Raw genomic sequence first — 54,446 nt, forward strand, 5'->3', positions numbered from 1 at the left:
GAATGGATGGACGCCTTGTCCGCCGTGATCGAGAGCGAGGGGCCCGATCGCGCGCACTTCCTCCTCGAGCAATTGCTCGAGCACGCACGCCAGAACAGCATCGACAAACCGTTCTCGGCCAATACCGCCTACGTCAACACGATCGAGACCGACCAGGAAGAGCGCTCGCCCGGCAATGCCGAGATCGAGGAGCGCTTGCGTTCCTACATGCGCTGGAACGCCATGGCGATGGTGGTCAAGGCCAACCGCCACCATCCGCCCGAAGGCGGCGACCTCGGCGGCCACATCGGCTCCTTCGCCTCGCTGGCCAGCATGTTCGGCGCCGGCTTCAACCACTTCTGGCACGCCGAGAGCGAGAACCACGGCGGCGACTGCCTCTACATCCAGGGCCACGTGTCGCCCGGCATCTATGCCCGCGCCTACCTCGAAGGCCGGCTGACCGAAGAACAACTGCTCAACTTCCGCCAGGAAGTCGACGGCAAGGGTCTGTCGAGCTATCCGCATCCCAAGCTGATGCCCGAGTTCTGGCAGTTCCCGACCGTCTCGATGGGCCTGGGCCCGCTGATGGCGATCTACCAGGCGCGCTTCCTCAAGTACCTGCATGCGCGCGGCATCGCCAACACCGAGAACCGCAAGGTCTGGGTGTTCTGCGGCGACGGTGAAATGGACGAGGTCGAATCGCTGGGCGCCATCGGCCTGGCAGCGCGCGAGAAGCTCGACAACCTGGTCTTCGTCATCAACTGCAACCTGCAGCGCCTGGACGGCCCGGTGCGCGGCAACGGCAAGATCATCCAGGAGCTCGAAGGCGAGTTCCGCGGCTCCGGCTGGAACGTCATCAAGCTGATCTGGGGCAGCGGCTGGGATCCACTGCTGGCGCGCGACAAGGAAGGTGCGCTGCGCAAGCTCATGATGGACACCAACGACGGCGACTACCAGTCGTTCAAGGCCAACGACGGCGCCTACGTGCGCAAGAATTTCTTCGGCCGCGATCCGCGCACCCTCGAGATGGTCGCCAAGATGAGCGACGACGACATCTGGAACCTGCGCCGCGGCGGCCACGACTCGCAGAAGGTCTATGCGGCCTTCGACGCCGCCGTCAAGCACCAGGGCCAACCGACCGTGCTGCTCGTGAAGACCGTCAAGGGCTTCGGCATGGGCAAGATCGGCGAGGGCAAGAACACGGTCCACCAGACCAAGAAGCTCGGTGACGAGGACATCAAGGCCTTCCGCGACCGCTTCAACATCCCGATCCCGGACAGCCAGATCGCCGACCTGCCGTTTTACAAGCCGGCCGACGACACGCCCGAGATGAAGTACCTGCACGAGCGCCGCAAGGCGCTGGGCGGCTACCTGCCGCACCGCCGCGTGAAGGCTGACGAGAGCTTCACGGTGCCGGCGCTGGAGACCTTCAAGGCGGTGCTCGAGCCGACCGCCGAAGGGCGCGAGATCTCGACCACGCAGGCCTACGTGCGCTTCCTGACGCAGCTGCTGCGCGACCAGGCGCTCGGACCGCGCGTGGTGCCGATCCTGGTCGACGAGGCCCGCACCTTCGGCATGGAAGGCCTGTTCCGCCAGATCGGCATCTACAACCCCGCGGGGCAGCAGTACACGCCGGTCGACAAGGACCAGGTCATGTACTACCGCGAGGACAAGGCCGGCCAGATCCTGCAGGAAGGCATCAACGAGGCCGGCGGCATGTCGAGCTGGATCGCGGCGGCCACCAGCTACAGCACCAACAACCGCATCATGGTGCCGTTCTATGTCTACTACTCGATGTTCGGCTTCCAGCGCATCGGCGACCTGGCCTGGGCGGCCGGCGACATGCAGGCACGCGGATTCCTGCTCGGCGGCACCTCGGGGCGCACCACGCTGAACGGCGAAGGCCTGCAGCACGAGGACGGCCACAGCCACATCCTGGCCAACACGATCCCGAACTGCGTCAGCTACGACCCGACCTTCGCCCACGAAGTCGGCGTGATCCTGCACCACGGCCTGAAGCGCATGGTCGAGAAGCAGGACAACGTCTACTACTACATCACGCTGCTCAACGAGAACTACCCGATGCCCGGCCTGCAGCCCGGCACCGAGGAGCAGATCATCAAGGGCATGTACCTGTGCAAGCAGGCGCCCGCGCTCAAGGCCAAGTCGCCGTCGGTCCAGCTGCTGGGCAGCGGCACGATCCTGCGCGAGAGCTTCGCGGCCCAGGAACTGCTCGAGAAGGACTGGGGCGTTTCGGCCGCGGTCTGGAGCTGCCCGAGCTTCAACGAGCTGACCCGCGACGGCCAGGAAGCCGACCGCTGGAACCTGCTGCATCCGACCGAGAAGCCGCGCATGTCCTTCGTCGAGCAGCAGCTGTCGGCAAGCACCGGTCCGGTGGTCGCTTCGACCGACTACATGAAGGCCTATGCCGAGCAGATCCGCCCCTTCATCCCGAAGGGCCGCAACTACAAGGTGCTCGGCACCGACGGCTTCGGCCGCAGCGACTTCCGCAACAAGCTGCGCGAGCACTTCGAGGTCAACCGCCACTTCATCGTGGTGGCGGCACTGAAGGCGCTGGCCGAAGACGGTGCGGTGCCGGCGCAAAAGGTGGCAGACGCAATCAAGAAGTACGGCATCAACGCCGAGAAGATCAACCCGCTCTACGCATAAAACCAATCAACGGCGCCCGAAGGGCGGGAGACACGACATGGCAACAGTGGAAATCAAGGTGCCGGACATCGGCGACTTCGACGAGGTCGCGGTGATCGAGGTGCTGGTGAAGGTCGGCGACACGGTGAAGGCCGAGCAGTCGCTCATCACCGTGGAGTCGGACAAGGCCTCGATGGAGATTCCGTCGAGCCAGGCCGGCGTGGTCAAGGAACTCAAGGTCGAGGTCGGCAGCAAGGTCAAGGAAGGCTCGGTGGTGCTGGTGCTCGAAGGCGAGGGCGCGGCCGCGCCGGCGGCCTCGGCGCCCGCGGCAGCTGCTCCCGCGCCTGCCGCGGCGGCAGCACCGGCACCTGCGGCCGCTGCCCCTGCGCCGGCCGCGGCGGCGGGCCCGATCGACATCAAGGTGCCCGACATCGGCGACTTCAAGGACGTCGCGGTGATCGAGGTGCTGGTCAAGCCCGGCGACACGATCAAGGCCGAGCAATCCCTGATCACGGTCGAGTCCGACAAGGCCTCGATGGAGATCCCGTCGTCGGCGGCTGGCGTGCTCAAGGAACTCAAGGTCAAGGTCGGCGACACGGTCAACATCGGCGACCTGATCGCGGTGATCGAAGGCACCGCGGGCGCCGCGGCGCCCGCGGCTGCGGCACCGGCACCGGCACAGGCCGCTGCGGCAGCGGCACCGGCCAGCGCGTCGGCACCGGCTCCGGCGGCGTCCGCACCGGCCGCCGCCCCGCCCGCGCACGACCCGACGGTTGCGCCCAGCGGCAAGATGCCGCACGCCTCGCCCTCGGTGCGCAAGTTCGCGCGCGAACTCGGCGTGCCGCTCGAGGAAGTCAAGGGCAGCGGGCCGAAGGGCCGCATCACCCAGGAAGACGTGCAGAGCTTCACCCGCTCGGTGATGAGCGGCGCGGCCAGCACCAAGGCCGCCGGCGCCAAGGCGCCCGCGGGCGGCGGCGGCGAGGCGCTCGGCCTGATCCCGTGGCCGAAGGTCGACTTCACCAAGTTCGGCACGGTCGAGCGCAAGGACCTGTCGCGCATCAAGAAGCTCAGCGGCGCCAACCTGCACCGCAACTGGGTGATGATTCCGCACGTCACCAACAATGACGAGGCCGACATCACCGAGCTGGAGGCCTTCCGGGTCGCGACCAACAAGGAGAACGAGAAGTCGGGCGTCAAGGTGACGATGCTGGCCTTCGTGATCAAGGCCATGGTCTCGGCACTGAAGAAGTTCCCCGACTTCAACACCAGCCTGGATGGCGACCAGCTGGTCTATAAGCAGTACTACAACATCGGCTTCGCGGCGGACACGCCGAACGGGCTGGTGGTGCCGGTGCTCAAGGACGCCGACAAGAAGGGCGTGCTGCAGATCAGCCAGGAAATGGGCGATCTGGCCAAGAAGGCGCGCGACGGCAAGCTCGGTTCGGCCGACATGCAAGGCGGCTGCATCTCGATCAGCTCGCTGGGCGGCATTGGCGGCACGCACTTCACGCCGATCATCAACGCGCCCGAGGTCGCGATCCTGGGCCTGTCGAAGGGCCAGATGAAGCCGGTGTGGGACGGCAAGCAGTTCGTGCCGCGCCTGACGCTGCCGCTGTCGCTGTCCTATGACCACCGCGTCATCGACGGTGCTGCGGCGGCGCGATTCAACGCCTACCTGGGCCAGGTGCTCGCGGACTTCAGACGCGTTCTCCTATGACCACGGTGGTGGCCGTCCGCAAGGGCGGCCAGGTCGTGATGGCGGCGGATTCGCTCGTGACCTTCGGCGACACGCGCCTGTCGCACCGCGCCGAAGCCAACCAGAAGCTGTTCATGGTGAACGATGCGGGCGGGCAGAGCATCTTCGCGGTGGCCGGCGCGGCGGCGCACTTTCTGGTGCTCCAGCATGCGCTGGCGGCGCAGCCCCCCGAGGCGCTGCGCTTCGGCAGCAAGGACGAGATCTTTCGCACCTTCACGCTGCTGCACCCGGTGCTCAAGGACTCGTTCTTCCTGCAGGCCAAGGAAGACGAGCACGAGCCCTACGAGTCGAGCCAGTTCACGATGCTGCTGGCCAATGCCAGCGGCATCTACGGCATCTACAGCTACCGCGAGGTGTTCGAGTTCAAGCAGTTCTGGAGCATCGGCTCGGGACGCAGCTTCGCACTCGGCGCCATGCACGCGGTCTACGACAAGGCGCGTTCGGCGCGCGATGTCGCCGAGGCCGGCGTTGCGGCGGCCTGCGAATTCGATCGCAATTCGGCCGGTCCGGTCGACGTTCTCACACTCAAACTGAAGGTGTCCAAATGAGCGAAGTACAAGTCAAGGTGCCGGACATCGGCGATTTCGATGAAGTCGCGGTGATCGAGGTGCTGGTGAAGGCCGGCGACACGGTGAAGGCCGAGCAGTCGCTGATCACGGTGGAGTCGGACAAGGCCTCGATGGAGATTCCGTCGTCCGCGGCCGGCGTGGTCAAGTCGGTGGCCGTGAAGGTCGGCGACAAGGTCAAGGAGGGCTCGGTGGTGCTGACGCTGGAGGCGGCCGAAGGCGCCGCCGCGGCGCCTGCGCCGGCACCGGCGGCAGCAGCCCCTGCCGCAAGCCAGGCGTCGGCACCGAAGCCGGCCCCGGCTGCGGCGACCCCCGCGCCTGCCGCCGCATCGAGCTACACCGGTTCGGTCGACCACGACTGCGATCTGCTGGTGCTCGGCGCCGGCCCGGGCGGCTATTCGGCCGCCTTCCGCGCCGCCGATCTCGGCCTCAAGGTGATCCTGGTCGAGCGCTACGCGACGCTCGGCGGCGTCTGCCTCAATGTCGGCTGCATCCCGTCGAAGGCGCTGCTGCACGTCGCCGCGGTGATCGACGAGGTCAAGCACTTCGCCGACCTCGGCGTCAGCTACGGCGAACCGAAGATCGACCGCGCCAAGCTGCTCGGGCGCAAGAACAAGGTGGTGGGCAAGCTCACCGGCGGCCTGGCGGCGATGGCCAAGATGCGCAAGGTCACGACGGTGCGCGGCATCGGCGAGTTCATCGATCCCTTCCATGTCAAGGTGCAGGAAACCAGCGGCGACGGCCAGGCCACCACCGGCAAGGCGCAGACGGTCAAGTTCCGGCACTGCGTGATCGCGGCCGGTTCGCAGGCCGTGCACCTGCCCTTCATGCCGAAGGACCCGCGCGTGGTCGACTCCACCGGCGCGCTCGAACTCGGCATCGAGCCCAAGCGCATGCTGATCCTCGGCGGCGGCATCATCGGGCTCGAGATGGGCTCGGTCTATTCGACCCTGGGCGCGCGGCTCGACGTGGTCGAGATGCTCGACGGGCTGATGCAGGGCGCCGACCGCGATTTGGTCAAGGTCTGGCAGAAGCTCAACGCGCCGCGCTTCGACAACATCATGCTGAAGACCAAGACCGTGGGCGCCGAAGCCACCAAGGATGGCATCCGCGTGACGTTCGAGGGCGAGCAGGCGCCGAAGGAGCCGCAGTTGTACGACCTGGTGCTGCAGGCCGTGGGCCGCAGCCCCAACGGCAAGAAGATCGGCGCCGAGAAGGCCGGTGTCGCGGTCAGCGACCGCGGCTTCATCCCGGTCGACATCCAGATGAGGACCAACGTGCCCCATATCTTCGCGGTCGGCGACATCGTCGGCCAGCCAATGCTGGAGCACAAGGCGGTGCACGAGGCGCACGTGGCGGCCGAGGTGATCGCCGGCGAGCAGAAGGGCGACAAGGAACTGGCGAGCGCGGCTTTCAATGCCCGCGTGATCCCGAGCGTGGCCTACACCGACCCCGAAGTGGCCTGGGTCGGCCTGACCGAAGACCAGGCCAAGGCCGAAGGCGTGAAGATCGAGAAGGGCCTGTTCCCCTGGACCGCCTCGGGCCGGGCGATCGCCAACGGCCGCGACGAGGGCTTCACCAAGCTGCTGTTCGATGCCGAGTCGCACCGCATCGTCGGCGGCGGCATCGTCGGCACCCACGCTGGCGACATGATCGGCGAAATCGCGCTGGCGATCGAGATGGGCGCGGACGCCTACGACATCGGCAAGACTATCCATCCGCATCCGACGCTGGGCGAGAGCATCGGGCTGGCGGCGGAGGCGGTCCATGGCCACTGCACCGACCTGCCGCCGGTGAAGCGCTGAGCGGCGGCTTGCCGCCCCATGAAAAAATCCCGCCTGGCGCGGGATTTTTTTCGTCCGGAGCAGGGCGGTATCAGTCGCCCGAGGCCTTGACCTCGTCCTGCGCCGCGGCGACCCGGCGGGCGCCGCTGAAACGGCGCTGCCAGTAGCTGCCGCTCATGTCTTCGACCCGCACTTGCGCGCCGGGCTTGGGGGAATGGATGAACTTGCCCTCGCCGACATAGATCCCGACGTGGCTGAAGGCGCGGCGCATGGTGTTGAAGAACACCAGGTCGCCGGGCTTGAGCTCGCTGCGGTCGATCTTCTGGGTGGCGGCGGCCTGTTCTTCGGCCCGGCGCGGCAGCAGGTGGCCGACCGTCTGGGTGTACATGGCGCGGACGAAGCCGCTGCAGTCGAAACCGGTCTCGGCCGTGTTGCCGCCGCGGCGGTAGGGGACGCCCAGGAAGCCGATGGCGGTCACCACGAGGTCGGAGGTGCGATCGGCGACCGTCTGGCGAACCTGGTGGAATTGGCCCAGCAGGGTCTTCTCGGCGACCGGGGTGCCCGTCTGCGGGTCGGTGGTCGGATCCAGCTGCGGCGCGGCGTGTGCGTGGAGGGCGAGCAGCAGGCTGGCGGTGAGGAGAAAAAGTCGCATGGCGCGTAGGATATGGACGACACCTTGGGGTGTCAATTTCATGCGGATTCGGGATTCTGCACGTAAACAGTTGTCGGAGAAAGGATTTTTTCCATTTCTCACATACCCAAATGTAAAAGTCAACGTTATGGGCCATAAGTTCTTTGCTGGATGTAATGCAAAAGATTTGCAATTCGGGTTGAAATGGCACCGGCCCGGAAATCCGCCGACGCCAAGGAAAACATGAAATCGTTGCTGCTTTCGCGGGTTCGCCAAGGGCTCGCCCGTTTCCTTTTCGCGTCCCTGGCGACCCTCGGCGTGGCGCAGGCGGCACCGCGGCCGGAGATCGTCGCGGCCGGGTTCGAGAACCCCTGGGGCGTCGCCTTTCTTCCGGACGGGCGCTTTCTGGTCACCGAGCGGCCCGGGCGGCTGCGGGTGGTGGCGGCAGACGGCCAACTCGGCGCACCGCTGGCCGGGCTGCCACCGATCGCGGCGGGCGGGCAGGGGGGGCTGCTCGACGTGCTGGCCGATTCCGCCTTCGACCGGAACCGCACGCTGTACTTCTGCTTTTCCGAACCCGAGGCGGGCGGCCCGGCCAACGGCACCGCGCTGGCGCGCGCCCGGCTGTCCGCCGACGCCAGCCGCCTCGAGGAAGTCAGGGTGATATTCAGCCAGCGGCCCAAGGTGGTCAGCCGCAACCATTTCGGCTGCCGCATCGTCGAGGCCGCGGACGAAACGCTGTTCCTGACCCTGGGCGAGCGTTTCAGCCGCAAGGAAGACGCGCAGAAACTCGACAACCACCTGGGCAAGATCGTGCGTATCGGCAAGGATGGTTCGGTGCCCAGGGACAATCCCTTCGTCGGCCAGGCCGGCGCGCTGCCCGAGATCTGGAGTTATGGCCACCGCAATGGCCAGGGCGCGACGCTGGGGCCCGATGGCAAGCTGTGGATGCACGAGCATGGACCGCAGGGCGGCGACGAGATCAACGTCCCGCAGGCCGGCCGCAACTACGGCTGGCCGGTGATCACCTACGGCGAGAACTACGGCGGCGGCAAGATCGGCGACGGCATCACTCAGAAGGAGGGCATGGAGCAGCCGCTGCACTACTGGGTGCCCTCGATCGCCCCGTCGGGCATGGCCTTCCTGACCAGCGACCGCTACGGCGCGACCTGGAAGGGCAACCTCTTCGTGGGCTCGCTCAAGTTCGGCTACCTGGACCGGATCGTCCTCAAGGACGGCAAGGTCGCGTCCGAGCAGAAGCTGCTCGAAGACGGCAAGGCGCGCATCCGCGACGTCAAGCAGGGGCCGGACGGCCTGCTCTATATCCTGACCGACGAGTCGAACGGCAAGCTGATCCGGCTGCGGCCCGACTGAAGCACGTTCCGCCGCCGCAGCACGCGCGGGCCGGAAGTCCCCGTGCATCGGTGGTACGGTCCGGGATCACACCGTATTTCGCGAAAGACTCCCATGCTGCTCGATGCCTCCCAATCCCAACTGGTCCTGGTCGACTACCAGGCGCGCCTGATGCCGGCCATTTTCGAGGCCGAGGCCGTCGCGAAGAACGCGGTCCGGCTGGGAGAAATGGCCCGGCTGGTGGAGGTCCCGATCTGGGGCACCGAGCAGAATCCGTCCAAGCTCGGCGAGAACCTGCCTGAGATCCGCGCGCTGTGCCAGCGCACGCTGGCCAAGATGCACTTCAGCGGCGCCGAGGAGGGCCTGGGCGAATGGCTGCGCGTGCCCGTGAAAGCGCCGCAAGGCAACGCCCGCAGCCTTCCCAAGCACTTGCAGAAGCCCGCCGCGGCCGAGGAGCGCAACACCATCGTGATCGCCGGCTGCGAGGCCCACGTCTGCCTGCTGCAGACGGCGCTCGACCTGCTCGAGGACGAGTTCGAGGTCTGGGTCGTGACCGATGCGTGCAGTTCGCGCACCGAGCGCAACCGCGACGCCGCCTTCGACCGGCTGGCCGGCGCGGGTGCCGAACTCGTGACCACCGAGATGGTCGGCTTCGAATGGCTGCGCACGGCCGAGCATCCGCGGTTCAGGGAACTGCAGGCCCTGATTCGCTGACGGCCGGACCCTCGAGACGCGGGGCGCTTCAGGGCGGGGCGCCGCGACGGGGCCGCCGGAGCCGCTTCAGATAGGCGTCGCGGACGATCAGGGCCATGGTCTCCACCGGCGTGAACACCAACGAGGCGCTGCCGAGCACGGCCGAGGCGAAGTCGCCGAGCTGGAACACGGCCGGCCCGCCGTCAGGGGTCAGGAAATGGCTGATGACCAGGGCGTGCCAGAGGAACAGCAAGAAATTGGCCGCCAGCACGGTCTTCAGCAGCCGGCTGCTGAACATGGTCAGGCAGATGCCGGCCTGCACGGTGGCGGCCGCCAGCAGCGCCATGCCGAGCGGGTAGCCCGCCGCGTAGCCTTGCAGCGCGGCGGCGGCCAGCAGCAGGGAGATGGCCGCCAGCAGTGCCGACTTGCGGCGTACCGAAACGATGGCGGCGGAGCGATGGGGAGTCACTGGCCCCAGTCTGGACGAGGCGCGCGCGGAAGTGAATCCGCCATATGGGGGATGGGGATGGCTCGCGACCGGGCCTCAGTGGGCAAAGGCGAGCGGCTCGAAGTCGCGCCCTTCGGCTTGCGCGATCAGCCGCGCCGTGGCGTGGGCGGCCATCTCCAGGCGCCGGACGTCGCGCTCGTCCAGATGGGGGCAGGCCGCGAAACTGAAGCCGCACAACATGCCGTACAGCGTGCCGTCCGACAGGCGCACCGGCACACCGATATGGGCGCCCAGCGCTTCGTAGTAGAGGGGAAGTCCGTAGTCCGAACGGACACTTGCGACGTCCGGCGTCAGGCACGGCATGCGGCCGTCGACGATGCGCTGGCAGATGGTTTCGTCGAGGGGATGGCCCTCGCCCTGCTTGATGACGGCGTCTTCGGTGCGCGAGGCGATGTGGCGGAACACCCGGGCGCCGTCGACGAACTCGCCGATGAAGACCACCTCCAGCTTGAGCTGCTCGCGCACCACACGCAACAGGCTGCCGATCGAGACCTCGATCAGGCCGCTGGCGCGCAGGTCGGCGTCGGCCGTCACAGCGGTGAGCCGCGTCGCCCAGTCGTCCGCAGGGTCGGGGCTCGTGTCGAGAATCGTTTTCATGGAGTGCCGATTCTGCCGCCAGAGTGAAAAAAGCCGAACTCGTTCATTTGTCCTGGAGGCGTCGATAGGCGCTGAAGTGCCGGATCGCCTTCTTTTCGTCTCCCAGGTGGTCGTGCAGGCGCGCCGCATTGAAGTGAGCGTCGCCCAGGCCCGGGTCGAGCGTGAGGCAGCGGTCGTAGGCCATCAGGGCCTCGCGGTAGCGCTCCAGGTCTTCCAGCGCCACCGCGCGGTTGAAATGCAGCAGGGCGACCTCGGGGCGCTGGGCGAGCGCCTCGTCGTAGAGCGCCACGGCCTCCGCATGGCGGCCCGATTCGCAGAGCAGGGCGCCGAGATTCAGGTAGGCGTCGGCATACGCCGGCGCGCCCTCGAGCAGGCGGCGGTAGGCGCGCTCGGCCGCTGCCGGGTCGCTCGCCTCCAGGGCCTCGGCTTGCGCGAACAGCGTCTCGGGCGACGACTGGACCAGCGCCGGCGCCTCGGCCGGGCCGCGCTCGACGAAGGCCACGGTGCCGCTCATCGCCGCGACATCGAAATCCATCAGCAACTGGCCCGACTCGGCCGCCCACCGGCTGCCCCGCTCGTGCACGGCGACCTCGCTGCCGACGGCGGTGATCCGCAGTCCGCTCAGCGGCAGTTCGGCTGGCAGCGTGCCCTTGAGCCGCTGCAGCGCGCGCACGATCTTGCGCGTCGGGATGTCGGCCAGTTGCAGCTTGTGGGCGGTGCGCAACAGGACGACGTCTCGAAACGAGAAGCGGTATTCGTTGCGCGGTCCGCGCGATGGGCTGACGAAGCCATGGGCGATGAGTCTGGCGACCGCGCTGCGCGACAGGCCCAGCATCTCCTGGATGCCGCGCAGGGTATGGGGCGCCGGCGGCGGCGAAGGCTTCACTTTCTCGATCGCGCGCGCGCCGGGGCCGGGGCCTCGGCCTCGGGCGCCTTGGCGCTGGCCCGCTTCACGCCCTTGCGCTCCTTCGAGGCCAGCGGCGTGACCTTGTCGGCGGGCGCCCGCGCGGCGCGCTGGCCGGCTGTGCCGCCGCGGGCCAGGCTGGCACGCAGCATTTCGGTGAGGTCGATGATCTGGCCGCCCGCGTCGGCGTCGCGCGCCTCGGCCGCGACCACCTGCTTGCCGGCGATCTTGGCATCGATGGCGGCCAGGATGCGCTGCTTTTCCTCGTCGACGAACTGGGTCGGGTCGTAGCTGTCCTCGGCGATCTGGTCGATCAGCTGGAGCGCGAGCTTCACCTCCGCGTCCGAGGGCTGGACCTGCTCGATATCGAGTTCCTTCAGCGAGCGGACCTCGTCGGCGTAGAGCAGCTGCTGCAGCACCAGGCCGTCTTCGGCGGCGCGCACCTGGACCACGTACTGCTTGCCCTTCCAGGCCCATTTCGCGAGTGCGCAGCGGCCGCTTTCCTGCATGGCGGCGCGCAGCAGCGAATAGGATTTGCCGCCGCGCTTGTCGGGGGCGAGGTAGTAGGCCTTGTCGTAGTAGATCGGGTCGACCGCCTTCTCGGGAATGAAGCTCACGATGTCGATCGCGTGGCTGGCGCTTTCCTCGACCGCCTTGAGTTCATCAGGCGTGAAAAGCACATAGCGATCCTTCTCGAATTCGTAGCCCTTGACCATCTCGGACCGCGGAACGACGGTGGCCGGGTCTTTTTCGGACACGTACTGTTGCTTGACGCGGGAGCCGTCGCGAGTGAGGAGGTTGAACTTCACCGTGCTGCTGCTCTCGGTCGCGGAATACAGCTTGACCGGAATGGAGACCAGACCGAAACCCAGGGACAGGGAAGCGATCGAACGAGCTGCCATGCGGACCTCCAAGGACGGTGCGGCGCACCCAGGATGCGCAGGATGCCACTTTACGGTGGCTTCGAACAGGGGCGGGAGCCCCCGGCTGCACCCGTCATTGCTTGCCGAGATGCACCGCGACCTGCTCGACCCGGGGGCCGACGTCCGCCACCGCCTGGCGCAGCGCATGCTCGCTCACGCCGAGCCGTTCGCACCAGTATTGGATCTCGCCCGCCTGAGTGACGTCGATGGGGTCGTGGGCTTCGTCGGACATGGCAGTGTTCTCCATTCGGTAGGCGGCCATCGTGGCCGTCGGCTCGGCGCCGGCATGGCGGAAAATCCTGCGTCTTCGTGCAGGACGATGCCGATGTCCGGGCACTCCATGGCCTTGAACAGTGCCCCCGGCACCGTCATATGCGCGTCGTGGCACAATGCGAGAGTACTCAGGCCCTTCCCCAGCCACAGTCGCATCCGCCAACCGGTCCAGCCGTGTCGCGGAAGGTTTCTTAACCAGCTAGTGCTTCCTTCAGGGAAGCGAAGGTCAGCGGAATATGAGCGATTCCTCGTCGACGGGTTCTTCCGTCTACAGCGCCTACCAAGGCAACACCTACCTCTTCGGCGGCAATGCGCCCTATGTCGAAGAGATGTACGAAAACTACCTCTCCAATCCCGGCAGCGTGCCCGACAACTGGCGCTCGTATTTCGATGCGCTCCAGAACGTGCCCGCCACCGACGGCAGCAATGCCAAGGACGTGCCCCACCTGCCGGTGGTCAACGCCTTCGCCGAGCGTGCCAAGCAGGGCACCACCAAGGTGGTGGTGGCCAGCGGCGCCGACTCCGAGCTGGGCCGCAAGCGCACCGCGGTCCAGCAGCTGATCGCCGCCTACCGCAACGTCGGCGCCCGCTGGGCCGACCTCGACCCGCTCAAGCGCACCGAGCGTCCGGCCATTCCCGAACTCGAGCCTTCGTTCTACGGCTTCGCCGACGCTGACCTCGAAACGGTGTTCAACACCAGCAACACCTTCTTCGGCAAGGAGACGATGTCGCTGCGCGACCTGCTGAACGCACTGCGCGAGACCTACTGCGGCACCATCGGCGCCGAGTACATGTACATGACCGACCAGGGCCAGAAGCGCTGGTGGCAGCAGAAGCTCGAAAGCGCCCGCACCAACCCGCAGCTGGGTGCCGAGCAGAAGAAGCGCGTGCTCGAGCGGCTCACCGCCGCCGAAGGTCTCGAGCGCTTCCTGCACACCAAGTACGTCGGCCAGAAGCGCTTCTCGCTCGAAGGCGGCGAGAGCTTCATCGTCGCGATGGACGAGTTGATCAACCAGGCCGGCATCAAGGGCGTCCAGGAGATCGTGATCGGCATGGCCCACCGCGGCCGCCTCAACGTGCTCGTCAATTCGCTCGGCAAGCTGCCGGCCGACCTGTTCGCAGAGTTCGACCACACGGCGCCCGAAGACCTGCCCAGCGGCGACGTCAAGTACCACCAGGGCTTCAGTTCCGACGTGACCACGGGCGGCGGCCCGGTCCACCTGAGCCTGGCTTTCAACCCCTCGCACCTCGAGATCGTGAACCCGGTGGTCGAAGGCTCGGTGCGCGCGCGCATGGACCGCCGCGCCGACCCGCTCGGCAAGCAGGTGCTGCCGGTGATCGTGCACGGCGACGCCGCCTTCGCGGGCCAGGGCGTCGTGATGGAAACGCTGGCGCTGGCCGAAACCCGCGGCTACTCCACGGGCGGCACGGTCCACATCGTGATCAACAACCAGATCGGCTTCACCACCAGCGACCCGCGCGACAGCCGCTCGACGCTGTATTGCACCGACATCGTCAAGATGATCGAGGCGCCGGTGCTGCACGTGAACGGCGACGACCCCGAAGCCGTGGTGCTGGCCACCCAGCTCGCCCTCGAGTTCCGCATGGAATTCCAGAAGGACGTGGTGGTCGACATCATCTGCTTCCGCAAGCTCGGCCACAACGAGCAGGACACGCCGGCGCTGACGCAGCCGCTGATGTACAAGAAGATCGCCCAGCACCCCGGCACGCGCAAGCTGTACGCCGACAAGCTAGCGGCCCAGGGCCTCGGCGCCACGCTCGGCGACGACATGGTCAAGGCCCAGCGCGCCGCCTTCGACGCCGGCAAGAACACCTCCGACCCGGTGCTGACCAACTTCAAGAGCAAGTACGCGGTCGACTGGAGCCCCTTCCTCAACAAGAAGTGGACCGACGCCGGCGACACCGCGATCCCGACCGCCGAATGGAAGCGTCTGGCCGAACGCATCACGAAGGCGCCCGAAGGCTTCACGGTGCATCCGCTGGTCAAGAAGGTGCTCGACGACCGCGCCGCGATGGGCCGCGGCGACGCCAATGTCGACTGGGGCATGGGCGAGCACATGGCCTTCGCCTCGCTGGTGGCGAGCGGCTATCCGGTCCGCCTCTCGGGCGAGGACAGCGGCCGCGGCACCTTCACGCACCGCCATGCGGTGCTGCACGACCAGAATCGCGAGAAGTTCGACGAAGGCACCTATGTGCCGCTGCAGAACGTGGCCGACAACCAGGCCCCGTTCGTCGTCATCGACTCGATCCTGTCCGAAGAAGCGGTGCTGGCTTTCGAATACGGCTACGCCTCGAACGATCCCAACACGCTGGTGATCTGGGAAGCGCAGTTCGGCGACTTCGTCAACGGCGCGCAGGTCGTGATCGACCAGTTCATCGCCTCGGGCGAGGTCAAGTGGGGCCGCGTCAACGGCATCACGCTGATGCTGCCGCACGGCTACGAAGGCCAGGGTCCGGAGCACAGCTCGGCGCGCCTCGAGCGCTTCATGCAGCTGGCGGCCGACACCAACATGCAGGTGGTGCAGCCGACCACGGCGAGCCAGATCTTCCACGTGCTGCGCCGCCAGATGGTGCGCAACCTGCGCAAGCCGCTGATCATCATGACGCCGAAGTCGCTGCTGCGGAACAAGGACGCGACCTCGCCGCTGTCCGAATTCACGAAGGGTGGCTTCCAGACCGTCATTCCGGACAGCAAGGACCTGAAGGCCGAGAAGGTCAAGCGCGTGATCGCCTGCTCGGGCAAGGTCTACTACGACCTGGCCAAGAAGCGCGAGGAGAAGGGCGCCGACGACGTGGCGATCATCCGCGTCGAGCAGCTCTATCCGTTTCCGCACAAGGCCTTCGCCACCGAGCTGAAGAAGTACCCGAACCTGGTGGACGTGGTCTGGTCGCAGGACGAGCCGCAGAACCAGGGCGCTTGGTTCTTCGTGCAGCACTACATCCACGAGAACATGCAGGAAGGCCAGAAGCTCGGCTACTCCGGCCGTGCCGCCTCGGCATCGCCGGCGGTCGGTTATTCGCACCTGCACCAGGAACAGCAGAAGGCGCTGGTCGACGGCGCGTTCGGCAAGCTCAAAGGCTTCGTGCTGACCAAGTAAAAAAAAGGAGCGCCCAGTGCGCTCCGACCCAATTCCAAAGAAACACGAAGCGAGCACATAGAAATGTCCATCGTAGAAGTCAAGGTTCCCCAGTTGTCCGAGTCCGTGGCCGAAGCCACCATGCTCCAGTGGAAGAAGAAAGCCGGCGATGCCGTCGCCATCGATGAAATCCTGATCGAGATCGAGACCGACAAGGTCGTGCTCGAAGTGCCGGCCCCCGCGGCGGGCGTGCTGGCCGAGATCGTCCAGGGCGACGGTGCCACCGTCACCGCCGAGCAGTTGATCGCCCGGATCGACACCGAAGGCAAGGCGGGCGCCGCCGCGCCTGCCGCCGCCGCACCGGCCGCCGCGCCGGCCGCGGCCCCCGCGCCGGCTGCGGCCGCAGCCGCTGCCACCGGCGGCTCGAAGTCCGACGTCGCGATGCCGGCGGCCGCCAAGCTGCTGGCGGACAACAAGCTGAGCACCGGTGACGTTGCCGGGACCGGCCGCGATGGCCGCGTCACCAAGGGCGACGTGCTCGGCGCCGTGGCGGCCGGCACCACCGCGAAGGTGGCGGCACCCGTGCCCGTGCCGACCGGCGCGCCCAAGGCGGCGCTGCCGCAGGTTGCTGCGCCGACCCGCGCGCCCGACCTCGGCGACCGTCCGGAAGAGCGCGTGCCGATGAGCCGCCTGCGCGCGCGCATCGCCGAGCGCCTGCTGCAATCGCAGTCGAGCAATGCCATCCTGACCACCTTCAACGAAGTCAACATGGCCCCGGTCATGGAGATGCGCAAGAAGTTCCAGGATGCGTTCACCAAGGAGCACGGCGTCAAGATCGGCTTCATGAGCTTCTTCGTGAAGGCCGCGGTGCATGCGCTCAAGAAGTACCCGGTGATCAACGCCTCGGTCGACGGCAACGACATCGTCTACCACGGCTACTTCGACATCGGCATCGCGGTCGGTTCGCCGCGCGGCCTGGTGGTGCCGATCCTGCGCAACGCCGACCAGATGAGCTTCGCCGACATCGAGAAGAAGATCGCCGAGTTCGGCCAGAAGGCCAAGGACGGCAAGCTGGGCATCGAAGAGATGACCGGCGGCACCTTCTCGATCTCCAACGGCGGCACCTTCGGCTCGATGCTGTCGACCCCGATCATCAACCCGCCGCAGTCGGCCATCCTTGGCGTGCATGCGACCAAGGACCGCGCGGTGGTCGAGAACGGCCAGGTCGTCGTTCGCCCGATGAACTACCTCGCGATGAGCTACGACCACCGCATCATCGACGGCCGCGAAGCCGTGCTGGGCCTGGTCGCCATGAAGGAAGCGCTGGAAGATCCGTCGCGCCTCCTGTTCGACATCTGAGGAGCACCGGATGTCTGACAAGCAATTCGACGTCGTCGTCATCGGCGGCGGCCCCGGCGGCTACGTGGCTGCGATCCGCGCGGCACAGCTCGGCTTCAACGTGGCCTGCATCGACGAGTGGAAGAACGCCAAGGGCGGTCCCGCCCTCGGCGGCACCTGCACCAACATCGGTTGCATTCCCTCGAAGGCGCTGCTGCAGTCGTCGGAGCACTACGAGCACGCCGGCCACAGCTTCGCCGACCATGGCATCAAGGTCGAGGGCCTGGGCCTTGACGTCGCCAAGATGCTGTCCCGCAAGGACACCGTCGTGAAGCAGAACAACGACGGCATCGTCTACCTGTTCAAGAAGAACAAGGTCGCGTTCTTCCATGGCCGCGGCTCGTTCGTGAAGGCCTCCGACGCCGGCTACGAAATCAAGGTCGAGGGGGCTGCCGAAGAGAGCATCACCGCCAAGCAGGTCATCGTCGCGACCGGCTCCAATGCGCGTCCCTTGCCCGGCGCACCGTTCGACGAGGAGAACATCCTCTCGAACGACGGCGCGCTGCGCATCGGCGCCGTGCCGAAGAAGCTGGCGCTGATCGGCTCCGGCGTGATCGGCCTCGAAATGGGCTCGGTCTGGCGCCGCCTCGGAGCCGAGGTCACGGTGCTCGAAGCGCTGCCGACCTTCCTGGGCGCGGTCGACGAGCAGATCGCCAAGGAGGCGCTCAAGGCCTTCACCAAGCAGAACCTCAAGATCGAGCTCGGCGTCAAGGTCGGCGAGGTCAAGTCGGGCAAAAAGGGCGTCTCGATCGCCTACACCGACGCCAAGGGCGGCGCGCAGTCGCTCGAGGTCGACAAGCTGATCGTCTCGATCGGCCGCGTGCCCAACACCATCGGCCTCAATGCCGAAGCAGTGGGCCTGAAGCTCGACGAGCGCGGCGCCATCGAGGTCGACGAAGAGTGCCGCACCAACCTGCCCGGCGTCTGGGCCATCGGCGACGTGGTGCGTGGCCCGATGCTCGCGCACAAGGCCGAGGAAGAGGGCGTGGCGGTGGCCGAGCGCATGGCCGGCCAGCACGGGCACGTCAACTTCAACACGATTCCCTGGGTGATCTATACCTCCCCGGAAATCGCCTGGGTCGGCCAGACCGAGCAGCAGCTCAAGGCCAGCGGCCGGGCCTACAAGGCCGGCACCTTCCCGTTCCTCGCGAACGGTCGGGCGCGTGCATTGGGCGACACCACCGGCATGGTCAAGTTCCTGGCCGATGCGGCCACCGACGAGATCCTCGGCGTCCACATGGTCGGACCGATGGTGAGCGAGCTGATCTCCGAAGCCGTGGTGGCGATGGAGTTCAAGGCCAGCGCCGAAGACATCGCGCGCATCTGCCACGCCCATCCGTCGCTGTCCGAGGCGACGAAGGAAGCGGCCCTTGCCGTCGACAAGCGCACGCTGAACTTCTGAGTTCGTGACTACTGTCAGGCAGGCGTACGACGCGGAGCTGGCTGCGCGGGGTTACCAAAGCGACCCCGCGCAGCTGCGCGCCGTGGAAGCCCTCGACCGCTGCGCGCGCGAGTGGGGCGAGTACAAGGCGCAGCGTTCCAACGCCTTCAAGAAGCTGATCAACCGGCCGGAGATTCCGCGCGGGGTCTACATGTACGGCGGCGTCGGGCGCGGCAAGAGCTTCCTGATGGACTGCTTCTACAACGCGGTCCCGCTCAGGCGCAAGACGCGGCTGCACTTCCATGAGTTCATGCGCGAGGTCCATCGCGAGCTGGCCGAGCTGCAGGGCACGGTCAACCCGCTGGACGAGCTGGGCCTGCGGATTTCCAAGCGCTACAAGCTGATCTGCTTCGACGAGTTCCATGTCGCCGACATCACCGATGCGATGATCCTGCACCGGCTGCTGGCGGCGTTGTTCGAGAACGGCGTGGGCTTCGTCACCACCTCCAACTTCAAGCCGGACGACCTCTACCCGGGCGGCCTGCACCGCGACCGGATCCTGCCGGCGATCGCGCTGCTCAACCAGCGGCTGGAGGTGCTCAGCGTCGACAACGGCACCGACTACCGGCGCCGCACGCTCGAGCAGGTGCGTCTCTACCTGACGCCCAACGGCGCCGCGGCCGACAAGGAGATGCGCAAGGCCTTCGAGCGGCTGGCCGAGAGCGCCGACGAGAATCCGGTGCTGCACATCGAGTCGCGCGAGATCCATGCCCGGCGCAAGGCCGGGGGCGTGGTCTGGTTCGACTTCAAGACGCTGTGCGGCGGTCCGCGCTCGCAGAACGACTACCTCGAGATCGCGACCCAGTTCCACACCGTGCTGCTCTCCGACGTGCCGTACATGCCGGTGCGGATGGCCTCTGAAGCACGTCGTTTCACATGGCTGGTCGACGTGTTCTACGATCGGCGCGTGAAACTGATCATGTCCGCCGAGGTCCCGCCCGAGGCGTTGTATACCGAAGGGCCCCTGGCCCATGAATTTCCTCGCACCGTGTCGCGGCTCAACGAGATGCAATCGACCGAGTTCCTGGCGCTGGAGCGGCGCACCGTCGACACCCGCCTCACATGAAGAACATCGTCCTTGCCTTGCTGTTCGGTCTTGCCGCAGTGCCGCTCTGGGCGCAGTCGAGCGCGACCGCCGCCGGCGCCGACATCGATGTCGAGCGCGCCCGCCTGGCCGAGGAGCGCAAGGCGATCAGCGCCCGCTACGATGCCGACCGGGCCGCCTGCTACAAGAAGTTCGCGGTCGAGGGCTGCCTGCAGGAAAGCCGGCAGCGCCGCCGCGTGGCCACCGACGACGTCAAGCGCCAGGAAGCAGAGATCAATGACCTGGAGCGCAAGCGCCGCGGCGCGGCGGCACTCGACAAGCTCGACGAAAAGGGCAGCAGTGCGCGCGCCAAGGAGGCCGATGCAAAGCGCGAGGAGTCGCTGAAGTCGCAGCAGGATCGCGAGCAGCGCGCCGCCGACCATGCGGCCGGCCGCACCCAGGCAGCCAGCGAAGCGGCCGAGAAGCAGCGCCAGTTCGACGACAAGCAGCGTGCCCATGCCGAGGAGCAGGCGAAGGCGGCGCGCCGCCGCGCCGAAGCGCCGGCTGCACGCCAGGCCTACGAAGACAAGCAGCGGCAGGCCGACCAGCATCGGGCGGACAACCAGAAGCGAAACGCCGACCGGACCAAGCCGCGCTCGGCGCCCCTGCCCGATCCGGGGACCGCGGCCAACCCGGCCGCGACGCCTACTCGTCCTTAGGCAGGTCCTCGAGCTTCACGACGACGATCGAGATGTTGTCGCCGCCGCCGTGGGCGCGTCTGCGGGCTTCGGCGACCAGCAGTTCGACGGCTTCGCGCGGTGGCTTCTCGGCCAGCAGTTCGCCCATCTCGATCGGGCTGAAGTAGTGCCATAGGCCGTCGCTGCAGGCCATCAGCACGTCGCCGGCCTTCAGGCGCGGAATCAGGTGGACGTCGACCGGGGGCGGGGTCGACTTCATGCCGAGGCAGCCGAGCAGGATGTTGCCCTGGGGATGCACGCTGGCCTCGTCCTCGTCGATTTCGCCGCGGTCCACCAGCACCTGCACGTAGGAGTGGTCCTTGGTGCGCTTGACCAGCCGGCCGTGGTGGAAGTGGTAGATGCGGGAGTCGCCCGCGTGGATCCAGGCGCAGTCGCCCTCCGGGTTCATGAGGAAGGCCGCCAGCGTGCTGTGCGGCTCCTGCTCGCTGGACACCGCCGTGAGCTTGATCACGGTGTGGGCGTCCTCGAGCAGCTGGCGCAGCATGCCGACGGGTTCGTCGCGCCCGGGCTTGTAGCGGGAGAAGAGCTGGCGCGCGGTCAGCAGCACCTGGTCGGAGGCCTTGCGTCCGCCGCTGCGCCCGCCCATGCCGTCGGCGATGACCGCCAGCACGCAGCCCGGCACGCGGGGGTGGGTGACGACCAGGACCTGGTCTTGCTGGTAGGGGCGGTCTCCCTTGTGGAGACCGGTGGCGGCGGCGAGTCGAAAGCCTCGGGTCATGTGGCGCTGCTGCGCCGATGGCGCGGTTCTTGTTGTGAGGGTGCTGACGGAACGAAGACGTATTATCGAGCGAACACAGGCGCCGGCCGGACCGTCGCCGCTTCGCTTTTTTGACTGCGTGCCCTTGGACTCCAATCTTCACTCATTTTCCCGCCAGCTGATCGAACTTCGGATCGAGCATGCCGACCTCGATGCCACGATCGACCGGCTGGGCGACGTCGTGCCGCAGGACGAACTGCTGCTGCGGCGGCTGAAGAAGAGGCGGCTGGCGCTGCGCGACCAGATCGCGCGTCTGGTCGACCTGCTCGACCCCCAAGAGCCCGCCTGATGCCGCTCGAACAAGAAGTGCGCGAGGTCTTCGCGCAAGGCGGGGTGCTCTCGCATGCCGCCGACCAGTTCCGGGAGCGCGAGGGACAGACCCAGATGGCGCTGGCGGTGGCGCGCACCATCGAACAAGGCGGCGTGCTGGTGGTCGAGGCCGGCACCGGCGTCGGCAAGACTTTTTCGTACCTGGTGCCGGCGCTGCTGAGCGGCGAGCGGGTGCTGCTGTCGACCGCCACCAAGACGCTGCAGGACCAGCTCTTCGGTCGCGACCTGCCGCGGCTGGTCACGGCGCTGGGCCTGCCGGTGCGCACCGCGCTGCTCAAGGGCCGGGCCAGCTACCTCTGCCTGCACCGGCTCGACCTCGCGCGCCACGACGCCTCGCTGCCGGAGCGCGGCTCGCTGCGCACGCTGGCCAAGATCGAGCAGTGGTCCAAGGCCACCCGCACCGGTGACCTGGCCGAGCTGCCGGGGCTGGACGAGCGCTCGCCGCTGATTCCGCTGGTCACGTCGACGCGCGACAACTGCCTCGGCGCGCAGTGTCCGCAGTTCAAGCCCTGCCATGTCAACCTGGCGCGGCGCGAGGCCATGGCGGCCGACGTGGTGGTCATCAACCACCATCTGTTCTTTGCCGACCTGGCGGTGCGCGAATCGGGCATGGCGGAACTGCTGCCGAGCGTGCGGGTGGTGGTGTTCGACGAGGCGCACCAGCTCAACGAGACCGGCGTGCAGTTCCTCGGCGTCCAGCTCGGCACCGGGCAGGCGCTCGATTTCGCCCGCGACATGCTGGCGGCCGGGCTGCAGCAGGCGCGCGGCCTGGTCGACTGGCAGCAGCTGGTGGCGGCGGTGGAGCGCGGCGCCCGCGACCTGCGGCTGGCGGTCGGCAAGCAATGGCCCGGCGCCAAGCTGCGCTGGGCCGGCCCGGCGCCGGAAGGCGTTCCCGCGGCGGCCTGGGAGGAGGCGCTGGGCGCCTTGCAGCAGGCCTTCGCCGACGCGGCGCGCGGCCTCGATACGGTCAGCGAGCTGTCACCCGATTTCGTCCGGCTGCACGACCGGGCGCAGCAGCTTGCACAGCGCGCCGAGCGCTTCGCCGAGGCCTGCGCGCCCGGATCGGTGCGCTGGGTGGATGTGGGCACGCAGCTGCGGCTGGTCGAGTCGCCGCTCGACATCGCCGAGGCGGTGCGGTCGCGCGTGCTCAAGACCGGTGGTGCCGAGCCGGAGGAAGGCGACGACGACGACGCGCAAGGGCGGGCCTGGGTGTTCACCTCGGCGACCCTGGGCGACGACCCAAAGCTGCGCTGGTTCACCGAACCCTGCGGCCTCGAAGACGCCGAAGTGCTCCGGGTCCAGAGCCCCTTCGACTACGCGCGGCAGGCCGCGCTGTTCGTGCCGCGTGTCTTTCCAAAGCCGAACGACCCGGCCCACAGCCAGCAGGTGGCACTGCTGGCGGCACGGGGCGCCGGCGCCCTGGGCGGACGCACGCTGGTCCTGACCACCACCCTGCGCGCGCTGCGCACCATCGGCGACGCGATGAAGTCGCAGTTCGAGCGCCTCGAGGCCGGACAGCGGCCCGAGGTGCTGGTGCAGGGCGAGCTGCCCAAGCGGGTGCTGATGGACCGCTTCCGCGAAGGCGCCAGCGAGGGCCGGGCAGGCTGCGTGCTGGTCGCGTCGGCCTCGTTCTGGGAGGGCTTCGATGCGCCGGGCGATGCGCTGCAGCTGGTGGTGATCGACAAGCTGCCGTTCCCGCCGCCCAACGACCCCTTGGTCGAGGCGCGTTCGCAGCGGCTCGAATCACAAGGGCGAAGCGCCTTCGGGGAGTATTCGCTGCCGGAGGCCGCAGTCTCGCTCAAGCAGGGTGCCGGCCGCCTGATACGGCGCGAATCCGACCAGGGCGTGCTGGTGATCTGCGACACGCGGCTGGTCGCGATGGGCTACGGCAAGCGCCTGCTGGCCGCGCTGCCGCCGATGCGCAGGATCGAGGGCGAGGCCGAACTCGACGCCGAGATCGCCGCGCTCAGGAGATGAACGGCCAGCGGCCTACCAGAGCTTCCACCAGGGATCGTCCTTGGCCCGGAAGCCGCGCGTGAGGTATTCGCTCTGCGGGTAGTTCTTGGTCAGAACGCGCTGGGCGTCGTCGCGCAGGTCGGTCATGCCGAGCTTGTCGTAGGACATGTACATGATGTACAGCGCCTCTTCGAGTGCCGGCACTTCGCGGTAGTCGGACAGCGCCAGCTGGGCGCGGTTGATCGCCGCCAGGTAGGCACCGCGGGTGTAGTAGTAGCGCGCCACGTGCACTTCATACTGCGCCAGCGAATTGACGATGTAATTCATGCGCAGCCGCGCGTCGGGCGTGTAGCGCGACTCGGGGAAGCGGGTCACCAGTTCCTTGAACGACTCGAAGGATTCCTTGGCCGCCTTCTGGTCGCGCTCGGACAGGTCCTGGCGGGTCATCCACGAGAACAGCCCGAGGTCGTCGTTGAAGTTGATCACGCCCTTGAGGTAGAGCGCGTAGTCGATCGCCGGGCTGGCCGGGTGCAGCTTCATGAAGCGGTCGAGGGTGGCGATCGCCGGCACCTTGTCGCCGGCCTTCCATTGGGCGTAGGCCTTGTCCAGCTGGGCCTGCTGCGCGAGCGGGGTGCCGGCGGCGCGGCCTTCGAGTTTCTCGAGCAGCGGAACGGCCTTGTCGTAGGCGCCGGAGTTCGATTCGTCCTTGGCTTCGGAGTAGATCCGGTTGGGGCTCCAGTTCGCGGTCTTGTCGGCTTCGGTCGTCGAGCAGCCGGCCACCAGCCACGCTGCGGCGCACAAGGCCAGCCAGCCGGGGACGACCGATAATTTGGCGCGAAACATCAGATAAGGCTTTCGTGAAACAGTTGCCCTCGATTATATCGGCCGACCCCCTGGCGGACGCCCCTGAGGCGGCCGACCACGACGAGGGCGTGGAGCTCTCCGCCGCCAGCGAAGTCCGCGCCTTCATGATCGGCCCCGCCGAGCATGGCCAGCGGCTCGATCGCGCGCTCGCGGCGCTGGTGCCGGAATTCTCGCGCAGCTACCTGCAGCAGTTGATCGAGGCCGGCATGGTCGAGATCCAGGGGCGGGTGCTGACCAAGGCTTCGGCGACCGTCCATGCCGGGGAGGCCGGGCAGATCGAACTGCGGCCGACGCCGCAGAGCCAGGCCTTCAAGGCCGAGGCCATGGCCCTGGCTGTGCTCTACGAGGACGACCACCTGCGCATCATCGACAAGCCGGTCGGTCTGGTGGTTCATCCGGCGCCGGGCCACTGGAGCGGCACGCTGCTCAACGGCCTGCTGGCGCTCGATCCCCGGGCGGCGCTGCTGCCGCGCGCCGGCATCGTGCACCGGCTCGACCGCGACACCAGCGGCCTGATGGTGGTGGCGCGCAGCCGCCAGGCGATGGATGCCCTGGTGGCGTCGATCGCGGCGCGGGAGGTCAAGCGCCAGTACCTGGCGCTCGCCCACCGCAGCTGGCAGGGGGCTCGCACGCGCCATGTCGACGCCCCGATCGGGCGCGATCCGCGCAACCGGTTGCGCATGGCCGTGGTCGATCTCGAGCGCCATTCGGGCAAGACGGCCCGCACGCTGGTCGAACTGCTCGACGGCACCGAGCAGGGCTGCGCGGTGCGCTGCACGCTCGAAACCGGCCGGACCCACCAGATCCGGGTCCACATGGCGTCGATCGGGCATCCGCTGGTCGGCGACGCGCTCTACGGCGGTGCGCCCGCAGCCGGCCTGACGCGGCAGGCGCTGCATGCCTTCAGGCTCGAATTCGCGCATCCGGTCACGCATGAGCCGATGGCGTTCCGCTCGCCGCCGCCGCCGGACCTGCGTCAGGGTTTCTCCGAGTGGGGGCTGGATTACAATCGCGCCTGACGGTCCCGAGGGCCGCGCCGGCCGCCTGATTGCCGGCTTTGCGTTGCTTTTCGCCGCGTGCCGGCAGCGCCTCCTTCCATCCTTCTGAACTAGCGTCCTCGAGGCGCCTTTTCCTGGATAACGCGAACCATGAATACGGCGGATGCCAAGCGCATTCTCGAAACCGCCTTGATCTGTTCGACCCAGCCGTTGCCGGTGCGCGAACTGCGCGTGCTGTTCGACGACGAACTGGGCGCCGACACGATCAAGTCGCTGTTGCTTGAACTGCAGGAAGACTGGTCGCAGCGCGGCCTGGAGCTCGTGAGCGTGGGCAGTGGCTGGCGCTTCCAGAGCCGGCCCGAACTGCGCGACCACCTCGATCGGCTGCATCCCGAGAAGCCGCCGCGCTACACCCGCGCGGTCCTCGAGACGCTGGCGATCATCGCCTACCGGCAACCGGTCACGCGGGGCGACATGGAGGACATCCGGGGCGTCACGATCAACTCGCTGATCCTGAAGCAGCTCGAAGACCGCAACTGGGTCGAGGTGATCGGCCATCGCGAAACCGTCGGCCGGCCTGCGCTCTACGCGACGACGCGCCAGTTCCTCGACGACCTGGGCCTGGCCTCGCTGGACCAGTTGCCGCTGATCGAGACGCCGGCGCAACAGGGCGCGCTGATCGACGCGCTCGGCCAGGCGGCCGGCGAGGACCAGCCCGCGCTGCCGATCGAGGACCTGCCGGCCGAAACGCTGCTCCTGGCCGAGGTCGAGATCGAGATCGAGGCCGAGGCTGCCGCCCTGACTGCCCCCGAGCCTTTCGACCCCCCCATTCCCGCGCCCGTCGACGCCGAAGCGGCGCCCGACGAGGCCGACACCACCGCCGCCCCTTCCGGAACCCGACCATGAGCCCCATTGATCCTGATGATGCAGCCGCGCTGCCGGCCGACGCCGCTTCCGACGTGCCCGCGGTCGAGACCCCCGTAACGGCAGCCGAAGGCGAGGCCGCGCCGCGCAAGCGTCGCCCCCGCAAGCCCAAGGCGGCCGTCGCCCAGCCGGTCGACGCTCCCGCCGTGGAGGAGGGCGCGGCCGAAGCGGCCGCGCCGGCCACCCTGGCCGCGGCGCCGGAGGCCGTGGCCGTGGCCGAGGTCGTGCCGCCGCCGCAGCCGCTCGCTCCGGTGGTGGCCGCGCCGGTCCCTGTCGCCGGCGCCCGTGACGAGGCGGATGAAGACGAGGAAGAAGACGAGGAAGAGCCGGACGAGGAAGAAGACGACCTCGACCGCGCCCGCCGCGCCGCCGAGCGCGAGCAGCGCAACGCCCCGCCGCCCGAGCCGATCCGCTTCGCCGACGTGATCTCCGGCCAGTTCGACGCCGACGAGGAAAGCCCCGAGGTGCCGCCGCTCAAGCGCGTGCTGCTGCCCGAGGCCGATTCGCCCAAGCTCCACAAGGTGCTGGCGCAGGCCGGCCTGGGCTCGCGGCTCGAAATGGAGCAGCTCATCCTCCAGGGCCGCATCTCGGTCAACAACGAGCCGGCCCACATCGGCCAGCGCATCCAGTACGGCGACCAGGTCAAGATCAATGGCAAGCCGATCCGCTACCGGATCGCGCCGCCGCCGGCGCGCGTCATCGCCTATCACAAGCCGGTCGGCGAGGTCGTCACGCACGACGACCCGCAGAATCGGCCGACCGTGTTCCGCAAGCTGCCGCGCCTGCAGCAGGGCAAGTGGCAGTCGGTCGGCCGCCTCGACCTGAATACCGAAGGCCTGCTGCTGTTCACCAGTTCGGGCGAACTCGCCAACCAGCTGATGCATCCGCGCTTCGGCCTGGAGCGCGAATACGCCGTGCGCGTGCTCGGCGCGCTCAGTGCCGAGGAGAAGAAGCGGCTGCTCGAAGGCGTGCGGCTGGACGACGGCATGGCGCAGTTCGGCACCATCGAGGAGGGCGGCGGCGAAGGCTCCAACTGCTGGTACCGCGTCACCATCTCCGAGGGCCGCAACCGCGAGGTGCGGCGCCTGTTCGAGTCGGTCGGCCATGCCGTCAGCCGGCTGATCCGCATCCGCTACGGCGCGATGGTGCTGCCGCGCGGGCTCAAGCGCGGCGCCTGGATGGAGCTCGACGAGCGCGACATCCAGGCCCTGTTCCAGGCCGCCGGCGGTGGCGGCGAACGCGCCCCCCGGCACGGCAACGGGCCCAAGGGCCAGGGGCCGGGCCAGGACAACGGCGGGCGCAACCGCAATCGCAAGCGCCGCGGCAACCGCAACGGCGGCGCGCAGGGCGACGCCCGCGAATCGATCCCGAATCCGCTGGCCCATGGCCCGGGTGCGCGCCCGGACCGCGGCGGCGGCAAGGGCCCGCCCCAGGGGCGCCGCGGCAACCGTGGCGACCGGCCGCCAGGGCAGGGGCCCGGGCCCGGTCCGCAGGGACGCAGCCGCCCGGGTGACGACCGCGCCCCCGGCGGTGCCAACCAGCCCGATCCGATGAAGACCTCGCTCGGCTACATCGGCACCGACAGCTTCTCGCGCCAGCGCAAGGAGCAGCGCCAGGGCCCGCGTCGCGGTGGACCCGGCGGCGGCGGTGGCGGCGGCGGTGGAAACTTCGGCGGCGGCGGCGGCGGTGGTGGCGGTCGACGCCGCGGCCGCTGAATTCGGCAAAACGGCGCGGCCTTTCGCCCGCCCGCGGCGAGGGAATGCTCCCGCGCCGGTTAAAATCAGAGGCTTTGTCAAGGCTTGCAACCCGCATGTTGCGGCCATGACGGAACTCATTCAGATTCAAGCTCTCAAGAAAGCACTTTCATGGCCATCGAACGCACCCTCTCCATCATCAAGCCCGACGCCGTCGCGAAGAACGTCATCGGCAAGATCGTCTCCCGCTTCGAGGCCGCCGGCCTCAAGATCGTGGCAGCCAAGCTGATCCACCTGTCGCGCAGCGAAGCCGAGCAGTTCTACGCAGTCCACAAGGAGCGTCCCTTCTTCAAGGACCTGGTCGAGTTCATGATCTCCGGCCCGGTGTTCGTGCAGGCGCTCGAAGGCGACAACGCGATCGCCAAGAACCGCGACCTGATGGGCGCCACCGACCCCAAGAAGGCCGCTCCCGGTACCATCCGCGCCGACTTCGCCGACAGCATCGATGCCAACGCGGTGCACGGTTCCGACGCGCCCGAAACGGCCCAGGTCGAGATCGCCTTCTTCTTCGCCGGCCTGAACGTCTACGCCCGCTGAGGGCGAGCCCGCCTGACGCAATGACCACGGCCAACCTGCTCGACTTCGATCTGGAGGGATTGGCCGCGTTCTGCGAACGGCTGGGGGAAAAGCGTTTCCGCGCGACGCAGCTGTTCCGCTGGATCCACCAGCGGGGCGCCAGCGATTTCGCGCAAATGACCGACCTGGCGAAGTCGCTGCGCGAGAAGCTCGCGACCACCGCCCGGGTCGAGGCCCTGCCGGTCATCACGCAGCACGAATCCGCCGACGGCACCATCAAGTGGCTGTTCGACGTCGGCGACGGCAATGCGGTCGAGGCCGTGTTCATTCCCGAGGACGACCGCGGCACGCTGTGCGTGTCGTCGCAGGCCGGCTGCGCCGTCGGCTGCCGCTTCTGTTCGACCGGCCACCAGGGCTTCAGCCGCAATCTCACCACCGGCGAAATCACGGCCCAGCTGTGGTTCGCCGAGCATTTCCTGCGCAAGCACCTGGGCCGCGCCGAGCGCGTGATCTCCAACGTCGTGATGATGGGCATGGGCGAGCCGCTGCAGAACTATGCGGCGCTGGTGCCGGCGCTGCGCACGATGCTCGACGACAACGCCTATGGCCTGTCGCGGCGCCGCGTGACGGTGTCGACTTCGGGCGTGGTGCCGATGATCGACCGGCTCGGCGGCGACTGCCCGGTGGCGCTCGCGGTGTCGCTGCACGCGCCCAACGATGCGCTGCGCGACGACCTCGTGCCGCTCAACCGCAAATACCCCATCGTCGAACTGCTCGAGGCCTGCAAGCGCTACCTCGCGCATGCCCCGCGCGACTTCATCACCTTCGAATACTGCATGCTCGACGGCGTCAACGACCAGCCCGAGCACGCGCGCCAGCTGCTGGAACTCGTGCGTTCGTCCGGCGTGTCCTGCAAGTTCAACCTGATTCCCTTCAACCCATTCCCGGCCTCGGGCCTGCTGCGCTCGCCGCAGCCCCGGGTCCTGGCCTTCGCCAAGGTGCTGAGCGAAGCGGGCATCGTGACCACGGTGCGCAAGACGCGCGGCGACGACATCGATGCCGCCTGCGGACAGCTCGCCGGCGACGTGAAAGACCGCACCCATGCGGCCGAACGGATGGCGCAGCGGCGCACCGTGATCCTGCACCCGGCCTCTCGCCAGGCCGCCACCCCCACTGCCGAGGAGCAATGATCCGATGAGCAAGGCGTTTCCGAATGCACGCACGCTGCTGCTGCAGGTGTCCTGTGGCGTCGCTGCAGCCTATCTGCTGGCAGGCTGCGTCAACACCCGGAACGGCGTGGTGCAGACTTCCCCCGGCAGGGACGCGGCCATCGTGACGGACTCCGACGAAACCAATGGCCGCAAGCGCGCCAAGCTGCGGACCGAGCTCGCGGTCGGCTACTTCCAGGCCGGGCAGACCACGGTGGCGCTCGACGAGATCAAGCAGGCCCTGGCGGCGGACCCGAGCTTCCCGGACGCCTACAACCTGCGCGGCCTGGTCTACATGCGGCTCGACGACCCGGCCCAGGCCGAAGACAGCTTCCGCCGTGCCATCGCGCTCGACCCGCGCGAGCCCAACGTGCTGCACAACTACGGCTGGCTGCTGTGCCAGCAGAACCGCTTTGCCGATGCGCAGCAGCAGTTCTCGGCCGCGCTCGCCATCGCCACCTACACCGACCGGGCCAAGACGCTGATGACGCAGGGCGTCTGCCAGCTCAAGGCCGGTCTGAAGCCCGAAGCCGAACGCAGCCTGATGCAGGCCTACGAGATCGATGCCGGCAATCCGGTGATCGGCTACAACCTGGCCTCGATCCTGGCCCAGCGCAACGACTGGCAGCGGGCCCAGTTCTACATCCGCCGCGTCAACAACAGCCCGTCGGCCAGCGCCGAGTCGCTGTGGCTCGGCATCAAGATCGAACGTCAACTCGGCAACCGCGAAGCGGTCTCGCGGTTGGCGGACCAATTGCAACGGCGCTTCCCACAGTCGCGGGAGGCGATCGCGTACGAGCGCGGAAATTTCAATGATTGAGCGAGCGAGTGAATTCGGGGCTTCGGCCGCGGTGCCCCTGGTCGGTGGCGACAGCACGAACAAGTCGGCCGGCGACATGCTGCGCGAGGCGCGGGAGGCGCACGGCCTGCACATCGACATGGTCGCCGCGGCGCTCAAGGTGTCGCCGCAGAAGCTGGCCGCGCTCGAGGACGACAACATCGAGGCGCTGCCCGACGCCGTTTTCGCGCGCGCGCTCGCGGCCAGTGTCTGCCGGGCGCTGCGGATCGATCCGCAGCCGGTGCTGGCGAAGCTGCCCGGTGCGCAGCGGCCCGGATTGGCGGATGCCGACCGAACCATCAGCAAGAGCCTGAAATCGGCGGCGCCGCGCTCGGGTTCCGGCGCCAGCGGCCTGCCGTCGCGGGCGCTGCTGGTCGTGGTCGTGCTGCTGCTGCTCGGCGCCGCCGTGCTGTTCTGGCTGCCGCAGTCGGCCTTCGACCGGGTCGGCGCGGTGTTCGCGGGCCTGGGCTCGCACAGCGACACGACGACCGCCAGCGGCACGCCGGCAGCGGCGGCCGTGGAGCCGACGGCGCCGAGCGCACCTCCGGTGCTGCCGCCGCCGGCCGACACCGCGCCGGTCGAAGCGCAGGCGGTGGCCGAGCCGCCGGCCGCGGCCGTGAGCAACGACCTGATCGTCTTCGTCGCCCGCGACGAATCCTGGATCACCGTGACCGAGGCGGGCGGCAAGCAATTGATCCGCCGCACGGTCAAGGCCGGTGAAACCGTCGGGCTGACCGGCGCGCTGCCGCTGTCGGTCGTGATCGGCCGGGCGTCGGCGGTCGACGTGCGTGTGCGCGGCAAGCCCTTTGACCTTACGCCGCTCGCGCGTTCCGGCGGCGTGGCACGCTTCGAAGTCAAACCCTGATCGAGCCCGACATGACCGATGCCCAGAACCCCTTCGGCTGCCTGCCGATCGAACCCGCCGCGCCCCGGCCGCGCCGCTCGCGCCAGGCCAGCGTGGTCTGGGGGCCGCGCACCGTGACCGTCGGCGGCGATGCGCCGGTGCGCGTGCAGTCGATGACCAACACCGACACCGTCGACGCCATCGGCACCGCGATCCAGGTCAAGGAGCTGGCGATCGCCGGCTCCGAGATGGTCCGCATCACGGTCAACACGCCCGAGGCCGCCGCGCAGGTGCCCTACATCCGCGAGCAGCTCGACCGCATGGGCATCGACGTGCCGCTGATCGGCGATTTCCACTACAACGGCCACCGCCTGCTGACCGACTATCCGGCGTGTGCCGAGGCGCTCAGCAAGTACCGCATCAATCCGGGCAATGTGGGCAAGGGCGACAAGAAGGACCGCCAGTTCGGCCAGATGATCGACGCCGCGATGCGCTGGAACAAGCCGGTGCGCATCGGCGTCAACTGGGGCAGCCTCGACCAGGAACTGCTGGCCAGCCTGATGGACGTCAACAGCGCCCGGGCCGAACCCTGGGACGCCAAGTCGGTCATGTACGAGGCGCTGGTGACCTCGGCCATCGATTCCGCGAAGCTGGCCGAGTCGATGGGCATGGCCGGCAACCAGATCATCCTGAGCTGCAAGGTGAGCGGCGTGCAGGACCTGATCTCGGTCTACCGCGAACTGGCCCGGCGCTGCGACTACACGCTGCACCTGGGCCTCACCGAGGCCGGCATGGGCACCAAGGGCACGGTGGCTTCGGCCACCGCCCTCTCGATCCTGCTCCAGGAAGGCATCGGCGACACGATCCGCGTCTCGCTGACCCCCCAGCCCGGCGAATCGCGCACCCAGGAGGTGCTGATCGCCAATGAGATCCTGCAGGCGCTGGGCCTGCGCGTGTTTGTCCCCAGCGTCACGGCCTGCCCGGGATGCGGGCGCACGACCAGCACCACCTTCCAGGAACTGGCCAAGCAGATCGACGACTACCTGCGCATGCAGATGCCGGTCTGGCGCAACAAGTACCCGGGTGTCGAGACCATGAAGGTGGCCGTCATGGGCTGCATCGTCAACGGGCCGGGCGAAAGCAAGCACGCCGACATCGGCATCAGCCTGCCCGGCACCGGCGAGGCGCCGGCGGCGCCGGTCTTCATCGATGGCCAGAAGGCCCTCACGCTGCGCGGCGACAACATCGCCAACGAGTTCCACCAGCTGGTCGAAACCTACATCCAAAAACGCTTCGGCAGCGGCATCGCTTCCGAGGTCGCCTGAGCTCCATCCATGGCTGAAAAAATCAGTGCCGTCAAAGGCATGAACGACATATTGCCGCCCGATTCGGCGCGCTGGGAATGGCTCGAAGCCATCGTGCGCGATCTGATGGGCCGCTACGCGTACCGCAACATCCGCACGCCCATCCTCGAGCAGACGGCCTTGTTCGTGCGCGGCATCGGCGAGGTCACCGACATCGTCGAGAAGGAGATGTACTCCTTCGAAGACAAGCTCAACGGCGAAGCGCTCACCTTGCGTCCCGAGAACACCGCCAGCGTGGTGCGCGCAGTGACCGAGCATTCGCTGCTGTACGACGGTGGCAAGCGGCTCTGGTACATGGGCCCGATGTTCCGCCACGAGCGGCCGCAGCGCGGACGCTACCGGCAGTTCCACCAGATCGGTGCCGAGGCCCTGGGCTTCGCCGGTCCGGACGTCGATGCCGAGCTGATCCTGCTCGCCAGCGCGCTCTGGAAGGCCCTGGGCCTCACCGATGTTCGGCTCGAACTCAACAGCCTGGGCCAGCCGGCCGAGCGGGCGCTGCACCGCACGCAGCTGATCGCCCATTTCGAACAGCACGCCGACAAGCTCGACGAAGACGGCAAGCGCCGGCTGCACAGCAACCCGCTGCGCATCCTGGACACCAAGAACCCGGCCATGAAGGAGGTCGTCGAGTCGGCGCCCAGGCTCATGGACTTCCTGGGCGAGGCCTCGCTCGCGCACTTCAACGGCCTGCGCGCGATCCTCGACGCCAACGGCATCGGCTACACCATCAACCCGCGCCTGGTGCGCGGGCTGGACTACTACAACCTCAGCGTCTTCGAGTTCGTGACCGACCGCCTCGGCTCGCAGGGCACGGTCTGCGCCGGCGGCCGCTACGACGACCTGATCGTGCAGATCGGCGGCAAGCCCGCGCCGGCGGTCGGCTGGGCACTGGGCGTCGAACGGGTGCTCGAACTGGTGAAAGAGCAGGGCACGCCGATCCCGCTGCCGGTCCCCGACGTCTACGCGGTGGTGCCCGACGCCGCCGCCATGCCGGTGGCGCTGCGCACCCTGCAGCAGCTGCGCGATGCCGGCCTGCGGGCCCAGATGCACGCGGCCACGGCCGACGGCCTCGGCAGCTTCAAGTCGCAGTTCAAGAAGGCCGACGCCAGCGGAGCGGCGCATGCGCTGGTCTTCGGCGCCGACGAGCTCTCCCGCGGCGAGGTCACGGTCAAGTCGCTGCGCGACGGCAGCGGTGCCCAGACCACCCGGGCGCTGACCGACCTGGCCGCCTGGGCCGCCACCCTACAATCCTCGGCTCCCCAACATTCATAGCGCATGGCCACCCATCTCGATCTCGAAGAACAGGAACAGCTCGACCAGCTCAAGCATTTCTGGAACACCTACGGCACCCTGATCACCTGGGTCGTGCTGCTTGCCGCCGGCGCCTTCGTCGCCTGGAACGGCTGGCAGTACTTCCAGCGCAACAAGGCGGCGCAGGCTTCCGCCCTCTATGACGAGATCGAGCGCAGCGCGCAGGCCGGCGACACCGCCCGCATCGAGCGCGCGCTGTCCGACATGAAGGACAAGTTCGCGGGCACCGCCTACGCCCAGCAGGCCGGCCTGCTGGCGGCGCGGGCGCTCAACGACAAGGGCAACGCCGAAGCGTCGCGTGCGGCGCTGGCATGGGTCTCCGAGCATGCGGTCGACCCGGGCTACCAGGCGGTCGCAAAGCTGCGGCTGGCGGGCGAGCTGCTCGAGGCCAAGCAGTACGACGAGGCCCTGAAGGCGCTCGCCGGCGAGATGCCGAAGGAATTCGAGGCCCTGGCGGCCGATCGCAAGGGCGACATCTACCTCAGCCAGGGCAAGCGCGAGGAGGCCAAGGCCGAGTACCTCAAAGCCCTGGCCGCCTTCGAACCGGGCGCCGACTACCGCCGCCTGGTCGAGATCAAGCTCAATGCCGTCGGCGTGGACCCGAAGAGCCTGGCTCCGGCGGCCGGCAGCGCCGCATCCCCAGCCAAGACCACACCATGAATTTGAAGCGTTACCTGACTTGGGCGCCCGCCCTGCGCATCGGGGCGGCCGCCGCATTGATCGCAACGCTGGCGGCCTGTTCCGGCACGTCACGGCCGAAGCCCGTCGAACTGCCGCCCAGCGTGGCGCTGATGGGGATCAAGCAGGCCTGGACCATCAAGATCCCGAAGGTCGAGTTTCCGCTGGCGACGGTGGTCAACGGCGACCAGATCGCGGTCGCCGGCGCCGACGGCACCGTGGTGGTGATCGACGCCCGCGCCGGCACCGAAGCCTGGCGCGCGAACGTCGGCGCGCCGCTGGCGGCCGGGGTCGGCAGCGACGGCCGCCTGGTGGCGGTGGTCACGGCCAACAGCGAACTGGTGGCCCTGGAGGCCGGCAAGGTGCTCTGGAAGGAGCGGCTCACGGCCCAGGCCTACACGCCGCCGCTGGTGGCAGGCCGCCGCATCTTCGTCCAGGCCGCGGACCGCACCACCAGCGCGTGGGACGGCCAGAGCGGCCGCCGCCTCTGGTCGCAGCAGCGCACCGCCGAGAACCTGGTGCTGAAGAAGCCCGGCGTGCTGCTGGCGGTGGGCGACACCCTGGTCGCCGGCGTCGGCGGCCGGCTGGTGGGCATCAATCCGGCCAACGGCTCGTCGCGCTGGGAGTCGCCGATCGCCGCGCCGCGCGGCACCAACGACGTCGAGCGCCTGGTCGACCTGACCGGCACCGTGAGCCGGCAGGGCGACGTGGTGTGCGCGCGGGCCTATTTCGCCAGCGTCGGCTGCGTCGATACGGCGCGCGGCGCCTTGCTGTGGACCAAGCCGGCCGTCGGTGCCGACGGCATCGGCGGCGACGACCGCTACATCTTCGGTTCCGAGGACAGTGGCGCCGTGGTGGCCTGGCGCCGCAGCGACGGCGAACGGGCCTGGCAGCAGGCCGACCTGCTCAAGTACCGCCTCCTGACCGCGCCGCTCGCGGTCGGACGCTCGGTGATCGTCGGCGACACCACCGGTCTGGTGCATGTGCTGTCGCGCGACGACGGCAAGCCGCTGAACCGGCTCAATCCCGATGGCTCGGCCATCGCAGCGACACCGGTCCTGGCCGGCAACACGGTCGTGGTCGTCACCCGCAATGGCGGCGTGTTCGGCTATCGGCCCGAGTAATCAAGTGAAAGGACGCCTTCCATGAAGCCGGTCATCGCGCTGGTCGGGCGTCCCAACGTCGGGAAGTCGACCCTGTTCAACCGCCTGACGCAGACGCGTGACGCCATCGTCGCCGACTTCGCGGGCCTCACGCGCGACCGCCACTACGGCAACGGCCGCCTGGGCAAGCACGAATTCATCGTCATCGACACCGGTGGCTTCGAGCCCGATGCGGGCAGCGGCATCTTCAAGGAGATGGCCAAGCAGACCCGCCAGGCCGTGGCCGAGGCCGACGTCGTGATCTTCGTGGTCGACGCGCGGGAAGGGCTGTCGGCCCAGGACCACGACATCGCCAACGAACTGCGCCGGCTCGGCAAGCCCTGCGTGCTGGTGGCCAACAAGGCCGAGGGCATGCACGACGGCACCAAGCTGGTCGATTTCTACGAACTCGGCTTCGGCGAGGTGCATGGCATCTCGGCGGCCCATGGCCAGGGCATCCGCGACCTGGTCGAGCTCGCGCTCGAACCGCTGGCGCTGCCCGAGCCCGAGGAAGAGGGCGAGGAAGATCCCAACAAGCCGATCAAGCTGGCCGTCGCGGGCCGCCCGAATGTCGGCAAGTCGACCCTGATCAACACCTGGCTGGGCGAGGAGCGGCTGGTCGCCTTCGACCTCCCGGGGACGACGCGCGATGCGATCTCGGTGCCCTTCGAGCGCAATGGCCAGCGCTTCGAGCTGATCGACACCGCCGGCTTGCGCCGCAAGGGCAAGGTGTTCGAGGCGATCGAGAAATTCTCGGTGGTCAAGACGCTGCAGGCGATCGAATCGGCCAACGTGGTGCTGCTGCTGCTCGACGCCACCCAGGGCGTGACCGACCAGGACGCCCACATCGCCGGCTACATCCTCGAGAGCGGCCGGGCGGTGGTGATCGCGATCAACAAGTGGGACGCGGTCGACAGCTACCAGCGCGAGCAGATCCAGCGCCAGATCGAGACCCGGCTGCCGTTCCTCAAGTTCGCCTCGCTGCACTTCATCTCGGCCATCAAGCGCCAGGGCCTGGGGCCGGTGTGGCAGTCGATCGTGCAGGCCCACAAGTCGGCCACCCGCAAGATGTCGACGCCGGTGCTGACCCGTCTGCTGCTCGAAGCGGTGCAATTCCAGGCGCCGAAGCGCTCGGGCATGTTCCGCCCGAAGATGCGCTATGCGCACCAGGGTGGGATGAACCCGCCGATCATCATCATCCACGGCAATTCGCTGGAGCACGTCACAGAGGCTTACAAGCGCTTTCTCGAAGGGCGTTTCCGCAAGGAATTCGACCTGGTCGGGACGCCGCTGCGGATCCAGCTCAAGACCTCCAGCAATCCCTACGCCGACAAGGACGATTGAGCCCGGCGCCGGCCTCCGCCGGCGAGTGACTTGGCGGCCATTGAGCACCGATGAGGGGCGTCGAGCGCGGAAGTTCCAGCGTTCGGTGCCGTTATTTTTAGAAGGCCATTGGGGCTTATATGCTGCGGCGCGGAATCGCTGTGTTAAGGTGACCGGTCCAACAACAACTCTTGAACACGGAGAATATCGTGAGCAATAAAGGGCAGCTTCTTCAAGACCCCTTCCTGAACACCTTGCGTCGCGAGCACGTGCCGGTTTCGATCTATCTGGTCAACGGCATCAAGCTGCAAGGCCAGATCGAGTCCTTCGACCAGTACGTCGTGTTGCTTCGCAATACGGTGACCCAGATGGTCTACAAGCACGCCATCTCCACCATCGTGCCGGGTCGGGCCGTCAACTTCTCGGCTGCCGAGAACGACGACACCGCCGCCTGATCGGCGCGAGGCGCGGCGGTTCATCCGCCGCGCTTTTTTCATATCTGAATCCGCTTGTCTGAACTGATTCCCCGGATAGAAGGCGCCGTCGTTCTGGTCGGCGTGGATTTCGGGCTGCCCCATTTCGACGGCGAACTCGAGGAGCTCGGCCTGCTCGCGCAGACCGCAGGCCTGCAGCCGGTCGCCCGCCTCGTGTGCAAGCGCAAGGCCCCCGATGCCGCGCTGTTCGTCGGCAGCGGCAAGGCGGACGAAATCCGCGAACTGGCCGAACTGCATCGTGCCAGCGAAGTTGTCTTCGACCAGTCGCTGAGTCCAGCGCAGCAGCGCAACCTCGAACGCCAGCTCGGCATTGCCGTCTACGACCGCACCTTCCTGATCCTCGAGATCTTCGCCCAGCGCGCCCGTTCGCACGAAGGCAAGCTGCAGGTCGAGCTCGCGCGCCTGCAGTACCTCAGCACGCGGCTGGTGCGCCGCTGGTCCCACCTGGAGCGCCAGACCGGCGGTGCCGGCGTGCGCGGCGGCCCCGGCGAAAAGCAGATCGAACTCGACCGCCGGATGATCAACGAGTCGATCAAGCGCACCCGCGAGCGCCTGATCAAGGTGCAGCGCCAGCGCGGCACGCAGCGCCGTCAGCGCGAGCGGCGCGACACTTTCAACATCTCGCTGGTGGGCTATACCAACGCCGGCAAGTCCTCGCTGTTCAATGCGCTGGTCAAGGCCCGCGCCTATGCGGCCGACCAACTGTTCGCCACCCTGGACACCACCACCCGGCAGCTCTACCTCGGCGATGCTCGCCGCAAGGTCTCGATCTCCGACACCGTGGGCTTCATCCGCGACCTGCCGCACGGACTGATCGACGCCTTCAAGGCGACGCTGCAGGAGGCGGTCGATGCCGACCTGCTGCTGCACGTGGTGGATGCCTCGAATCCGCACCACCCCGAGCAGATGGCCGAGGTCCAGGCGGTGCTCAAGGAGATCGGTGCCGACGTCGTGCCGCAGTTGCTGGTGTTCAACAAGCTGGATGCCCTTGAAAGCGCGCAGCACCCCCTGCATCTCGAAGACGAGATCGAAGTCGACGGCCTGCTGGTGACCCGCATTTTCCTGAGCGCCCATACCGGGGAGGGGCTGCCGGCGCTGCGGGCCGAACTGGCGCAGCGATCGCACTCGGTGCCCGAAGATATGCCCTTGGAGGGCGGGGCCGAATTGCATGAGGCCACCGATTGAGATTGTGCACAATCCCACTTCACTGACCAAAGAACAGACTCGAATGAATTCAAAGCCAGTGTGGAGACGGTTTCCGGCGATGTTCAATCTGAACGACGGCCGCTGGGGCCGGGGTGACGACTCCTCGTCCAACGGCGACCGCCCGACTGCCAACCGGCCCGAAGGCGAGCCGCCGTCGCCGCCTCCCGGCAACAACAACAACCGTCCGCGGGGCCAGGGTCCGAACCAGGGACCGCCCGACCTCGACGAACTCTGGCGCGACTTCAACCGCAAGCTCGGCGGCCTGTTCGGCGGCGGGCGCGGCGGCGACCGGCCGCCGGGCGGCAACGGCAATGGCGGCGGCATGCGCCCCGACATGAAGAACGCGGGCTTCGGCCTCGGCCTGATCGCCGTGGTCGCGGTCCTGATCTGGCTCGGCACCGGCTTCTTCATCGTCAACGAAGGCCAGCAGGCCGTGATCACCCAGTTCGGCCGCTACAAGGCGACCGTGGGGGCGGGCTTCAACTGGCGCCTGCCGTACCCGATTCAGCGCCACGAGATCGTGGTCACTTCGCAGATCCGCTCGGTCGATGTCGGCCGCGACACCATCGTGCGCTCGACCGGCCTGCGCGAGTCGGCCATGCTGACCGAGGACGAGAACATCGTCGAGATCAAGTTCGCCGTGCAGTACCGCCTCAACGACGCCCGCGCCTTCCTGTTCGAGAGCAAGGCGCCTTCCGACACGGTGGTGCAGGTGGCCGAGACCGCGGTGCGCGAAGTGGTCGGCAAGATGCGCATGGACGCCGCGCTGGCCGACGAGCGCGACCAGATCGCACCGCGCGTGCGCAACCTGATGCAGACCATCCTCGACCGCTACAACCTCGGCGTCGAGATCGTGGCGATCAACCTGCAGCAGGGCGGCGTGCGGCCGCCCGAGCAGGTGCAGGCGGCCTTCGACGACGTGCTCAAGGCCGGCCAGGAGCGCGAGCGCGCCAAGAACGAGGCCCAGGCCTATGCCAACGACGTCGTGCCCCGCGCGACCGGTACCGGCTCGCGCTTGAAGGAAGAGTCCGAGGCCTACAAGGCGCGGATCGTGGCCCAGGCGCAGGGCGATGCCCAGCGCTTCAGCTCGGTGCTGTCCGAATACCAGAAGGCGCCGCAAGTGACGCGCGACCGCATGTACCTCGACGCCATGCAGCAGATCTACAGCAGCACCAGCAAGATCCTGATCGACTCCAAGCAGAACTCCAACCTGCTCTACCTGCCGCTCGACAAGCTGATGCAGCAGACCGGCGCCAATGCCGCCGCCGGCACGCCGTCGGATGCCGCGAGCCCCAACGTCGCCGGCACCGCCGCGCCGCAATCCTCGGTGATTCCGGTGGCTCCGTCCGCCGGCGATGCCCGGGCCCGCGATGGCCGTTCACGCGACCGCGACGTGCGCTGAGGACCAGAAAGCTATGAACAGAATCGGATTCATCGTCTCGTCGGTCCTGGTGGCGCTCGCGCTGCTGAGTTCCACGCTCTTCGTGGTCGACCAGCGCCAGTTCGGCGTGGTCTACGCGCTCGGCCAGATCAAGGAAGTGATCACCGAGCCCGGCCTCAACTTCAAGCTGCCGCCGCCGTTCCAGAACGTGTCCTATATCGACAAGCGGCTGCTGACCTTGTCCAGCCTCGACCCCGAGCCGATGCTCACGGCCGAGAAGCAGCGCGTGGTGATCGACTGGTACGTGCGCTGGCGCATCACCAACCCGTCGGAGTACATCCGCAATGTCGGCCTCGACGAGAACGCCGGCGCGGTGCAGCTCAACCGGGTGGTGCGCAACGCCTTCCAGGAAAACATCAACAAGCGCACCGTGCGTGACCTGATCTCGACCCGCCGCGATGCGCTGATGGCCGACGTCCAGCGCGAGGTGCTGGCGGTCGTGAAGGGCGCCAACAAGCCGTGGGGCGTGGACATCGTCGACGTCCGCATCACGAGGGTCGACTATGTCGAGGCGATTACCGAGTCGGTCTATCGCCGCATGGAGGCCGAGCGCAAGCGGGTCGCCAACGAACTGCGCTCCACCGGCTTCGCCGAGGGCGAGAAGATCCGCGCCGACGCCGACCGCCAGCGCGAGGTGATCGTGGCCAACGCCTACCGCGACGCCCAGAAGATCAAGGGCGAGGGCGACGGCCGCGCCGCGGGCATCTATGCCGAGGCCTTCGGCCGCGATCCGCAGTTCGCGCAGTTCTATCGCAGCCTGGACGCCTACAAGCAGAGCTTCAACAAGAAGAGCGACGTCCTGGTGCTCGACCCCTCGTCGGAGTTCTTCCGGGCCATGCAGGGCTCGGGCTCGACCGGCAACGCGCCGCGTCGCTGACGACCGGCTTCGCCGCGTGGACAGCGACACCTTCTGGAGCGCGATGGCCCTGGTCCTGGTGATCGAGGGCCTGCTGCCTTTCCTGTCGCCCGGCAGCTGGCGGCGCGGCTTCAACCAGCTCATGCAGCTGCGCGACGGCCAGCTGCGCTTCTTCGGCCTGTGCAGCATTGTTCTAGGACTGTTCCTGCTCTGGCTCCTGGGGTGATGTCGCCCCCACGCTTCCCCACTGCGTGTGGGGCGCTGCCCGCCGAGGGGGCCCAGGCCGCCTTGGGGCGGCCCGGCGGCGGCCTGCCACAGTCCCGGTAGAATCCCGGTTTAACCACGGCCCCCGATCTCCATGTCCGCCTGGGTCCTTCCGGATCACATTGCCGATGTGCTGCCTTCCGAGGCGCGCCACATCGAAGAACTTCGACGCCAGCTGCTCGACACCGCCCGTGGCTATGGCTACGAGCTGGTGATGCCGCCGCTGCTGGAGCATCTCGAATCCCTCCTGTCCGGTACCGGCGAGGCGCTCGATCTGCAGACCTTCAAGCTGGTCGACCAGCTGTCGGGCCGCAGCATGGGCCTGCGCGCCGACACCACGCCGCAGGTGGCCCGCATCGACGCCCACCTGCTGAACCGGGCCGGCGTGGCGCGGCTGTGCTACTGCGGCCCGGTGGTCCACACCCGGCCCGACCGCCCCCACGCCACCCGCGAGCCGCTGCAGTTCGGGGCCGAGATCTACGGCCACGCCGGGCTCGAGGCCGACACCGAGATCCTGCGACTGGCGCTCGACTGTCTGCGGGCGGCCGGCGTCACCGGGCGCGCCCAGGCGCCGGTGATCGTCGACCTGGCCGACGCCCGCATCGTGCGCGCCCTGTTCGCCGGCGTGCCGGTCGATGCCGCTGCGATCGCGCGTGTGCATGCGGCGCTGGCGGCCAAGGATGCGAGCACCCTGCGCGAACTCACGGCCGGCTTCCCGGCCTCGTCGCGCGACGGCCTGTTGGCCTTGGTCGAGCTCTACGGCGATGCCGCGGTGCTCGACGAAGCGGCCCGCGTGCTGCCCGACAACGCCGGGATCCGCGCCGCGCTCTCCGACCTGAATCAGCTCGCTGCCCGCCTCGAGGGTGCGCGCGTGAGCTTCGACCTGGCCGACCTGCGCGGCTATGCCTACTACAGCGGCATGCGCTTCGGCATCTACGCCGACGGCGCCAGCGACTCGCTGGTGCGCGGCGGCCGCTACGACGAGGTGGGCGCCGTGTTCGGGCGCAACCGTCCGGCGGTCGGCTTCAGCCTCGACCTGCGCGAACTGGTCGCCGTGCTGCCCGCGCGGCCGCTGCGGGCAGCGATCCGCGCCCCATGGAGCGACGCCGAGCCCCTCAACAAGGCCATCGCCGCACTGCGCGGCGAAGGCGAGACCGTGGTCTGCGTGCTGCCGGGCCACGGCAACGAAATCGACGAATTCCATTGCGACCGCGAGCTTGTCCAGCAGGACGGCCAATGGCGCGTGCAAGCCATCTGACATCTTGAGAAGCGAGACACCATGAGCGTTACCACCGGAAGAAACGTGGTCGTCGTCGGCACCCAATGGGGCGACGAGGGCAAGGGCAAACTGGTCGACTGGCTGACCGAAAGCGCGCAGGGCGTGGTGCGCTTCCAGGGCGGCCACAATGCCGGCCACACGCTGGTCATCAACGGCGTCAAGACGGCGCTGCACCTGATCCCCAGCGGCATCATGCGGCCCGGCGTCAAGTGCTACATCGGCAACGGCGTGGTCGTTTCGGCGGCCAAGCTGTTCGAGGAGATCGAAGGCCTTGAGAAGGCCGGCGTCGAAGTGCGTTCGCGACTGCGCGTCAGCGAGGCCTGCCCGCTGATCCTGCCTTTCCATGCGGCGCTCGACATCGCCCGCGAGGCCTATCGCGAGAAGGGCGGCATCGAGAAGATCGGCACCACCGGCCGCGGCATCGGCCCGGCCTACGAGGACAAGATCGCACGCCGCGCGCTGCGGGTGCAGGACCTGAAGCATCCTGAGCGATTCGCCACCAAGCTGCGCGTGCTGCTCGACCTGCACAATCATGTGCTGACCCAGGTGCTGAGCGCGCCGGCGATCGATTTCGACACCGTCTACGACGAGGCGATGCGCCACGCCGAGCTGCTCAAGCCGATGATGGCCGACGTCTCGCGCGAGCTCAACGACGCGAATCGGGCCGGCGCCAACCTGCTGTTCGAAGGCGCCCAGGGCACGCTGCTCGACGTCGACCACGGCACCTATCCCTACGTCACCTCGAGCAATTGCGTGGCCGGCAATGCGGCCGCGGGCTCGGGTGTCGGCCCCGGCATGCTGCACTACGTGCTCGGCATCACGAAGGCCTACTGCACCCGCGTCGGCGGCGGCCCGTTCCCGACCGAGCTCGACTGGGAGAAGCCCGGCACCGTCGGCTGGCACCTGAGCAACGTTGGCGCCGAGAAGGGCGTGACCACCGGGCGCAGCCGCCGCTGCGGCTGGTTCGATGCCGCGCTGCTGAAGCGCTCGGCCCAGGTCAACGGCCTTTCCGGCCTGTGCATCACCAAGCTCGACGTGCTCGACGGCCTCGAAGAACTCAAGCTGTGCACCGGCTACGAGCTCGATGGCGAGTACACCGACATCCTGCCGATGGGCGCCGACGAGATCGAGCGCTGCACGCCGGTCTACGAGACGCTCGAGGGCTGGAGCGACAGCACCGTGGGCGTGACCCAGTACGACAAGCTGCCGATCAATGCGCGGCTTTATCTGCAGCGCATCGAGCAGGTCACGGGCGTGCCGATCCACATGGTGTCGACCAGCCCCGACCGCGATCACACGATCATGATGCGCCATCCCTACCTGGCCGACTGAACGCAACCACCCGCAGGAACACCATGACCATGTTGACCGAAGACGGCAAGCACCTCTACGTGAGCTACGACGAGTACCACAACCTGATCGAGAAGCTCGCGATCAAGGTGCACCAGTCGGGCTGGCAGTTCGACACCATCCTGTGCCTGGCGCGCGGTGGCTTGCGGCCCGGCGACGTGCTGTCGCGGATCTTCGACAAGCCGCTGGCGATCATGTCGACCAGCTCGTACCGCGCCGATGCCGGCACGGTGCAGGGCCACCTGGACATCGCGCGCTTCATCACCACGCCCAAGGGCGAGATCGCCGGCAAGGTGCTGCTGGTCGACGACCTGGCGGATTCGGGCCACACGCTGCATGCCGTGGTGGAGCAGCTCAAGAGCAACTACAAGCCGATCACGGAGCTGCGCAGCGCGGTGCTCTGGACCAAGGCACTGTCGACTTTCACGCCCGACTACTCGGTCGAGTTCCTGCAGACCAACCCCTGGATCCACCAGCCTTTCGAGGGCTACGACTCGCTCGGCGTCGGGAAACTGCTGGAGAAGTGGTCGGTCTGACCCGGTGAGGCCCTCGCGGCCTCACTTGAGTTCTTCGGTGTAGCGCTTCTGCATTTCTTCGGGCGCCACGGCCTCGATGGCGTGCCCGACATTCCAGCGGTGTCCGAACGGGCAGCGGAAGGTGCCCGAGCGTTCGCCGTAGAAATGATCTTCCAGCGGCATTTCGAGCGTCGCGCCGGCCTTCAGGGCGCGCGCGACCAGCGCATCGGCGTCGTCGACATGCAGGTGCAGCGTGACGGGGGTGGCGCCCAGGGTGGTGGCGCTGCGGATGCCGTACTCCGGGAATTCGTCGCACAGCATCACGGTGGTGCCGCCGAAATCGAGTTCGGCGTGGCCGATGCGGCCGCCGGGCTCGGTCAGCCGGAACTTCTCGGTGGCGCCGAAGACCTCGCCGTAGAAAGCGATCGCGGCGGCCGTGTCCTTCACGCAGAGATAGGGGAACAGTTCATGGACGGTCATGCGGGGGTCCTCGATGAAGCGGTGTGGGCGCGATTCTGATCCCGCCCGGGCGGGACGTCTTGGACGAAGTTGACCTGTCGACGCAGACGTGGTTCGGTGCGCTCGGCGCCGCCCGGCGGTAGGCCTCGGGGCTCATGCCGGCGATGTCGCCGAACTCCCGGATGCAGTGGGACTGGTCGCTGTAGCCCAGCGCGAGCGCAAGCTCCGCCCAGGGCACGGTCCCCGGTGCCGTGGCCAGCAGCCGCTGGAAGCGCAGCACGCGCTGCAGGCGCTTGGGCGCCAGCCCCGTGGCCTCCTTGAAGAGGGCGGCGAAATGCCGGTGGCTGTAGCCGCTGGCGCGCACCAGCTCGCGAACCGGCGTGCCGTCGGCGATGCCGCGCAGGCCCCGCGCGACCGCCGGGTGCAGCGCAAGCGGGCGTGGCGCCAGTCGCCGGACGAGCAGGGCCTCGAGCGCGTCCAGCCGGGCCGAGGGCGTAGGCAGACCTTGCAGCAGCTCGAGCGCGTCGCCGGCGGCCGCACCCCAGAGCGCGTCGAGCGGCGTGTGCCGTTCGGCCAGGGCCGAGGCGGGCGTGCCGAACAGCGCCCAGGCAGCCCCGGGGCGCAGCTGCGCGCCCACCGACGCGGTGGGCGCCGCGACCTCCCGGGCATAGAAGGCCGAACGGGCGCCGCCGACGATGGCATGTCCCACAGTCCAGCCGGTGCTGTCGTCCGGGTCGGCGAAGAGCCGCAGCGGGGTGTCCGCCAACCTGAACACGAGGTGCATGTCGCCGGTCGGCAGCACGTGTTCGCGCCGAGGCACCGGGTGCGCGAGCGCGTCCGCAGGGCCGGGCTCGGCCGCCCACATCGAGCGGACGACGAACCGCAGCGAAGGCGGGGGAACGCGCGTGAGCAGCATGCCGGCCATTGTGCGCACTGGCGGCGATCTGGTCGACTAGCATGGAGGCATGCCCAAGCCCATCACCGACCTGATCCACCATCCCTACAGCCCGCCGGCCCATTTCGCGGCGCCCCAGCCGGGCGTCTACAAGGCTTCGACCGTGTTCTTCGCCGACGTCGCCGCGATGCGCGCGCGCGACTGGCGGACCAAGGTCGGCTACACCTACGGCCTGCACGGCACGCCGACCACCTTCACGCTCGAGGAGCGGCTCGCCACGCTGGAGGGCGGCTCAGAGTGCCTGCTGGTGCCCAGCGGGCTGGCGGCGATCTCGCTGGTCTCGTTTGCGCTCCTGAAGGCTGGCGACGAGGTGCTGATCCCGGACAACGCCTACGGTCCGAACAAGGCGCTGGCGAACGGCGAGCTGGCCAATTTCGGCATCAGCCACCGGCTCTACGACGCCATGAACCCCGCCGACCTCGCGGCCAAGCTGTCGGACCGCACCAAGCTGGTCTGGGTGGAGGCCGCCGGCTCCGTGACGATGGAGTTTCCAGACCTGCCGGCGCTGGTCGGTGCCTGCCGCGAGCGCGGCGTGATCACCGCGCTCGACAACACCTGGGGCGCCGGCCTGGCTTTCGCGCCCTTCGATTTCAACGGCACGGGGCAGGGGGTCGACATCTCGGTCCATGCGCTGACCAAGTACCCGAGCGGGGGCGGCGATGTGCTGATGGGCAGCGTGGTCACCCGCGACGAGCGGCTGCACCGCGCGCTCAAGCTGACCCACATGCGCATGGGCTTCGGCATCGGCGTGGGCGACGTCGAAACCGTGCTGCGCTCGCTGCCGAGCCTGGCGCTGCGCTACCAGGCGCATGACCGCAGCGCCCGCGAACTCGCCCGCTGGCTCGAAGGCCGGCCCGAGATCGCGCAGGTGCTGCATCCGGCGCTCGAGGGCTCGCCGGGCCACGCGCACTGGCTGCGGCTCTGCGGCGCCAGCGACCTGGCGGCGGGCCTGTTCTCGGTGGTCTTCGACGCCCGCTACGGCACCGAGCAGGTCGACCGCTTCTGCGACAGCCTGGCCTTGTTCCGGCTCGGCTATTCGTGGGGTGGGCCGATCAGCCTGGTGGTGCCCTACGACATCGGCCTGATGCGCGACGCCGCGGTGGCCCGCTGGCCGCACAAGGGCACGCTGGTGCGGTTCTCGATCGGCCTGGAAGACGTGGACGACCTGCGCGCGGACCTGGAACAGGCGCTGGCGGCACTCTGAGAGCGCCGCGATATCGCGTACAGTCAAGCCATGTGCAGTCACCGTGACTGTCTCGTGAAGGAGAAGCAGTGGCAACACCAAATTACGGCTATGAAAAGCGCCAGAAAGAACTGGCTAAGAAGAAAAAGAAGGAAGACAAGCTGAGGGAAAAGGCCAACCGCAAGCTCATGCCCAGCAGCGACGGCCTGGCACCCGGCGATCCGGAGACCGATGTCGCTTCGCTGGAACGCGATCCGCCGACGGTGCCCGAACTGCCGACCAAGAACGGCTGAGCCGTTCCGGACCTCCCCCCCGAAAGAATGAAGAAGCCGCCGCGGCTCAGCGCCGCGGCGGCTTTTTGCTTGCGTGAATCGAAGCCGGCCGGCGGCCGGCTATTTCGGAAGCATCTTGCGCAAGGCCGGCCAGACGTTGTCGAGCATGCGCGGCTGGGCGGCCGCGGTCGGGTGGATGCGGTCGGCCTGGAACAGCACCGCCGCATCGGGCCCGTCGGCGATGCCTTTCAGCAGGAAGGGAACCACCGGTGCCTTGGTCGCCGCCGCCACCTTCGAGAAGATGGCCTCGAAGCGGCGCGTGTAGTCGCTGCCGTAGTTCGGCGGCACCTGGATGCCGACCAGCAGCACCTGGGCGCCCGTGGCCTGTGCGGCCTTGGTCATTTGCAGCAGGTTGTCCTCGGTGCCGGCCAGCGGCAGGCCGCGCAGGGCGTCGTTGGCGCCGAGTTCGAGCACCACGTGCGTCGGCTGGTGCTGCGCCAGCAGGTTGGGCAGCCGGGCCCGGCCGCCCGCGCTGGTGTCGCCGCTGATGCTGGCGTTGACCACCGTGGCCGCGATCTTCTGTTCGGCCAGCCGCTTGTCGAGCAGCGGCACCCAGCCTTCGCCGCGCTTGAGGCCGTACTCGGCCGACAGCGAGTCGCCGACCACCAGGATCAGGGGCGCCTTGCCCGCTGCCGACTGCGCTCCGGCGGCCGGCCATGACCCCGCATTCGCGACCAGCGCGGCGCTCAAGATAAAGTGACGTCGATTCACCACGCGAAACCTTTCAATGTCCTCAATCCGATCCGATGGCCGAGCCGACGCCATCGTCGCCGTCCAGCATGTCTTCAAGTCCGTGACCGATTCCACCGGAACGCTGGATATTCTGCAGGACATCGACTTCACCCTGGGCGCCAGGGAGACCGCTGCGATCGTCGGCGCCTCGGGCTCGGGCAAGAGCACGCTGCTGTCGATCGTCGCCGGCCTCGACACGCCCACCCGCGGCACCGTGAAGCTCGGGGGCGAGGACCTGTTCGCGATCGACGAGGACGAACGTGCGGCCCTGCGGGCGCAGAAGGTCGGCTTCGTGTTCCAGAGTTTCCAGCTGCTCGGCAACCTGAGCGCGCTCGAGAACGTGATGTTGCCCCTTGAATTGGCCGATCGCAAGGATGCCCGCAAGGCGGCCACCGAGATGCTCGGCCGTGTCGGGCTCGGCCAGCGCCTGGGCCACTATCCCAAGGTGCTGTCGGGCGGCGAGCAGCAGCGGGTGGCGCTGGCGCGGGCCTTCGTGGTCCAGCCGGCGCTGCTGCTGGCCGACGAGCCCACCGGCAGCCTCGATTTCGCCACCGGCGAGCAGGTGATGCGCCTGATGTTCGACCTCAACCGCGAACTGGGCACCACCCTCGTGCTGGTCACGCACGACCGTGGCATCGCGGCCCAGTGCGAGCGCAAAATCACGATCGAGGCGGGGCGCGTGGCGCTCGACGAGGGGGGGAGCTGAACCGCGGGGGAACCCATGCCCAGACCTTCACCAGACAGCGACGAGGAAGACGACACCGCCTTCGGCGGGCTGGCGCCTCGCAGCGGGCCGCAGGCCGAGCCCAGGGAGCGCAAGCCGCCCCGATGGGGCCGCTGGGCGGGGGTCGCCGCCGGCCTGCTGCTGCTGTGCCTGCTGCTCTATCTCGCCGGGGCTCGATAATCCCCGCATGTCTTCCCCCAAAGTGATTTTCGGCTTCCATGCCGTCGGCGTGCGCATCAAGACCGCGCCCCAATCGGTGATCGAGGTGCTGTTCGATGCCAGCCGGCGCGATGCGCGCATGCGGCAGTTCGTCGCCCGCGCCCAGGAGGCCGGCGTGCGGCTGGTCGAGGCCGATGGCCTGCGCCTTTCGAAGCTGAGCGGCAGCCATGGCCACCAGGGCGTGGCTGCGCGCGTCGAGCCGGTCGCCCAGACCCATTCGCTCGACGAACTGCTGGAGGGCCTGGAAGCCGCGGGCACGATGCCGCTGCTGCTGGTGCTCGACGGTGTGACCGACCCGCACAACCTCGGCGCCTGCCTGCGCGTCGCCGACGGCGCCGGCGCCCACGCGGTGATCGCGCCGAAGGACCACGCCGCCGGCATCAACGCCACCGTGGCCAAGGTGGCAAGCGGGGCGGCCGAGACGGTGCCGTATTTCATGGTGACCAACCTGGCGCGCACGCTCAACGAACTCAAGGAGCGCAGCATCTGGTGCGTCGGCACCAGCGACGATGCGCCCGGCACGCTCTACCAGAGCGACCTGCGGCGCCCGCTGGCGCTGGTGCTGGGCGCCGAAGGCGAGGGGATGCGCCAGCTCACGCGCAAAACCTGCGACGAACTGATCAGCATCCCGATGGCGGGCGCCGTGGAAAGCCTCAACGTGTCGGTGGCGAGCGGTGTCTGCCTCTACGAGGCGATGCGGCAGCGGCTGGCCCCGGCTACAGGCTGAAGAAACGCATCACGACCTCGGCGGGGTGCCGCACCCCGACGCCGACGAACATGCGGTCGGTGATCCAGCCCAACGTCTTCGAAGCGGTCTCGAAGCGCGGGTGGCAGCGGAAGTAGACCTGGGCCGGGTCGACGGGTTCGCCACGCAGCAGCGCGGCCATGACCTCGGCCGGTGCCGAGCGCACCGCATGGTTCTGGACGTAGATCAGGTCGCCGGCATCGGTCTCGAGGCCGTAGCGGGCGTCGAGTTCGGACAAGGTGTCGCTGACGATCAACTGGAAATCGGTGCCGCCGGGCAGCACGCGGGCGGTCCAGCCGTCACCGCGGGCTTCGCCGCCGGTGATCGGCACCAGGCGGCGCATGCCGCGCGGGCCGCGGCTCAGGACCTCGGGCCTGCCGACCTCGACCCGGAGATCGGCGAAAAGGGCAAGCGTGGGTGGGGCGAGGGGATCGTGGGGATTCATCCCGCAAGCGTATCGCGGATGCGGGCCCGGCGGGTCAGGACGGGTCCTTGCCGCGAGTGCGGCCGACGCCGCTGAAGATGCCGATGCCCAGCAGGATCAGGGCGCCGATGCCAATGTAGAGCGAGGGCACGCCGGCGACCGAGGCGGCCCAGCCCACGCCGGCCAGGAAGATCAGGAAGCCGATCATGTAGAGGGCGAAGGACATGGTTGTTGCTCCGGGTCTGGGATGTGTGGGAATCGGCCCAGTCTGCCTTCGTCCGAGCCCGCAGGCGGCGGCCGCGGCCGCCAATCCGTGTCGGAGGGAGCCTACCGTTCAGCCGGGGCGGCCGGCTCGGCGCTCGCCGCGTCCAGCGCCGCGATGGTCTCTGGCGACAGTTGCAGCGCGGCTGCCGCGACCAGTTCCTCCAACTGCTTCATCGAGGTCGCGCTGGCGATCGGCGCCGTGACCGCCGGCCGCGCGATCTGCCAGGCGATTGCCACCTGGCCCGGGGTCGCGCCATGGGTCCTGGCGGCGGCGTCGAGCGCGTCGAGGATGCGCAGGCCGCGAGCGTTCAGGTATTTCTTGGTGGTGCTGCCGCCGCGCGCGCTTTTCGCGGCATCCGCCGGGCTTCGGTACTTGCCGGTCAGGAAGCCGGCGGCGAGCGCATAGAAATTGATCACGCCGACGCCGCGCGCAAGGCACAGGGGCTCGAGCGCCTCCTCGAAGACCGCCCGGTCGTAGAGGTTGTACAGCGGCTGCAGGCTCTCGTAGCGCGGCAGGCCCTGCTTCTCGGCCACGTCAAGCGCCTCGGCCAGCCGCGGGGCGCTGAAGTTCGAGGCCCCGATCGCGCGCACCTTGCCGGCCTTGATCAGCGCCGCGAAGGCTTCCGCGGTGTCGGAAAGCGGCGTGTCCGGGTCGTCGTCGTGGGATTGGTAGAGGTCGATGCGATCGGTCTGCAGGCGCCGCAGCGACGCATCGACGGCTTCGTGGATGTAGGCCGGCGACAGACCCTTCTTGCCTTCGCCCATCGGCTTGCCGAGCTTGGTCGCGAGCACCACGCGGTCGCGCTTGCCGCTCTGGCGCAGCCACTTGCCGATGATGGTCTCGGATTCGCCGCCGCTGTGGCCGGGCACCCAGCTGGAATAGACGTCGGCGGTGTCGATGAAATTGAAGCCGGCGTCGAGCCAGGCGTCGAGCAGCCGGAACGACAGCGCTTCGTCGACGGTCCAGCCGAACACGTTGCCGCCGAAGGCCAGCGGGGAAACCTGGAGGCCCGAGCGGCCGAGGGGTCGGAGTTGCATGAGGAGGAAGCCTTGAAAAAGAGGTTCAGACGAAACCCAGGGCGCCCAGCAGCGCCCCGGCGCCCAGCAGCCACAGCAGGTGGATGCGGGTGCGCCAGACGATAAACGTGGCCACGCCGCTCAGCAGCCACAGGTGCCAGGCGGGCGCGTTGCCAGCATGGTTTCCGCCCGCCAGCACCCAGCCGGTGGCGACCAGCAGGCCGATGACGATCGGCGCCATGCCCTGCTTGAAGGCGCGCACGCCGCGCCGGGTGCGGTTGCGGTGGCCCCAGCGGGTGGCAAAATAAGTCAGGGTGGTGCTCGGCAGCATGATGCCGACCATGGTGATCGCGAGGCCCAGCAGGCCCAGCAGCCAGGCCTGCAGGCCGGCCCCGATGCCGCCGCCGGCATTCAACCCGACGTTCCAGCCCATCAGCGCCACGAACAGCACGTTGGGGCCCGGCGCGGCCTGGGCGATGGCGACCGAGGAACTGAACTGGGCGTCGGTCAGCCAGCGGTGGTCGCTGACCAGGAAGCGGTGCATGTCGGGCACCGTGGTGATGGCGCCGCTGATCGACAGCAGCGAAAGCATCAGGTACTGGGCGAAGAGCGCGAGCCAGTCCTGCCAGTGCATGACGATGGTCATGGCGCGATCTTCCGCCAGGTCCAGGCGCAGGCCACGCCCCCGACCACCAGCAGCACCCAGCCGAGCGGGATGCGGCCGAACGCGATCGCGGCGAAGACCACGGCGACCAGCACCAGGCAGGTGGCGAAGCCCAGCGGATGCCGCCGCAGCTGCGGTATGAGCTTGATGCCGGTGGCGGCGATCAGCCCGCCCGCCACCGCGCCCATCCCGCGCAGCGCGCCGGCCACCTGCGGGTTGCCGGCGTAGTGGGCATAGAGCACCGCCAGCACCAGGATCACGGCCAGCGGCACGGTGAGCATGCCGGCCACCGCCGCGATCGCGCCGCGCAGCCCAAAGTGGCGGTCGCCGATCATCAGCGCCAGATTGATCACGTTGGGGCCCGGCAGCACCTGGGCGACGGCCCAGTCCTCGAGGAATTCGTCGGGGGTGAGCCAGCGCTTCTTTTCGACCATCTCGCGCTGGACGATGGCCAGCACGCCGCCGAAGCCCTGCAACGCCAGCCAGGTGCAGGAAACGAACAGGTCGCGCGGGGATTGGGGGCGCGGGCGGTCGGTCGCCGCCGGCGCAGGGGTAGATGCGAGATCCATGTGGGGCGATTATCGTGGGCCGTGCCGCCGCCGAGGCGCACTGTCCCACGTGCCGCCGGCCAAGTTGCTGCCAAACTCCCGCCCATGAACGCACGCTCGCTCTTCCAGCTCTGCAAGGATTCGGTCGCCTCGTGGCGGGCCGACTACGCCCCCAGCATGGGCGCCGCGCTGGCCTACTACACGGTGTTCTCGGTCGCGCCGTTGATCCTCATCGTCATCTCCGTGGTCGGTCTGGTGTTCGGCCGGGAGGCGGCCCGCGGCGAGATCTTCGAGCAGCTCTCGGGGCTGATGGGCGCCGACGGCGCGCGAGCGGTGCAGTCGATGCTCGAAGCCCTCAACAAGCCGACCCAGGGGGTGGTCGCCACCGTGGCTGGCCTCGGCCTGGTGGTCGTCGGCGCCACCACGGTCTTCGGTGAGCTGCAGGACGCGTTCGACCGCATCTGGCGGGCGCCGGTGCGCGACGCGGGTGGCGGTGTGCTGTCGCTGCTGCGCACGCGGCTGCTCTCGTTCAGCATGATCATGGGCATCGGCTTCCTTCTGATCGTGTCGCTGGTGGTCAACGCGGCGCTGGCGGCCCTGGGCGAGTGGTGGGCGCCGATGTTCGGCGGCTGGGCCACGCTGGCGCAGCACGTCAATTCGGCCTTCGGCTTCGTGATCGTGACGATCGGCTTCGCGATGATCTACAAGGTCATGCCGCGGGTCAGGGTGCAATGGCGCGACGTCTGGGTGGGCGCCGCGGTGACGGCGGTGCTGTTCACGGTCGGCAAGTACCTGATCGGCCTCTACATCGGCACCACCGGCGTCGCCTCGGGCTATGGCGCCGCCGGCTCGCTGGTGGTGGTGCTGGTGTGGGTCTATTACTCGGCCCAGATCTTCCTGCTGGGCGTCGAATTCACCTGGGTCTACGCCCACGCTTACGGGTCGCTGAAGGGCGTCCCCCGGCCGGCGCCGGGGCGTTCGCCGATGCGGCCCGAAGAGGGGACGCGGCCGGCCGTGGGCGGGTCCGCCGACGGTTAGAACTCTTCCCAGTCGCCCGCCGCCGACACGGCAGAAGCGGGCGTCTGCTTGCGTGGCGCGGATTCCTCCCTGGCCGGCTTGGCCTTGGCCTGCAACCGCTTCGCCGGTGCCGCGGCCGGCGAGCGCGAGGCCTGCGATCGGTCCAGCTTGAACACACCGACCGCGCGCGACAGCTGGCTCGCCTGGTCCTGCAGCGAGCCCGCCGCCGCGGACGCCTCTTCGACCAGCGCCGCGTTCTGCTGGGTCACCTGGTCCATCTGCGTGATCGCCTGGTTGATCTGCTCGATCCCCGAGGTCTGCTCCTGGCTGGCTGCCGTGATCTCGCCCATGATGTCGGTCACCCGCTTGACGCTGTCGACGATCTCTTCCATCGTCTTGCCGGCTTCCGCCACCTGCTTGCTGCCTTCCTCGACCTTCTCCACCGAGTCGCCGATCAAGGTCTTGATTTCCTTGGCCGCCGCCGCCGAGCGCTGCGCCAGGCTGCGCACTTCCGACGCCACCACCGCGAAGCCGCGGCCCTGCTCGCCGGCGCGTGCGGCTTCCACCGCCGCGTTCAACGCCAGGATGTTGGTCTGGAAGGCGATGCCGTCGATCA

At 68.3% G+C, this 54,446-nt stretch carries 56 protein-coding genes (2 of these 56 only partly in view); 39 read left to right on the plus strand and 17 right to left on the minus strand.

The genetic code is table 11. The annotated features are described in order from the left end of the window. The 4 genes in view from aceE to lpdA (QTI17_RS10575) are tightly spaced (at most 37 nt apart) and all read left to right on the plus strand, a layout consistent with a single transcriptional unit that may run on beyond the window. Positions 1–2,649, plus strand: the 3' portion of a protein-coding gene (aceE, locus tag QTI17_RS10560; RefSeq protein ID WP_286532987.1) for a pyruvate dehydrogenase (acetyl-transferring), homodimeric type. Its footprint begins 66 nt before the window's first position; the window shows 2,649 of its 2,715 coding nt (coding positions 67–2,715); its start codon lies off the left edge, out of view; its stop codon occupies positions 2,647–2,649. 37 nt (positions 2,650–2,686) lie between these two features. Continuing rightward, positions 2,687–4,345 (plus strand): dihydrolipoyllysine-residue acetyltransferase, encoded by a 1,659-nt coding sequence (gene aceF / locus QTI17_RS10565; protein WP_286532988.1) that lies wholly within the window; start codon positions 2,687–2,689, stop codon positions 4,343–4,345. Further along, the gene (locus tag QTI17_RS10570) at positions 4,342–4,932 is read left to right on the plus strand and encodes an Ntn hydrolase family protein (protein ID WP_286532989.1); all 591 of its coding nucleotides are present in this window, start codon (positions 4,342–4,344) and stop codon (positions 4,930–4,932) included. The genes aceF and QTI17_RS10570 overlap by 4 nt, the downstream gene beginning before the upstream one ends. Then, a complete protein-coding gene (gene lpdA, locus QTI17_RS10575; protein WP_286532990.1) occupies positions 4,929–6,755 on the plus strand; it encodes a dihydrolipoyl dehydrogenase in 1,827 nt (608 codons plus the stop codon). The genes QTI17_RS10570 and lpdA (QTI17_RS10575) overlap by 4 nt, the downstream gene beginning before the upstream one ends. 70 nt (positions 6,756–6,825) lie before the next feature. Here the strand turns inward: lpdA (QTI17_RS10575) and QTI17_RS10580 are convergent, their stop codons facing one another. Continuing rightward, positions 6,826–7,386 (minus strand): C40 family peptidase, encoded by a 561-nt coding sequence (locus QTI17_RS10580; protein ID WP_286532991.1) that lies wholly within the window; start codon positions 7,384–7,386, stop codon positions 6,826–6,828. A gap of 222 nt (positions 7,387–7,608) precedes the next feature. Between QTI17_RS10580 and QTI17_RS10585 the strand changes: the two genes are divergently transcribed. Together QTI17_RS10585 and QTI17_RS10590 are read left to right on the plus strand one after the other, a co-directional pair. Beyond that, positions 7,609–8,739: a PQQ-dependent sugar dehydrogenase gene (locus QTI17_RS10585; RefSeq protein WP_286532992.1), complete on the plus strand. Its 1,131-nt coding sequence runs from the start codon at positions 7,609–7,611 to the stop codon at positions 8,737–8,739. Positions 8,740–8,832: 93 nt separating this feature from the next. Next, a complete protein-coding gene (locus QTI17_RS10590; protein WP_286532993.1) occupies positions 8,833–9,432 on the plus strand; it encodes an isochorismatase family protein in 600 nt (199 codons plus the stop codon). Positions 9,433–9,460: 28 nt separating this feature from the next. Here QTI17_RS10590 and QTI17_RS10595 read toward each other — a convergent pair whose 3' ends face one another. The 5 genes from QTI17_RS10595 to QTI17_RS10615 form a co-directional block, all read right to left on the minus strand. Beyond that, positions 9,461–9,880 (minus strand): hypothetical protein, encoded by a 420-nt coding sequence (locus QTI17_RS10595; protein ID WP_286524136.1) that lies wholly within the window; start codon positions 9,878–9,880, stop codon positions 9,461–9,463. Positions 9,881–9,955: 75 nt separating this feature from the next. Beyond that, entirely contained in the window at positions 9,956–10,516 is a 561-nt protein-coding gene (locus QTI17_RS10600; RefSeq protein ID WP_286532995.1) for a GAF domain-containing protein, read from the minus strand. Positions 10,517–10,559: 43 nt separating this feature from the next. After that, on the minus strand, positions 10,560–11,402 hold the full coding sequence (locus tag QTI17_RS10605; protein ID WP_286532996.1) for a tetratricopeptide repeat protein: 843 nt from the start codon (positions 11,400–11,402) through the stop codon (positions 10,560–10,562). Next, complete coding sequence (gene ku, locus QTI17_RS10610; RefSeq protein ID WP_286532997.1) at positions 11,399–12,322, minus strand: non-homologous end joining protein Ku; 924 nt, start codon at positions 12,320–12,322, stop codon at positions 11,399–11,401. Before ku ends, QTI17_RS10605 begins: the two co-directional genes overlap by 4 nt. Before the next feature lie 94 nt (positions 12,323–12,416). Beyond that, positions 12,417–12,575, minus strand: a complete 159-nt coding sequence (locus QTI17_RS10615; protein WP_286532998.1) for a DUF3606 domain-containing protein — start codon at positions 12,573–12,575, stop codon at positions 12,417–12,419. A gap of 277 nt (positions 12,576–12,852) precedes the next feature. Here QTI17_RS10615 and QTI17_RS10620 point away from each other — a divergent pair, with 277 nt between their 5' ends. The 5 genes from QTI17_RS10620 to QTI17_RS10640 all read left to right on the plus strand — a co-directional run bounded on the left by QTI17_RS10620 (position 12,853) and on the right by QTI17_RS10640 (position 20,296). Then, positions 12,853–15,735 (plus strand): 2-oxoglutarate dehydrogenase E1 component, encoded by a 2,883-nt coding sequence (locus QTI17_RS10620; protein ID WP_286532999.1) that lies wholly within the window; start codon positions 12,853–12,855, stop codon positions 15,733–15,735. A gap of 63 nt (positions 15,736–15,798) precedes the next feature. Then, positions 15,799–17,073, plus strand: coding sequence for a 2-oxoglutarate dehydrogenase complex dihydrolipoyllysine-residue succinyltransferase (gene odhB / locus QTI17_RS10625; protein WP_286524128.1), 1,275 nt, complete (start codon positions 15,799–15,801; stop codon positions 17,071–17,073). Positions 17,074–17,083: 10 nt separating this feature from the next. Then, the gene (gene lpdA / locus QTI17_RS10630) at positions 17,084–18,514 is read left to right on the plus strand and encodes a dihydrolipoyl dehydrogenase (protein WP_286533000.1); all 1,431 of its coding nucleotides are present in this window, start codon (positions 17,084–17,086) and stop codon (positions 18,512–18,514) included. A gap of 4 nt (positions 18,515–18,518) precedes the next feature. Beyond that, on the plus strand, positions 18,519–19,619 hold the full coding sequence (gene zapE / locus QTI17_RS10635) for a cell division protein ZapE (protein WP_286507640.1): 1,101 nt from the start codon (positions 18,519–18,521) through the stop codon (positions 19,617–19,619). Then, on the plus strand, positions 19,616–20,296 hold the full coding sequence (locus QTI17_RS10640; RefSeq protein WP_286533002.1) for a hypothetical protein: 681 nt from the start codon (positions 19,616–19,618) through the stop codon (positions 20,294–20,296). The genes zapE and QTI17_RS10640 overlap by 4 nt, the downstream gene beginning before the upstream one ends. Here QTI17_RS10640 and QTI17_RS10645 read toward each other — a convergent pair. Continuing rightward, a complete protein-coding gene (locus QTI17_RS10645; RefSeq protein ID WP_286533004.1) occupies positions 20,283–21,053 on the minus strand; it encodes a PP2C family protein-serine/threonine phosphatase in 771 nt (256 codons plus the stop codon). The two genes, QTI17_RS10640 and QTI17_RS10645, sit on opposite strands and share 14 nt — an antisense overlap. A gap of 124 nt (positions 21,054–21,177) precedes the next feature. On the opposite strand from QTI17_RS10645, the gene QTI17_RS10650 reads away from it, so the two are divergent. Together QTI17_RS10650 and yoaA are read left to right on the plus strand one after the other, a co-directional pair. Next, positions 21,178–21,381: a DUF465 domain-containing protein gene (locus tag QTI17_RS10650; RefSeq protein WP_286368180.1), complete on the plus strand. Its 204-nt coding sequence runs from the start codon at positions 21,178–21,180 to the stop codon at positions 21,379–21,381. Next, a complete protein-coding gene (gene yoaA, locus QTI17_RS10655; protein ID WP_286533005.1) occupies positions 21,381–23,399 on the plus strand; it encodes a DNA repair helicase YoaA in 2,019 nt (672 codons plus the stop codon). The genes QTI17_RS10650 and yoaA overlap by 1 nt, the downstream gene beginning before the upstream one ends. A gap of 12 nt (positions 23,400–23,411) precedes the next feature. Here yoaA and QTI17_RS10660 read toward each other — a convergent pair whose 3' ends face one another. Further along, a complete protein-coding gene (locus QTI17_RS10660; RefSeq protein WP_286533006.1) occupies positions 23,412–24,221 on the minus strand; it encodes an outer membrane protein assembly factor BamD in 810 nt (269 codons plus the stop codon). Between the two features lie 14 nt (positions 24,222–24,235). Here QTI17_RS10660 and QTI17_RS10665 point away from each other — a divergent pair, with 14 nt between their 5' ends. The 20 genes from QTI17_RS10665 (at position 24,236) to QTI17_RS10760 (ending at position 44,568) form a co-directional block, all read left to right on the plus strand. After that, complete coding sequence (locus QTI17_RS10665) at positions 24,236–25,261, plus strand: RluA family pseudouridine synthase (RefSeq protein WP_503011035.1); 1,026 nt, start codon at positions 24,236–24,238, stop codon at positions 25,259–25,261. Between the two features lie 129 nt (positions 25,262–25,390). After that, positions 25,391–26,146 carry an SMC-Scp complex subunit ScpB gene (gene scpB / locus QTI17_RS10670; RefSeq protein WP_286533007.1) on the plus strand — a complete coding sequence of 252 codons (756 nt, stop codon included), beginning with the start codon at positions 25,391–25,393 and terminating at the stop codon, positions 26,144–26,146. Beyond that, a complete protein-coding gene (locus QTI17_RS10675) occupies positions 26,143–27,879 on the plus strand; it encodes a pseudouridine synthase (protein ID WP_286533008.1) in 1,737 nt (578 codons plus the stop codon). Before scpB ends, QTI17_RS10675 begins: the two co-directional genes overlap by 4 nt. A 150-nt stretch (positions 27,880–28,029) precedes the next feature. Next, positions 28,030–28,455 (plus strand): nucleoside-diphosphate kinase, encoded by a 426-nt coding sequence (gene ndk, locus QTI17_RS10680; RefSeq protein ID WP_286524114.1) that lies wholly within the window; start codon positions 28,030–28,032, stop codon positions 28,453–28,455. Between the two features lie 20 nt (positions 28,456–28,475). Next, positions 28,476–29,624: a dual-specificity RNA methyltransferase RlmN gene (gene rlmN, locus QTI17_RS10685; RefSeq protein WP_286533010.1), complete on the plus strand. Its 1,149-nt coding sequence runs from the start codon at positions 28,476–28,478 to the stop codon at positions 29,622–29,624. Between the two features lie 4 nt (positions 29,625–29,628). Continuing rightward, entirely contained in the window at positions 29,629–30,462 is an 834-nt protein-coding gene (pilW, locus tag QTI17_RS10690) for a type IV pilus biogenesis/stability protein PilW (protein WP_286533011.1), read from the plus strand. Then, entirely contained in the window at positions 30,455–31,345 is an 891-nt protein-coding gene (locus QTI17_RS10695; RefSeq protein ID WP_286533013.1) for a helix-turn-helix domain-containing protein, read from the plus strand. Before pilW ends, QTI17_RS10695 begins: the two co-directional genes overlap by 8 nt. An 11-nt stretch (positions 31,346–31,356) precedes the next feature. Then, on the plus strand, positions 31,357–32,649 hold the full coding sequence (gene ispG, locus QTI17_RS10700; RefSeq protein WP_286533015.1) for a flavodoxin-dependent (E)-4-hydroxy-3-methylbut-2-enyl-diphosphate synthase: 1,293 nt from the start codon (positions 31,357–31,359) through the stop codon (positions 32,647–32,649). Positions 32,650–32,658: 9 nt separating this feature from the next. Beyond that, a complete protein-coding gene (hisS, locus tag QTI17_RS10705; protein WP_286533017.1) occupies positions 32,659–33,960 on the plus strand; it encodes a histidine--tRNA ligase in 1,302 nt (433 codons plus the stop codon). A 3-nt stretch (positions 33,961–33,963) separates the two neighbouring features. Next, positions 33,964–34,659, plus strand: coding sequence for a YfgM family protein (locus tag QTI17_RS10710; RefSeq protein ID WP_286533018.1), 696 nt, complete (start codon positions 33,964–33,966; stop codon positions 34,657–34,659). Next, positions 34,656–35,801, plus strand: a complete 1,146-nt coding sequence (bamB, locus tag QTI17_RS10715) for an outer membrane protein assembly factor BamB (protein WP_286533019.1) — start codon at positions 34,656–34,658, stop codon at positions 35,799–35,801. The genes QTI17_RS10710 and bamB overlap by 4 nt, the downstream gene beginning before the upstream one ends. A 21-nt stretch (positions 35,802–35,822) precedes the next feature. Beyond that, on the plus strand, positions 35,823–37,163 hold the full coding sequence (gene der, locus QTI17_RS10720; protein WP_286507662.1) for a ribosome biogenesis GTPase Der: 1,341 nt from the start codon (positions 35,823–35,825) through the stop codon (positions 37,161–37,163). Between the two features lie 188 nt (positions 37,164–37,351). Further along, the gene (hfq, locus tag QTI17_RS10725) at positions 37,352–37,597 is read left to right on the plus strand and encodes an RNA chaperone Hfq (protein ID WP_093123058.1); all 246 of its coding nucleotides are present in this window, start codon (positions 37,352–37,354) and stop codon (positions 37,595–37,597) included. A gap of 54 nt (positions 37,598–37,651) precedes the next feature. Further along, the gene (gene hflX, locus QTI17_RS10730) at positions 37,652–38,821 is read left to right on the plus strand and encodes a GTPase HflX (RefSeq protein WP_286533020.1); all 1,170 of its coding nucleotides are present in this window, start codon (positions 37,652–37,654) and stop codon (positions 38,819–38,821) included. A gap of 79 nt (positions 38,822–38,900) precedes the next feature. Further along, entirely contained in the window at positions 38,901–40,244 is a 1,344-nt protein-coding gene (gene hflK, locus QTI17_RS10735; protein ID WP_286533118.1) for an FtsH protease activity modulator HflK, read from the plus strand. Between the two features lie 13 nt (positions 40,245–40,257). After that, complete coding sequence (gene hflC, locus QTI17_RS10740) at positions 40,258–41,160, plus strand: protease modulator HflC (protein ID WP_286524093.1); 903 nt, start codon at positions 40,258–40,260, stop codon at positions 41,158–41,160. Positions 41,161–41,176: 16 nt separating this feature from the next. Next, positions 41,177–41,365 (plus strand): DUF2065 domain-containing protein, encoded by a 189-nt coding sequence (locus tag QTI17_RS10745; protein ID WP_286533021.1) that lies wholly within the window; start codon positions 41,177–41,179, stop codon positions 41,363–41,365. A gap of 132 nt (positions 41,366–41,497) precedes the next feature. After that, entirely contained in the window at positions 41,498–42,661 is a 1,164-nt protein-coding gene (locus tag QTI17_RS10750; protein WP_286533023.1) for an ATP phosphoribosyltransferase regulatory subunit, read from the plus strand. A gap of 21 nt (positions 42,662–42,682) precedes the next feature. Next, positions 42,683–44,014: an adenylosuccinate synthase gene (locus tag QTI17_RS10755; protein ID WP_286533024.1), complete on the plus strand. Its 1,332-nt coding sequence runs from the start codon at positions 42,683–42,685 to the stop codon at positions 44,012–44,014. Positions 44,015–44,043: 29 nt separating this feature from the next. Next, positions 44,044–44,568: a phosphoribosyltransferase gene (locus tag QTI17_RS10760; RefSeq protein ID WP_286524856.1), complete on the plus strand. Its 525-nt coding sequence runs from the start codon at positions 44,044–44,046 to the stop codon at positions 44,566–44,568. Between the two features lie 21 nt (positions 44,569–44,589). Here the strand turns inward: QTI17_RS10760 and QTI17_RS10765 are convergent, their stop codons facing one another. Both QTI17_RS10765 and QTI17_RS10770 read right to left on the minus strand, forming a co-directional pair. Beyond that, positions 44,590–45,027 (minus strand): VOC family protein, encoded by a 438-nt coding sequence (locus tag QTI17_RS10765; RefSeq protein ID WP_286533025.1) that lies wholly within the window; start codon positions 45,025–45,027, stop codon positions 44,590–44,592. Then, on the minus strand, positions 45,014–45,922 hold the full coding sequence (locus QTI17_RS10770) for a helix-turn-helix domain-containing protein (protein WP_286533027.1): 909 nt from the start codon (positions 45,920–45,922) through the stop codon (positions 45,014–45,016). Before QTI17_RS10770 ends, QTI17_RS10765 begins: the two co-directional genes overlap by 14 nt. A 49-nt stretch (positions 45,923–45,971) precedes the next feature. Between QTI17_RS10770 and QTI17_RS10775 the strand changes: the two genes are divergently transcribed. Together QTI17_RS10775 and QTI17_RS10780 are read left to right on the plus strand one after the other, a co-directional pair. Next, positions 45,972–47,165 carry a cystathionine beta-lyase gene (locus QTI17_RS10775; RefSeq protein WP_286533028.1) on the plus strand — a complete coding sequence of 398 codons (1,194 nt, stop codon included), beginning with the start codon at positions 45,972–45,974 and terminating at the stop codon, positions 47,163–47,165. Between the two features lie 68 nt (positions 47,166–47,233). Then, positions 47,234–47,437 carry a hypothetical protein gene (locus QTI17_RS10780; protein WP_286507677.1) on the plus strand — a complete coding sequence of 68 codons (204 nt, stop codon included), beginning with the start codon at positions 47,234–47,236 and terminating at the stop codon, positions 47,435–47,437. Positions 47,438–47,536: 99 nt separating this feature from the next. On the opposite strand, the gene QTI17_RS10785 is transcribed toward QTI17_RS10780, so the two are convergent. Continuing rightward, positions 47,537–48,241 (minus strand): arylesterase, encoded by a 705-nt coding sequence (locus QTI17_RS10785; protein ID WP_286533030.1) that lies wholly within the window; start codon positions 48,239–48,241, stop codon positions 47,537–47,539. On the opposite strand from QTI17_RS10785, the gene QTI17_RS10790 reads away from it, so the two are divergent. The 3 genes from QTI17_RS10790 to rlmB are packed head-to-tail and all read left to right on the plus strand — an operon-like array spanning position 48,204 to position 49,878. After that, positions 48,204–48,914 (plus strand): ABC transporter ATP-binding protein, encoded by a 711-nt coding sequence (locus QTI17_RS10790; RefSeq protein ID WP_286533031.1) that lies wholly within the window; start codon positions 48,204–48,206, stop codon positions 48,912–48,914. The two genes, QTI17_RS10785 and QTI17_RS10790, sit on opposite strands and share 38 nt — an antisense overlap. Positions 48,915–48,929: 15 nt before the next feature. Beyond that, positions 48,930–49,112: a hypothetical protein gene (locus QTI17_RS10795; protein WP_286533032.1), complete on the plus strand. Its 183-nt coding sequence runs from the start codon at positions 48,930–48,932 to the stop codon at positions 49,110–49,112. A 7-nt stretch (positions 49,113–49,119) separates the two neighbouring features. Then, positions 49,120–49,878 (plus strand): 23S rRNA (guanosine(2251)-2'-O)-methyltransferase RlmB, encoded by a 759-nt coding sequence (gene rlmB, locus QTI17_RS10800; RefSeq protein WP_286533033.1) that lies wholly within the window; start codon positions 49,120–49,122, stop codon positions 49,876–49,878. On the opposite strand, the gene QTI17_RS10805 is transcribed toward rlmB, so the two are convergent. The 5 genes from QTI17_RS10805 to QTI17_RS10825 all read right to left on the minus strand — a co-directional run bounded on the left by QTI17_RS10805 (position 49,868) and on the right by QTI17_RS10825 (position 52,834). After that, a complete protein-coding gene (locus QTI17_RS10805; protein WP_286533034.1) occupies positions 49,868–50,341 on the minus strand; it encodes a DUF3237 domain-containing protein in 474 nt (157 codons plus the stop codon). The genes rlmB and QTI17_RS10805 overlap by 11 nt on opposite strands. A gap of 34 nt (positions 50,342–50,375) precedes the next feature. Next, positions 50,376–50,546: a hypothetical protein gene (locus QTI17_RS10810; RefSeq protein ID WP_286524069.1), complete on the minus strand. Its 171-nt coding sequence runs from the start codon at positions 50,544–50,546 to the stop codon at positions 50,376–50,378. A gap of 101 nt (positions 50,547–50,647) precedes the next feature. After that, a complete protein-coding gene (locus tag QTI17_RS10815; protein ID WP_286533035.1) occupies positions 50,648–51,622 on the minus strand; it encodes an aldo/keto reductase in 975 nt (324 codons plus the stop codon). A gap of 25 nt (positions 51,623–51,647) precedes the next feature. Then, on the minus strand, positions 51,648–52,247 hold the full coding sequence (locus tag QTI17_RS10820) for a chromate transporter (protein WP_286533036.1): 600 nt from the start codon (positions 52,245–52,247) through the stop codon (positions 51,648–51,650). Beyond that, positions 52,244–52,834 carry a chromate transporter gene (locus QTI17_RS10825; RefSeq protein WP_286533037.1) on the minus strand — a complete coding sequence of 197 codons (591 nt, stop codon included), beginning with the start codon at positions 52,832–52,834 and terminating at the stop codon, positions 52,244–52,246. Before QTI17_RS10825 ends, QTI17_RS10820 begins: the two co-directional genes overlap by 4 nt. A gap of 84 nt (positions 52,835–52,918) precedes the next feature. Here QTI17_RS10825 and QTI17_RS10830 point away from each other — a divergent pair, with 84 nt between their 5' ends. Then, a complete protein-coding gene (locus QTI17_RS10830) occupies positions 52,919–53,851 on the plus strand; it encodes a YihY/virulence factor BrkB family protein (protein WP_286533038.1) in 933 nt (310 codons plus the stop codon). Here the strand turns inward: QTI17_RS10830 and QTI17_RS10835 are convergent. After that, positions 53,848–54,446: the final stretch of a methyl-accepting chemotaxis protein gene (locus QTI17_RS10835; RefSeq protein WP_286533039.1), read on the minus strand. It continues 1,081 nt past the right edge of the window; 599 of the gene's 1,680 nt are visible here — the last part of the coding sequence; its start codon lies off the right edge, out of view; its stop codon occupies positions 53,848–53,850. The two genes, QTI17_RS10830 and QTI17_RS10835, sit on opposite strands and share 4 nt — an antisense overlap.

It is taken from the genome of Variovorax sp. J31P179, assembly GCF_030316985.1.
In the GTDB taxonomy this organism is placed as follows: Bacteria; Pseudomonadota; Gammaproteobacteria; order Burkholderiales; family Burkholderiaceae_C; genus Variovorax; species Variovorax ginsengisoli_B.

What these genes read in the sequence shown, in the direction of transcription:
- aceF (WP_286532988.1), top strand. Translation starts at nt 2,687, where the DNA reads ATGGCAACAGTGGAAATCAAGGTGCCGGACATCGGCGACTTCGACGAG.
- QTI17_RS10570 (WP_286532989.1), top strand. Translation starts at nt 4,342, where the DNA reads ATGACCACGGTGGTGGCCGTCCGCAAGGGCGGCCAGGTCGTGATGGCG.
- lpdA (WP_286532990.1), top strand. Translation starts at nt 4,929, where the DNA reads ATGAGCGAAGTACAAGTCAAGGTGCCGGACATCGGCGATTTCGATGAA.
- QTI17_RS10580 (WP_286532991.1), bottom strand. Translation starts at nt 7,386, where the DNA reads ATGCGACTTTTTCTCCTCACCGCCAGCCTGCTGCTCGCCCTCCACGCA.
- QTI17_RS10585 (WP_286532992.1), top strand. Translation starts at nt 7,609, where the DNA reads ATGAAATCGTTGCTGCTTTCGCGGGTTCGCCAAGGGCTCGCCCGTTTC.
- QTI17_RS10590 (WP_286532993.1), top strand. Translation starts at nt 8,833, where the DNA reads ATGCTGCTCGATGCCTCCCAATCCCAACTGGTCCTGGTCGACTACCAG.
- QTI17_RS10600 (WP_286532995.1), bottom strand. Translation starts at nt 10,516, where the DNA reads ATGAAAACGATTCTCGACACGAGCCCCGACCCTGCGGACGACTGGGCG.
- ku (WP_286532997.1), bottom strand. Translation starts at nt 12,322, where the DNA reads ATGGCAGCTCGTTCGATCGCTTCCCTGTCCCTGGGTTTCGGTCTGGTC.
- QTI17_RS10615 (WP_286532998.1), bottom strand. Translation starts at nt 12,575, where the DNA reads ATGTCCGACGAAGCCCACGACCCCATCGACGTCACTCAGGCGGGCGAG.
- QTI17_RS10620 (WP_286532999.1), top strand. Translation starts at nt 12,853, where the DNA reads ATGAGCGATTCCTCGTCGACGGGTTCTTCCGTCTACAGCGCCTACCAA.
- odhB (WP_286524128.1), top strand. Translation starts at nt 15,799, where the DNA reads ATGTCCATCGTAGAAGTCAAGGTTCCCCAGTTGTCCGAGTCCGTGGCC.
- lpdA (WP_286533000.1), top strand. Translation starts at nt 17,084, where the DNA reads ATGTCTGACAAGCAATTCGACGTCGTCGTCATCGGCGGCGGCCCCGGC.
- QTI17_RS10640 (WP_286533002.1), top strand. Translation starts at nt 19,616, where the DNA reads ATGAAGAACATCGTCCTTGCCTTGCTGTTCGGTCTTGCCGCAGTGCCG.
- QTI17_RS10645 (WP_286533004.1), bottom strand. Translation starts at nt 21,053, where the DNA reads ATGACCCGAGGCTTTCGACTCGCCGCCGCCACCGGTCTCCACAAGGGA.
- yoaA (WP_286533005.1), top strand. Translation starts at nt 21,381, where the DNA reads ATGCCGCTCGAACAAGAAGTGCGCGAGGTCTTCGCGCAAGGCGGGGTG.
- QTI17_RS10660 (WP_286533006.1), bottom strand. Translation starts at nt 24,221, where the DNA reads ATGTTTCGCGCCAAATTATCGGTCGTCCCCGGCTGGCTGGCCTTGTGC.
- scpB (WP_286533007.1), top strand. Translation starts at nt 25,391, where the DNA reads ATGAATACGGCGGATGCCAAGCGCATTCTCGAAACCGCCTTGATCTGT.
- QTI17_RS10675 (WP_286533008.1), top strand. Translation starts at nt 26,143, where the DNA reads ATGAGCCCCATTGATCCTGATGATGCAGCCGCGCTGCCGGCCGACGCC.
- ndk (WP_286524114.1), top strand. Translation starts at nt 28,030, where the DNA reads ATGGCCATCGAACGCACCCTCTCCATCATCAAGCCCGACGCCGTCGCG.
- rlmN (WP_286533010.1), top strand. Translation starts at nt 28,476, where the DNA reads ATGACCACGGCCAACCTGCTCGACTTCGATCTGGAGGGATTGGCCGCG.
- pilW (WP_286533011.1), top strand. Translation starts at nt 29,629, where the DNA reads ATGAGCAAGGCGTTTCCGAATGCACGCACGCTGCTGCTGCAGGTGTCC.
- QTI17_RS10695 (WP_286533013.1), top strand. Translation starts at nt 30,455, where the DNA reads ATGATTGAGCGAGCGAGTGAATTCGGGGCTTCGGCCGCGGTGCCCCTG.
- ispG (WP_286533015.1), top strand. Translation starts at nt 31,357, where the DNA reads ATGACCGATGCCCAGAACCCCTTCGGCTGCCTGCCGATCGAACCCGCC.
- hisS (WP_286533017.1), top strand. Translation starts at nt 32,659, where the DNA reads ATGGCTGAAAAAATCAGTGCCGTCAAAGGCATGAACGACATATTGCCG.
- QTI17_RS10710 (WP_286533018.1), top strand. Translation starts at nt 33,964, where the DNA reads ATGGCCACCCATCTCGATCTCGAAGAACAGGAACAGCTCGACCAGCTC.
- bamB (WP_286533019.1), top strand. Translation starts at nt 34,656, where the DNA reads ATGAATTTGAAGCGTTACCTGACTTGGGCGCCCGCCCTGCGCATCGGG.
- der (WP_286507662.1), top strand. Translation starts at nt 35,823, where the DNA reads ATGAAGCCGGTCATCGCGCTGGTCGGGCGTCCCAACGTCGGGAAGTCG.
- hflK (WP_286533118.1), top strand. Translation starts at nt 38,901, where the DNA reads ATGTTCAATCTGAACGACGGCCGCTGGGGCCGGGGTGACGACTCCTCG.
- hflC (WP_286524093.1), top strand. Translation starts at nt 40,258, where the DNA reads ATGAACAGAATCGGATTCATCGTCTCGTCGGTCCTGGTGGCGCTCGCG.
- QTI17_RS10750 (WP_286533023.1), top strand. Translation starts at nt 41,498, where the DNA reads ATGTCCGCCTGGGTCCTTCCGGATCACATTGCCGATGTGCTGCCTTCC.
- QTI17_RS10755 (WP_286533024.1), top strand. Translation starts at nt 42,683, where the DNA reads ATGAGCGTTACCACCGGAAGAAACGTGGTCGTCGTCGGCACCCAATGG.
- QTI17_RS10760 (WP_286524856.1), top strand. Translation starts at nt 44,044, where the DNA reads ATGTTGACCGAAGACGGCAAGCACCTCTACGTGAGCTACGACGAGTAC.
- QTI17_RS10765 (WP_286533025.1), bottom strand. Translation starts at nt 45,027, where the DNA reads ATGACCGTCCATGAACTGTTCCCCTATCTCTGCGTGAAGGACACGGCC.
- QTI17_RS10770 (WP_286533027.1), bottom strand. Translation starts at nt 45,922, where the DNA reads ATGCTGCTCACGCGCGTTCCCCCGCCTTCGCTGCGGTTCGTCGTCCGC.
- QTI17_RS10775 (WP_286533028.1), top strand. Translation starts at nt 45,972, where the DNA reads ATGCCCAAGCCCATCACCGACCTGATCCACCATCCCTACAGCCCGCCG.
- QTI17_RS10790 (WP_286533031.1), top strand. Translation starts at nt 48,204, where the DNA reads ATGTCCTCAATCCGATCCGATGGCCGAGCCGACGCCATCGTCGCCGTC.
- QTI17_RS10785 (WP_286533030.1), bottom strand. Translation starts at nt 48,241, where the DNA reads ATGGCGTCGGCTCGGCCATCGGATCGGATTGAGGACATTGAAAGGTTT.
- QTI17_RS10795 (WP_286533032.1), top strand. Translation starts at nt 48,930, where the DNA reads ATGCCCAGACCTTCACCAGACAGCGACGAGGAAGACGACACCGCCTTC.
- rlmB (WP_286533033.1), top strand. Translation starts at nt 49,120, where the DNA reads ATGTCTTCCCCCAAAGTGATTTTCGGCTTCCATGCCGTCGGCGTGCGC.
- QTI17_RS10805 (WP_286533034.1), bottom strand. Translation starts at nt 50,341, where the DNA reads ATGAATCCCCACGATCCCCTCGCCCCACCCACGCTTGCCCTTTTCGCC.
- QTI17_RS10810 (WP_286524069.1), bottom strand. Translation starts at nt 50,546, where the DNA reads ATGTCCTTCGCCCTCTACATGATCGGCTTCCTGATCTTCCTGGCCGGC.
- QTI17_RS10815 (WP_286533035.1), bottom strand. Translation starts at nt 51,622, where the DNA reads ATGCAACTCCGACCCCTCGGCCGCTCGGGCCTCCAGGTTTCCCCGCTG.
- QTI17_RS10820 (WP_286533036.1), bottom strand. Translation starts at nt 52,247, where the DNA reads ATGACCATCGTCATGCACTGGCAGGACTGGCTCGCGCTCTTCGCCCAG.
- QTI17_RS10825 (WP_286533037.1), bottom strand. Translation starts at nt 52,834, where the DNA reads ATGGATCTCGCATCTACCCCTGCGCCGGCGGCGACCGACCGCCCGCGC.
- QTI17_RS10830 (WP_286533038.1), top strand. Translation starts at nt 52,919, where the DNA reads ATGAACGCACGCTCGCTCTTCCAGCTCTGCAAGGATTCGGTCGCCTCG.